42 protein-coding genes, 1 tRNA gene, 3 rRNA genes, 1 pseudogene and 1 CRISPR repeat array (1 of these 48 running past the window's edge) are annotated in these 57,671 nt (G+C 61.9%); of the genes and pseudogenes, 26 read left to right on the forward strand and 21 right to left on the reverse strand.

Annotated elements, in window-relative coordinates; all coding sequences use genetic code 11:
• Positions 1–35 precede the first annotated feature (35 nt).
• From dnaA to tnpC, 22 genes are all read left to right on the forward strand, one after another.
• Positions 36–1,400, forward strand: coding sequence for a chromosomal replication initiator protein DnaA (dnaA, locus tag TC41_RS00005; RefSeq protein ID WP_014462902.1), 1,365 nt, complete (start codon positions 36–38; stop codon positions 1,398–1,400).
• A gap of 226 nt (positions 1,401–1,626) precedes the next feature.
• Positions 1,627–2,751: a DNA polymerase III subunit beta gene (gene dnaN, locus TC41_RS00010; RefSeq protein WP_014462904.1), complete on the forward strand. Its 1,125-nt coding sequence runs from the start codon at positions 1,627–1,629 to the stop codon at positions 2,749–2,751.
• A complete protein-coding gene (gene yaaA, locus TC41_RS00015; RefSeq protein ID WP_014462905.1) occupies positions 2,751–2,981 on the forward strand; it encodes a S4 domain-containing protein YaaA in 231 nt (76 codons plus the stop codon). The genes dnaN and yaaA overlap by 1 nt, the downstream gene beginning before the upstream one ends.
• Positions 2,962–4,077 carry a DNA replication/repair protein RecF gene (recF, locus tag TC41_RS00020; RefSeq protein ID WP_014462906.1) on the forward strand — a complete coding sequence of 372 codons (1,116 nt, stop codon included), beginning with the start codon at positions 2,962–2,964 and terminating at the stop codon, positions 4,075–4,077. The genes yaaA and recF overlap by 20 nt, the downstream gene beginning before the upstream one ends.
• Before the next feature lie 78 nt (positions 4,078–4,155).
• On the forward strand, positions 4,156–6,069 hold the full coding sequence (gyrB, locus tag TC41_RS00025; RefSeq protein ID WP_014462907.1) for a DNA topoisomerase (ATP-hydrolyzing) subunit B: 1,914 nt from the start codon (positions 4,156–4,158) through the stop codon (positions 6,067–6,069).
• 55 nt (positions 6,070–6,124) lie between these two features.
• Positions 6,125–8,584 (forward strand): DNA gyrase subunit A, encoded by a 2,460-nt coding sequence (gyrA, locus tag TC41_RS00030; RefSeq protein WP_014462908.1) that lies wholly within the window; start codon positions 6,125–6,127, stop codon positions 8,582–8,584.
• Between the two features lie 218 nt (positions 8,585–8,802).
• Positions 8,803–9,591 (forward strand): GNAT family N-acetyltransferase, encoded by a 789-nt coding sequence (locus tag TC41_RS00035; protein WP_014462910.1) that lies wholly within the window; start codon positions 8,803–8,805, stop codon positions 9,589–9,591.
• A gap of 122 nt (positions 9,592–9,713) precedes the next feature.
• Entirely contained in the window at positions 9,714–10,094 is a 381-nt protein-coding gene (locus TC41_RS00040) for a cytidine deaminase family protein (RefSeq protein WP_014462911.1), read from the forward strand.
• A gap of 28 nt (positions 10,095–10,122) precedes the next feature.
• Positions 10,123–10,464 carry a hypothetical protein gene (locus tag TC41_RS00045; protein ID WP_148260075.1) on the forward strand — a complete coding sequence of 114 codons (342 nt, stop codon included), beginning with the start codon at positions 10,123–10,125 and terminating at the stop codon, positions 10,462–10,464.
• A 256-nt stretch (positions 10,465–10,720) separates the two neighbouring features.
• Positions 10,721–12,260, forward strand: a 16S ribosomal RNA gene (locus TC41_RS00050).
• A gap of 108 nt (positions 12,261–12,368) precedes the next feature.
• Positions 12,369–15,314 (forward strand): 23S ribosomal RNA (locus TC41_RS00055).
• Between the two features lie 258 nt (positions 15,315–15,572).
• Positions 15,573–15,689: ribosomal RNA gene (rrf, locus tag TC41_RS00060) — 5S ribosomal RNA — on the forward strand.
• Together the 16S, 23S and 5S rRNA genes form the textbook arrangement of a ribosomal RNA operon.
• Before the next feature lie 389 nt (positions 15,690–16,078).
• The gene (gene guaB, locus TC41_RS00065) at positions 16,079–17,563 is read left to right on the forward strand and encodes an IMP dehydrogenase (RefSeq protein WP_014462914.1); all 1,485 of its coding nucleotides are present in this window, start codon (positions 16,079–16,081) and stop codon (positions 17,561–17,563) included.
• Positions 17,564–17,656: 93 nt separating this feature from the next.
• Positions 17,657–18,541, forward strand: coding sequence for a pyridoxal 5'-phosphate synthase lyase subunit PdxS (pdxS, locus tag TC41_RS00070; protein ID WP_014462915.1), 885 nt, complete (start codon positions 17,657–17,659; stop codon positions 18,539–18,541).
• Between the two features lie 75 nt (positions 18,542–18,616).
• Positions 18,617–19,198 (forward strand): pyridoxal 5'-phosphate synthase glutaminase subunit PdxT, encoded by a 582-nt coding sequence (gene pdxT, locus TC41_RS00075; RefSeq protein WP_014462916.1) that lies wholly within the window; start codon positions 18,617–18,619, stop codon positions 19,196–19,198.
• A 19-nt stretch (positions 19,199–19,217) separates the two neighbouring features.
• Positions 19,218–20,498, forward strand: coding sequence for a serine--tRNA ligase (serS, locus tag TC41_RS00080; protein WP_014462917.1), 1,281 nt, complete (start codon positions 19,218–19,220; stop codon positions 20,496–20,498).
• Between the two features lie 18 nt (positions 20,499–20,516).
• Complete coding sequence (locus tag TC41_RS00085) at positions 20,517–20,990, forward strand: hypothetical protein (protein WP_014462918.1); 474 nt, start codon at positions 20,517–20,519, stop codon at positions 20,988–20,990.
• A 46-nt stretch (positions 20,991–21,036) separates the two neighbouring features.
• Positions 21,037–22,749 (forward strand): ABC-ATPase domain-containing protein, encoded by a 1,713-nt coding sequence (locus tag TC41_RS00090; RefSeq protein WP_014462919.1) that lies wholly within the window; start codon positions 21,037–21,039, stop codon positions 22,747–22,749.
• A gap of 100 nt (positions 22,750–22,849) precedes the next feature.
• A tRNA-Arg gene (locus tag TC41_RS00095) sits at positions 22,850–22,928 on the forward strand.
• A 522-nt stretch (positions 22,929–23,450) separates the two neighbouring features.
• Positions 23,451–23,795: an IS66 family insertion sequence element accessory protein TnpA gene (gene tnpA, locus TC41_RS00100; protein ID WP_041694815.1), complete on the forward strand. Its 345-nt coding sequence runs from the start codon at positions 23,451–23,453 to the stop codon at positions 23,793–23,795.
• Positions 23,789–24,220: an IS66 family insertion sequence element accessory protein TnpB gene (gene tnpB, locus TC41_RS17150; protein ID WP_014462921.1), complete on the forward strand. Its 432-nt coding sequence runs from the start codon at positions 23,789–23,791 to the stop codon at positions 24,218–24,220. The genes tnpA and tnpB overlap by 7 nt, the downstream gene beginning before the upstream one ends.
• A complete protein-coding gene (gene tnpC / locus TC41_RS00105; protein WP_014462922.1) occupies positions 24,217–25,806 on the forward strand; it encodes an IS66 family transposase in 1,590 nt (529 codons plus the stop codon). Before tnpB ends, tnpC begins: the two co-directional genes overlap by 4 nt.
• 699 nt (positions 25,807–26,505) lie before the next feature.
• Here the strand turns inward: tnpC and TC41_RS00110 are convergent.
• The 3 genes from TC41_RS00110 to TC41_RS00125 all read right to left on the reverse strand — a co-directional run bounded on the left by TC41_RS00110 (position 26,506) and on the right by TC41_RS00125 (position 31,228).
• Positions 26,506–28,206: an IS1634 family transposase gene (locus tag TC41_RS00110; protein WP_014462923.1), complete on the reverse strand. Its 1,701-nt coding sequence runs from the start codon at positions 28,204–28,206 to the stop codon at positions 26,506–26,508.
• A 311-nt stretch (positions 28,207–28,517) separates the two neighbouring features.
• On the reverse strand, positions 28,518–29,870 hold the full coding sequence (locus TC41_RS00115; RefSeq protein WP_014462925.1) for an IS1380 family transposase: 1,353 nt from the start codon (positions 29,868–29,870) through the stop codon (positions 28,518–28,520).
• A 383-nt stretch (positions 29,871–30,253) separates the two neighbouring features.
• Positions 30,254–31,228 (reverse strand): beta-ketoacyl-ACP synthase III, encoded by a 975-nt coding sequence (locus TC41_RS00125; protein ID WP_041694816.1) that lies wholly within the window; start codon positions 31,226–31,228, stop codon positions 30,254–30,256.
• Between the two features lie 166 nt (positions 31,229–31,394).
• Here TC41_RS00125 and TC41_RS00130 point away from each other — a divergent pair, with 166 nt between their 5' ends.
• Positions 31,395–32,333 carry an ADP-ribosylglycohydrolase family protein gene (locus TC41_RS00130; RefSeq protein ID WP_041695572.1) on the forward strand — a complete coding sequence of 313 codons (939 nt, stop codon included), beginning with the start codon at positions 31,395–31,397 and terminating at the stop codon, positions 32,331–32,333.
• On the opposite strand, the gene TC41_RS00135 is transcribed toward TC41_RS00130, so the two are convergent.
• From TC41_RS00135 to TC41_RS00145, 3 genes are all read right to left on the reverse strand, one after another.
• The gene (locus tag TC41_RS00135) at positions 32,334–33,182 is read right to left on the reverse strand and encodes a hypothetical protein (protein ID WP_041694817.1); all 849 of its coding nucleotides are present in this window, start codon (positions 33,180–33,182) and stop codon (positions 32,334–32,336) included. It lies immediately after the preceding gene.
• A 137-nt stretch (positions 33,183–33,319) separates the two neighbouring features.
• Positions 33,320–34,690: a glycosyltransferase family 4 protein gene (locus tag TC41_RS00140; protein ID WP_014462930.1), complete on the reverse strand. Its 1,371-nt coding sequence runs from the start codon at positions 34,688–34,690 to the stop codon at positions 33,320–33,322.
• Positions 34,687–36,054 carry a nucleotide sugar dehydrogenase gene (locus tag TC41_RS00145; RefSeq protein ID WP_014462931.1) on the reverse strand — a complete coding sequence of 456 codons (1,368 nt, stop codon included), beginning with the start codon at positions 36,052–36,054 and terminating at the stop codon, positions 34,687–34,689. Before TC41_RS00145 ends, TC41_RS00140 begins: the two co-directional genes overlap by 4 nt.
• A gap of 453 nt (positions 36,055–36,507) precedes the next feature.
• Here TC41_RS00145 and aceA point away from each other — a divergent pair, with 453 nt between their 5' ends.
• Positions 36,508–37,791: an isocitrate lyase gene (gene aceA / locus TC41_RS00150; RefSeq protein ID WP_014462932.1), complete on the forward strand. Its 1,284-nt coding sequence runs from the start codon at positions 36,508–36,510 to the stop codon at positions 37,789–37,791.
• Between the two features lie 437 nt (positions 37,792–38,228).
• A CRISPR array of direct repeats spans positions 38,229–39,732; the repeat unit is 37 nt; unit sequence GTTGCTCCGCCGAGATCGTCGGCGGCCCCATTGAAGC.
• Positions 39,733–39,879: 147 nt separating this feature from the next.
• On the opposite strand, the gene TC41_RS00160 is transcribed toward aceA, so the two are convergent.
• The 8 genes and pseudogenes from TC41_RS00160 to TC41_RS00195 form a co-directional block, all read right to left on the reverse strand.
• The gene (locus TC41_RS00160) at positions 39,880–41,031 is read right to left on the reverse strand and encodes an RNA-guided endonuclease InsQ/TnpB family protein (protein ID WP_014462938.1); all 1,152 of its coding nucleotides are present in this window, start codon (positions 41,029–41,031) and stop codon (positions 39,880–39,882) included.
• Positions 41,003–41,590: an IS607 family transposase gene (locus TC41_RS00165; RefSeq protein WP_041695573.1), complete on the reverse strand. Its 588-nt coding sequence runs from the start codon at positions 41,588–41,590 to the stop codon at positions 41,003–41,005. The genes TC41_RS00160 and TC41_RS00165 overlap by 29 nt, the downstream gene beginning before the upstream one ends.
• A gap of 35 nt (positions 41,591–41,625) precedes the next feature.
• Complete coding sequence (locus tag TC41_RS00170) at positions 41,626–42,846, reverse strand: MFS transporter (RefSeq protein WP_041694819.1); 1,221 nt, start codon at positions 42,844–42,846, stop codon at positions 41,626–41,628.
• Between the two features lie 195 nt (positions 42,847–43,041).
• Positions 43,042–43,959, reverse strand: coding sequence for an ABC transporter permease (locus TC41_RS00175; protein ID WP_008337831.1), 918 nt, complete (start codon positions 43,957–43,959; stop codon positions 43,042–43,044).
• Positions 43,960–43,995: 36 nt separating this feature from the next.
• Positions 43,996–45,069: an ABC transporter permease gene (locus TC41_RS00180; RefSeq protein WP_014462941.1), complete on the reverse strand. Its 1,074-nt coding sequence runs from the start codon at positions 45,067–45,069 to the stop codon at positions 43,996–43,998.
• Positions 45,066–46,585: pseudogene (locus tag TC41_RS00185) on the reverse strand (ABC transporter ATP-binding protein). The gene TC41_RS00180 and the pseudogene TC41_RS00185 overlap by 4 nt, the downstream one beginning before the upstream one ends.
• 76 nt (positions 46,586–46,661) lie before the next feature.
• On the reverse strand, positions 46,662–47,735 hold the full coding sequence (locus TC41_RS00190; RefSeq protein WP_041695575.1) for a BMP family lipoprotein: 1,074 nt from the start codon (positions 47,733–47,735) through the stop codon (positions 46,662–46,664).
• A 384-nt stretch (positions 47,736–48,119) separates the two neighbouring features.
• Positions 48,120–49,448 carry an MFS transporter gene (locus tag TC41_RS00195; RefSeq protein ID WP_014462945.1) on the reverse strand — a complete coding sequence of 443 codons (1,329 nt, stop codon included), beginning with the start codon at positions 49,446–49,448 and terminating at the stop codon, positions 48,120–48,122.
• A 165-nt stretch (positions 49,449–49,613) separates the two neighbouring features.
• On the opposite strand from TC41_RS00195, the gene TC41_RS00200 reads away from it, so the two are divergent.
• Both TC41_RS00200 and TC41_RS00205 read left to right on the forward strand, forming a co-directional pair.
• A complete protein-coding gene (locus TC41_RS00200) occupies positions 49,614–50,183 on the forward strand; it encodes a cysteine hydrolase family protein (RefSeq protein ID WP_041695577.1) in 570 nt (189 codons plus the stop codon).
• A gap of 18 nt (positions 50,184–50,201) precedes the next feature.
• Positions 50,202–50,834: an MBL fold metallo-hydrolase gene (locus TC41_RS00205; protein WP_014462947.1), complete on the forward strand. Its 633-nt coding sequence runs from the start codon at positions 50,202–50,204 to the stop codon at positions 50,832–50,834.
• Between the two features lie 53 nt (positions 50,835–50,887).
• Here the strand turns inward: TC41_RS00205 and TC41_RS00210 are convergent, their stop codons facing one another.
• From TC41_RS00210 to TC41_RS00245, 7 genes are all read right to left on the reverse strand, one after another.
• Positions 50,888–51,307 carry an acyl-CoA thioesterase gene (locus TC41_RS00210; RefSeq protein WP_014462948.1) on the reverse strand — a complete coding sequence of 140 codons (420 nt, stop codon included), beginning with the start codon at positions 51,305–51,307 and terminating at the stop codon, positions 50,888–50,890.
• 513 nt (positions 51,308–51,820) lie between these two features.
• Complete coding sequence (locus TC41_RS00220; RefSeq protein WP_014462949.1) at positions 51,821–52,900, reverse strand: ABC transporter ATP-binding protein; 1,080 nt, start codon at positions 52,898–52,900, stop codon at positions 51,821–51,823.
• The gene (locus TC41_RS00225; protein WP_014462950.1) at positions 52,897–54,546 is read right to left on the reverse strand and encodes an ABC transporter permease; all 1,650 of its coding nucleotides are present in this window, start codon (positions 54,544–54,546) and stop codon (positions 52,897–52,899) included. Before TC41_RS00225 ends, TC41_RS00220 begins: the two co-directional genes overlap by 4 nt.
• Complete coding sequence (locus TC41_RS00230) at positions 54,543–55,553, reverse strand: extracellular solute-binding protein (RefSeq protein ID WP_014462951.1); 1,011 nt, start codon at positions 55,551–55,553, stop codon at positions 54,543–54,545. Before TC41_RS00230 ends, TC41_RS00225 begins: the two co-directional genes overlap by 4 nt.
• A 114-nt stretch (positions 55,554–55,667) precedes the next feature.
• On the reverse strand, positions 55,668–56,468 hold the full coding sequence (locus TC41_RS00235) for an ABC transporter permease (protein ID WP_014462952.1): 801 nt from the start codon (positions 56,466–56,468) through the stop codon (positions 55,668–55,670).
• Entirely contained in the window at positions 56,468–57,478 is a 1,011-nt protein-coding gene (locus TC41_RS00240; protein ID WP_014462953.1) for a daunorubicin/doxorubicin resistance ABC transporter ATP-binding protein DrrA, read from the reverse strand. Before TC41_RS00240 ends, TC41_RS00235 begins: the two co-directional genes overlap by 1 nt.
• Positions 57,479–57,558: 80 nt before the next feature.
• Positions 57,559–57,671, reverse strand: partial view of an aldo/keto reductase gene (locus TC41_RS00245; protein ID WP_014462954.1) — the 3' portion only. The gene runs 883 nt beyond the window's last position; only the last 113 of its 996 coding nucleotides appear in the window; its start codon lies beyond the right edge, outside the window; the stop codon is at positions 57,559–57,561.

Genomic DNA, 57,671 nt, shown 5'->3' on the forward strand with positions numbered 1-57,671 from the left:
TGGACAAGTCCTTTCAACACTAGGGGGAACCTTTCGTGATGAGTACCAAAGTCGATCCGACCTACGATTCGCTGTGGAACCAGGTCCTCAAGATGGTTCAGGACAAGGTCTCCGGGCCTACGTACAGCACTTGGTTTGAGGACACCCACATCGTACAAATCGATGAGTCGGAGCAAACCGTCTACATCTCCGCACCCTCCACATTCGTACGCAACTGGCTGTCCGAACATTACACCTCCCTCGTTGAAATGCTGATGATGACCCTGATGGACCGCGAGTATCGGGTGCGATTTATCACAGAAGATGAAGTGAAGGCCCCCGCCGTGATCGTCCGGCGCGCGCCCGATCCCGTCGCAACCGATGAAGACACGGAGACGAACCTCAACCCCCGGTATACCTTTGACTCGTTTGTCATCGGCGCGGGTAACCGCTTTGCGCACGCTGCCTGCCTCGCCGTCGCGGAGCGCCCTGCGAACGCGTACAATCCGCTCTTTATCTATGGCGGCGTGGGACTTGGAAAGACGCACCTCATGCACGCCATCGGACACTACGTGCGCCAGCATTATCCAAATTTCAAAGTGAGCTACATATCCTCGGAGCGATTCACGAACGAGTTCATCGCCGCCATTCGAGACAAGAATCCCGACTCGTTCCGAGCTCGGTATCGCACCGTCGACGTGCTTTTGATTGACGACATCCAGTTCATCGCCAACAAGGAACAGACGCAGGAGGAGTTCTTCCACACCTTCAACAGTCTTCACGAGGTTGGAAAGCAAATCGTCATCTCGAGCGATCGCCCACCTCGCGAGATTCCAACGCTGGAAGACCGGCTTCGCTCGCGTTTCGAATGGGGGCTCATCACCGACATTCAACCACCTGATCTCGAGACCCGCATCGCCATCCTGCAGCGCAAGGCGAAAGCGGACGGCTTAGACGTTCCTGTCGACGTGCTCGCGTTCATCGCCAACCAAATCGACTCGAACATCCGGGAACTCGAAGGCGCGCTTACGCGGGTGATTGCCTACTCTTCGCTCGTCAAGGAAGATCTGAGCGTCCCTCTCGCCGAGGAGGCCCTGAAGGATTTGATTCACCCGAACCGCCCCCGCGCGGTCACGGTGAATCACGTCCAGAAGGTAGTAGCCGATCACTACGGCCTCAAAGTCGACGACTTGAAGGGCAAGAAGCGAACGCGAAATATCGCGTTCCCTCGCCAGATCGCGATGTATCTGACGCGCGAACTGACCGACCTTTCGCTGCCCCGCATCGGAGAGGCCTTCGGTGGACGAGATCACACGACGGTCATGCACGCTTGCGAACGGGTGCACGAGGAAATGATGAGGGACGACGAGCTGCGCGCGACCATCGAGCGGCTCAGCCAGGCGATACGAACGCTCACCTAACACAGGTTGTCCACAGGTCAACAGCGCGAAACAGTGAACTTATCCACAAAGTTATCAACAGGCTGTGCATGAAGACTGCGGCGAGATCGACGGGTTGTCCACATATCCACCGCGCTGATCATGATCACGACGATGATCAGGATCCTTCCTTACTTCTCCTGCTGATCCTGATGCAACGTCCGCGATGAAATCCGACGCTGCTCTGCACAGGGAAGGGAGTCGACGCATGGAATTCTCACTGCAAAAGCAGGCGCTCTTGAACGCCCTGCAGATTGTCTCCAAGGCCGTGGCTGTGCGAACCCCCAAACAGGTGCTGATGGGCATCCTGATCGAGGTTCACGAGGACGAGATCGTCGCAACCGCCTATGATCTCGAACTCGCGATTCAGACGCGTGTACCGGTCGGTGACGAAACCGGACTCCGCGTGCATCAAACGGGCGCCATCGTCCTGCCCGCTCGATATTTCGGCGACATTGTGCGCAAGCTCCCCGACACGGAAATTCATATACGCGTCGACGCCAACTATATGACGGAAATCTCCGCGCAAAGCGTGGAATTTCACCTTCATGGCATCGATGCCGAGGAGTTCCCCGAATTGCCGAGCTTCATGGGCTATGAGAGTATGCAGATCCCTGCTACAACGTTGGGGCGGCTCATCGAATCCACCGTTTTCGCTGCGGCCACGTCGGAGGTCCGGCCGGTATTGACCGGCGTGTCGATCACGTCGGATCCCACGCACCTCACGTTCATCGCCACCGACGGCCTGCGGCTCGCCCAGCATCGCGTGCCCCAGGCGGATCTGCCCGAACGCCAGGTGGTTATCCCGGCAAAGTCGCTCTCCGAGTTGGCGAAGATCTTGCCGGAGGACGAGACGCCCGTGGAGATGGTCCTCACGCCGAGCCACGGCCTTTTTGTGGTCGGCTCGACGCGGTTTTACACTCGCCTCCTGGAGGGCACGTATCCCGACACTTCACGGCTGATTCCTCGCTCGGCGCGCACACAGGTGGTGCTGGACGGAGACGCGTTTCTTCACGCCATCGATCGCGCCGCACTCATCGCCCGCGACAAAGACAATCACATGGTGCGCCTCGAGGTGACGGGCGATACGCTCACGGTGACCTCGCATTCCCCGGAGGTCGGAAACGTCTCCGAGACGCTGAGCGCCCTGCGCAAGGAAGGCGAAGATCTGCAGATTGCGTTCAACGGGCGGTACGTGATCGAAGCCGTGCGCGCACTCGACGCCGCCGAGATCGCCATTCGATTCAACGGGGCGAATCAGGCCTTCGTCATCGAGCGAAGCGGCGATCCGTCCATGCTGCAGCTCATCTCGCCGATACTCTGGAGGTCGTGATGGACGTTCACATTCGAGGAGAGCACATCACATTGGGTCAACTGTTAAAAAAGGTGAGAATCGTGGCCTCGGGCGGCGAGGTCAAGTCGTTTCTCGCCGAAGGGCGCGTGCGCGTCAACGGGGCCACGGAGACGCGGCGCGGCAGGAAACTGCGCGACGGCGACGAGATCGAAGTGGAAGGCGCGGTGTATCGCGTGGTGAGCGAATCGGATGGACATCCGGCGCGTTGAACTCCACGACTTTCGCAACTATGCGAAGGCCGAGATCGAATTGTCGCCAGGGGTGAACGTGCTCGTCGGCGAGAACGGCCAGGGAAAGACGAACGCGTTGGAAGCCATGCTGCTCATCGCTGTGGGCAAGTCACACAGGGCGCATCGGGATCGCGACCTCATCCGCTGGGAACAGGACCGCGCGCGTATCCTGTTGGAGGTCTCGACGCGGTACGGAGACCGGCGCCTGATGCTGGAACTGGGGCCGGAGGGGCGCAGGGCGTTCGCCAATGGCGTTCAGGTGGGGCGGATGACCGAGTTTGTCGGCCAAGTGCAGGTGGTGCTCTTCGCGCCGGAGGATCTCGATCTCGTGAAGGGTAGTCCGCGCGTCCGGCGCAGGTTTCTCGACACGGAACTTGGGCAGCTGGAGCCCTTGTACCTTCACCACCTGAGCCTCTACAATCGCGCGCTTTTGCAGCGAAACCGTTGGCTGAAGACCGCTTCGCTGTCCCCGGACGACGACGTGCTCGCCACGTTCGACCATCAGATTGCGTTTCATGGTGCGCATGTGATTCACCGGCGCCTACGGTTTCTCGCGCGGTTGCGCACATACGCCGCCCGCATCTACAGCGACATCGCGAGCGGCCGGGAGGAGTTTGCGCTCTCGTACCGAAGTTCCGTTTCCGGCGTCGAGGAAGACATGGGCGTCGAAGACATGACAGAAATCTTACAGCGCGCGCTCCAGAAAAACCGGGCGCAGGATCTGCGCTTGGGCACCACGAGCGTCGGTCCTCACCGGGACGACGTGCTGCTCTTTCTCGACGGCCGAGAAGTCCACACGGCGGCCAGTCAGGGACAGCAGCGGACCATAGCGTTGTCGCTTCGGCTCGCCGAGATCGACTTCATGCGCGAGGAGCTCGGCGAGTATCCCGTGTTGTTGCTGGATGACGTCCTGTCCGAACTCGACGATCTCCGCCAGCGCAACCTCGTACTGGGCATGAGCCGCAAGGTGCAGACGGTCATCACCACGACCAGCCTCAATCGGCTGGGCCAGGAGCTGGACGATTTCCGGCTGTTCCGAGTTTGTTCTGGTATAATAGCCGAAGAACGCGTCTGAAGTGCGGAAAACTCGGCGATCCTGAGAGGATGGGCGCCGAGCCGCTTTTTGTTGTGTTCTGAGGCGGAGGGAACTTCTTTGGCGGATCGAATACCGGAACAGGTTTACGACGAGTCGCAAATTGAAGTCCTGGAAGGGCTCCAGGCTGTGCGCAAGCGGCCTGGCATGTATATCGGCTCGACGAGCGCGAAGGGGCTGCACCACCTGGTGTGGGAGATTGTTGACAACGCCGTCGATGAAGCGCTCGCCGGGCGATGCACGCGCATCGTGGTGCAGGTCCACCCGGACAACAGCGTGACCGTCATAGACAACGGGGCCGGGTTTCCCGTGGGCATTCACCCGAAGACCGGAAGGCCCGCGGTCGAGACGGTCCTGACCACGCTGCACGCGGGCGGCAAGTTCGGTGGAAAAGGATACAAGGTTTCGGGCGGTCTGCACGGTGTGGGTGCCTCCGTGGTGAACGCGCTGTCGGAGTGGATGCGCGTCGAAGTGCATCGCGATGGCCGCATTTATGTGCAGGAGTACGAGCGCGGCACGCCGCTCTACGACCTGAAGGTCATAGGCACGACGGACAAGACGGGGACGAAGGTCTCGTTCAAGCCGGATCCCGAGATCTTCACGGAGACCACGGTGTTCTCGGCCGAGACACTCATGAACCGTCTACGCGAACTCGCCTTCCTCAACGCAGGCCTGGAAATTGTGTTTGAGGACGAGCGGGAGGGCGGCAAGCGCGCGGTCTTCAAGTACGACGGGGGTGTCGCAGAGTTCGTCCGCTGGCTGAATCAGTCGAAGGACGTGCTGTTTGATGATCCCATCTACGTCTCAGCGGTGAAGGACGACGTGGCGGTCGAGATCGCCCTCCAGTACAACGACGGGTATACGGCGACGGTCTACTCGTTCGCGAACAACATCAACACGGCGGAGGGCGGCACGCACGAGGCCGGCTTCAAGAGCGCACTCACGCGCGTGATCAACGACTACGCTCGGCGATACGGCTTCTTGAAGTCAAACGACAACAGCATGACGGGCGACGACGTCCGCGAGGGGCTGACCGCCGTGGTGAGCGTCAAGGTTCCGGAGCCCCAGTTCGAGGGCCAGACCAAGACGAAGCTCGGCAACAGCGAGGTCCGCGGCATCGTCGAGACGCTGTTTGCCGAACGGATGCAGATGTTCCTTGAGGAAAACCCGTCCATCGCGCGGAAGATTGTGGACAAGTGCATTCTCGCGGCGAGGGCGCGCGAGGCGGCAAGGCGCGCGCGCGAGTTGACGCGCAGCAAGAAGATGGACGTGACGAGCCTCCCTGGCAAGCTGACCGACTGCAGCTCGAAGGATCCGGAGCGGTCCGAGCTGTTTCTCGTCGAGGGAGATTCCGCGGGCGGATCGGCCAAGATGGGGCGAGATCCGCAGACGCAGGCCATTCTGCCGCTGCGCGGGAAGATCATCAACGTGGAAAAGGCTCGCCTGGACAAGGTGCTGGCGAACGAGGAGATCCGCGCCATCATCACCGCGTGCGGGACGGGCATTGGCGACGACTTCGACATCTCGAAGGCCCGGTATCACAAGATTGTCATCATGACGGATGCGGATCACGACGGGAGCCACATTCGCATTCTGTTGCTCACGCTCTTCTACCGGTTCATGCGGCCGCTCATCGACGCGGGCTACATCTACATCGCCCAGCCCCCGCTTTACAAGATCGAGAAGGGCAAAGTGGTGCGGTACGCCTATTCCGATGCCCAGCTCGAGCAGATTTTGCAGGAGATGGGCCGTGAAGGCGTGCGGCTGCAGCGGTACAAGGGGCTCGGCGAGATGAACGCCGATCAGCTCTGGGAGACGACCATGGATCCGGAGTCGCGCACGCTGCTTCGCGTCACGATGGAGGATGCGATGGACGCGGACATGATCTTCAGCATCCTCATGGGGGACAAGGTCGAGCCGCGGCGGGATTTCATCGCGGAACACGCGCGATTTGTCCGCAATTTGGACGTCTGACACGGACACACGGGCGACGCTTGGCCCGGGTGGAACCAGATGAGAGGTGGCATGCATGGCAGACGAGAGCAGCTCTCGCGGCATTTTGCCGGTGGACATCAGCCAAGAGCTGCGCAATTCGTTTCTTGATTACGCGATGAGCGTCATCGTCGCCCGGGCCATTCCGGACGTGCGCGACGGCCTAAAGCCTGTGCATCGGCGCATCCTGTACGCGATGTACGAGGCAGGCATGACGCCGGACAAGCCGTACAAGAAGTCGTCGCGCATCGTCGGCGACGTGCTGGGTAAGTTCCACCCGCACGGCGACGCCGCGGTGTACGAGGCCTTGGTGCGGCTGGCGCAGGATTTTTCGACGCGATATCCGCTCATCGACGGGCACGGGAACTTCGGATCCATCGATGGCGATACGGCTGCGGCCATGAGGTACACCGAGTCGCGCATGTCCGCCATCGCGCTTGAACTCCTGCGGGACATCAACAAGGAGACGGTCGACTTCATTCCCAACTACGACGAGCAGGAAGAAGAGCCCGTCGTCCTGCCGTCCCGCTTCCCGAACCTTCTTGTCAACGGATCGAGCGGTATCGCCGTCGGCATGGCGACGAACATCCCGCCGCACAACCTGCGCGAGGTGATCGACGGCGTCGTCATGCTGATCGACCGTCCGGACGCGACGCTCGACGACCTGATGACGGTCATCAAGGGCCCGGACTTCCCGACGGGCGGCGTCATTTTAGGCCGCGAGGGGATTCGAAAGGCCTATGAGACGGGCCGAGGCTCCATCACCGTGCGCGCGGTCACCCATTTCGAGGAGCTCTCCGGCGGCAAGACGCGCATCGTGGTGACAGAGATCCCGTACCAGCAGAACAAGGCGCGCATCGTGGAAAAAATTGCGGAGCTCGCGCGCGAGAAGAAGATCGACGGCATCACGGATCTTCGCGACGAGAGCGATCGGCGCGGCATGCGCGTCGTGATCGAGCTGCGCCGCGACGTGCGCCCACAGGTTGTACTGAACAACCTGTTCAAGCACACGGCCCTGCAGACGAGCTTCGGCGTCATCAATCTGGCGCTGGTGAACGGCGAGCCGAAGGTACTCACGCTTCGCGAGACGCTCGAGCACTATCTGAATCACCAGCGGGACGTCGTCCGCCGCAGGACGCAGTACGATCTCGCCAAAGCCGAGGCACGGGCCCACATCCTGGAAGGTCTGCGTATCGCGCTCGATCACCTGGACGAGGTCATCTCGCTCATCCGCAGCTCGCGCACCGTCGACGAGGCGCGCCAGGGACTCATCTCGACATTCGGGCTGTCGGAGGAGCAGGCCCAGGCCATCCTGGACATGCGCCTGCAGCGGCTGACGGGCCTCGAGCGGGAGAAGATTGAGGCGGAGTATCAGGAGTTGCAGCAGCGCATCGCCGAGCTCAAAGCCATCCTCGCAGATCCGAAGCTCCTAGACGGCGTGATCCGGCAGGAGATCCTGGAGATCAAGGAGCGGTTCGGCGACGAGCGTCGCACGCGCATCGTGAACGCCGAGGGCGACATTAGCGAAGAGGATCTCATCCCGGTGCACGATGTCGTGATTGCCCTGACGCACCGCGGCTACATCAAGCGGCTGCCGCTCTCCACGTACCACAGCCAGCGCCGCGGCGGGCGAGGCATGACGCTCATCAACGCCCACGAGGAAGACTTCGTCACCGGGCTGCACGTGACGTCGACGCACGATTACCTGCTCTTCTTCACGAATCGCGGCCGCATGTATGCCATCAAGGCCTACGACGTGCCGGAATTTAGCCGGCAGGCGCGCGGAACGCCAATCGTGAACCTGCTCAACATCGAGCAGGGCGAGAAGGTCACCGCGATGATCCCGGTCAAGTCGCTCGATCCGGCCGAGATCGGCGACACGTACCTGTTCTTTGCCACGCGCCAAGGCATCGTGAAGAAGACGCCGCTCGCCGAGTACTCGAACGTGCGCAAGAACGGGCTCATCGCCATCAACCTCCGCGACGACGACGATCTCGTCGGCGTGAAGCTGACGGACGGCACGAAGGAGATCATGATGGTCACGCGCAACGGGCTCGCCATCCGCTTCCCGGAGACCGATGTGCGCCCCATGGGCCGCGCTGCGACCGGGGTCAAGGGCATCTCGCTCAGCGAAGGCGACGAGGTCATTGCCATGGACGTGGCGGAGGACGATCACGACGTACTCGTGGTCACGTCTCGCGGCTACGGCAAGCGCACGCCGGTGAGCGAGTATCGCGCGCAGTCGCGCGGCGGCAAGGGCATCAAGACGCTCAACTGCACGCCGAAGAACGGGCATGCCATCGAGATGTGCATGGTGACGGAAGACGACGACGTGATGATCGTCACACAAGCTGGCGTGGCGATTCGCATCCACGTGCGAGATGTCTCCACGCTGAGCCGGAACACGCAGGGCGTGCGCCTCATCAACGTCGATGAAGGCGTCGAGGTGGCCTCCGTCAGCCGCGTGGTCAAGGACGACGAGGATTCGGAGCCGTGATGGCATGGGGCGCGCTTGGATAGAGGCGCGCCCTTCTGTTACGATGCGAGTGAGGAGGCGGTGTCGGTGCAGAACGCGTTTTGGGATTTTCTCGTGCACACGAGCGCGATGTTTCTCGCCTTTGCAACGTTTGTCGGGCTTTGCTTTATTGTGGTAAACGCCATCGTCAAGGAGAAGTGAGGCCGTGAGGCGCTGGTCGAGACGAGGAGAGTGACCGCATGTTTCGAAGGCTGACAGCGTCCGATCACGACCGCGTCGTTGCCTACTTGTCGAAACGGCCGGCGCTTCACACGTTTCTCACGGGCGACATCGAGCGGTATGGTTACGACGCGCCCTTTCAAGAGGTGTACGGGTATCTGACCGACGGACGCGTGACCGCGGTTCTACTGCGTTTCTATGGAAGCTACATCTTTTCGACGGAGGGTCCCGACGCCGTAGAAGACGTTGTCCGCATGCTGCAATCGAACACGGCTTGGACGATGGTGCAGGGAGATTCCGTGTCGCTGAGCCTCCTCCAGGACGTGGGCGGATTTCAACCGCGGCAGGTGCGGGAGTTTGCCTTTGCCGAACGCCCGCCGGGTGCGCCGAGACCCTTTGTCGACACCTCGGGAGTGTACCAGGCGACGGTCGATCACGTCGGTCAACTGTGGCAACTGCGAAAGAGTATCGCGGAGTTTGCAAACAGCAACACGACCGAGTTGTCGCTTCGCCAATCGTTCGAGTCCGGCGACACGCTGTGTTTCTACGTTCCCGGAGAGCGCGGCGAGATGGCGGCGTCCGCGAGCGCGGTGGCCGAGAACACGTGGACGGCGATGGTCGTAGGCGTGTGCACGCGCCCCCTGTATCGAGGACTGGGCTATGCCACGCGGTGCGTGGCGAAGCTGTGCGACGTCTTCGATGAGCGCGGCAAGACCCTCTGCCTGTACTACGACAATCCCAACGCTGGTGGCATCTATCGCCGCCTTGGTTTCGCCGTGACGAGCGGGTGGACGCAGTTTTTCAGGTAAATCTCCAGCGTGGTGCGGTGAATGGCTGGTCGCGGGGGAACGAGGGTGTAGGCCGCGATGAGCAGGAAAACGGATTCACCTTTGCGCGGAGTCCGCTACAGCGAAGTGATGGAGGCGCGCCGATGACGTTTGATGAGCTCATCGCCAGAGCCCAATCCGTGCACGGGTTTCGGCAACTTTCTCCAGAGGCGACGGCCGGATCCGTGGCGGCGGCGCTCGAGACGGATCAGGGACACGTGTATGTGGGTGTGTGCATTGATACGGCGTGCTCCCTCGGGTTCTGCGCCGAACACGCGGCCGCGGCGGCCATGATCACGGCGGGGGAAAACCGCGTGGCCCGGATGGTGGCGGTGGGCCGGGACGGCCGGATCTTACCGCCATGCGGGCGCTGCAGAGAGTTCATTCGCCAACTTCATCCCGACAACCGGGAGGCCGAGGTCATGGTGGCGCCGGGCGTCATTGTGAGGCTGGGAGAGCTTCTTCCCCATGATTGGCTCGCGTGATGGCGCATGGTGTGGAAGGGGGAGCGCAGTGAAGCCTAAGACTTTGGAGGATGTGCTTCGGGATCCGGAATTCCGACGACAATATCCGCCGGAATTTCTGAAGGTTCTCGAAGACCCGAAGTTCCGCCAGGAGTTTCAACAATTCTGTGCGTGGGCGGAATCGCTCATCGATATGAAGAACATCGGCAAAATGAGCCTGGACGAGCTGGCAGAGTCGGTGGCGGAGCGACTTTGGGGTGTCATGCTCACCATGTTGGAGCGGCAGGTCATCGAAACGGAGCGCGCTGGACGTGACGCGTCGCATCTTAGAGCGTGGCTTGCAAAGCACGGACGATTCCCTGAACAGGAGGACGAAGAAGGAGACGCTTGAGCGCAGGCCACGAGGGCATCAAGCGCCCGTTGCCTGATCCATCAGTGCGTTTGCGCTTGAGCATTCCTGTTTTTCCTCGTATTTTTCTCCGCGATCCCGCTTGACACAGAGGGGGAGGCGGTGATAGTATCATTTTCGCCGCCCGCGAGGCGGCAGGAAATCCGCGCGGTGGCGCGGGAATCGCTCCTTGAAAACTAAACACACGAGACCACCAAGCCCGTAAGTCCTTGTGACCGAACGGTCAGGATAAAGCACTTGGATTGAGAGTTTGATCCTGGCTCAGGACGAACGCTGGCGGCGTGCCTAATACATGCAAGTCGAGCGGACCTCTTTTGAGGTCAGCGGCGGACGGGTGAGGAACACGTGGGTAATCTGCCTTTCAGACCGGAATAACGCCCGGAAACGGGCGCTAATATGCCGGATACGCCCGCGAGGAGGCATCTTCTTGCGGGGAAAGGCCCGATTGGGCCGCTGAGAGAGGAGCCCGCGGCGCATTAGCTAGTTGGCGGGGTAACGGCCCACCAAGGCGACGATGCGTAGCCGACCTGAGAGGGTGACCGGCCACACTGGGACTGAGACACGGCCCAGACTCCTACGGGAGGCAGCAGTAGGGAATCTTCCGCAATGGGCGCAAGCCTGACGGAGCAACGCCGCGTGAGCGAAGAAGGCCTTCGGGTTGTAAAGCTCTGTTGCTCGGGGAGAGCGGCATGGGGAGTGGAAAGCCCCATGCGAGACGGTACCGAGTGAGGAAGCCCCGGCTAACTACGTGCCAGCAGCCGCGGTAAAACGTAGGGGGCGAGCGTTGTCCGGAATCACTGGGCGTAAAGGGTGCGTAGGCGGTCGAGCAAGTCTGGAGTGAAAGTCCATGGCTCAACCATGGGATGGCTCTGGAAACTGCTTGACTTGAGTGCTGGAGAGGCAAGGGGAATTCCACGTGTAGCGGTGAAATGCGTAGAGATGTGGAGGAATACCAGTGGCGAAGGCGCCTTGCTGGACAGTGACTGACGCTGAGGCACGAAAGCGTGGGGAGCAAACAGGATTAGATACCCTGGTAGTCCACGCCGTAAACGATGAGTGCTAGGTGTTGGGGGGACACACCCCAGTGCCGAAGGAAACCCAATAAGCACTCCGCCTGGGGAGTACGGTCGCAAGACTGAAACTCAAAGGAATTGACGGGGGCCCGCACAAGCAGTGGAGCATGTGGTTTAATTCGAAGCAACGCGAAGAACCTTACCAGGGCTTGACATCCCTCTGACGGGTGCAGAGATGCACCTTCCCTTCGGGGCAGAGGAGACAGGTGGTGCATGGTTGTCGTCAGCTCGTGTCGTGAGATGTTGGGTTCAGTCCCGCAACGAGCGCAACCCTTGACCTGTGTTACCAGCGCGTTGAGGCGGGGACTCACAGGTGACTGCCGGCGCAAGTCGGAGGAAGGCGGGGATGACGTCAAATCATCATGCCCCTGATGTCCTGGGCTACACACGTGCTACAATGGGCGGTACAAAGGGAGGCGAAGCCGCGAGGCGGAGCGAAACCCAAAAAGCCGCTCGTAGTTCGGATTGCAGGCTGCAACTCGCCTGCATGAAGCCGGAATTGCTAGTAATCGCGGATCAGCATGCCGCGGTGAATACGTTCCCGGGCCTTGTACACACCGCCCGTCACACCACGAGAGTCGGCAACACCCGAAGTCGGTGAGGTAACCCCGAAAGGGGAGCCAGCCGCCGAAGGTGGGGTCGATGATTGGGGTGAAGTCGTAACAAGGTAGCCGTACCGGAAGGTGCGGCTGGATCACCTCCTTTCTAGGGAGAAGGACGGGGCTTGCGGGTTTGGGGGGTTGGGTGTGTTTAGTTTTGAGGGAGCGAGAGCTCTCTCGGAGGACCTTGGCAAGTGCATAGGGAGAAAGGCAAGGTGAAGCTAGGAAGGGCACACGGTGGATGCCTAGGCGCCAAGAGCCGAAGAAGGACGGGGCGAACGCCGAAATGCCACGGGGAGCCGTAAGCGGGCTGAGATCCGTGGATGTCCGAATGGGGGAACCCGCTGGCGGGAAGCGCCAGCAGCTTAAGGCCGAAAGGCGTTAAGCGGGGAACCGGGGGAAGTGAAACATCTCAGTACCCCGAGGAAGAGAAAGCAAACGCGATTCCGTGAGTAGTGGCGAGCGAAAGCGGAGGAGCCTAAACCGCATGCGTGGGAAAGGCTGCAGCCGTTGCGCATGCGGGGTAGAGGGGCTGTTTGCGGCGAGCTGCAGGGTAGCCAGCCCGAGTGGGTGCGTAGGAGAACGGTCTGGGAAGGCCGGCCAGAGACGGTGAGAGCCCGGTATCCGAAACGCGCGCACGAGGGTGGAAACAGACCCCGAGTACTGCGGGACACGAGGAATCCCGTAGGAATCTGGGAGGACCACCTCCTAAGGCTAAATACTCCTTGGCGACCGATAGTGAACGAGTACCGTGAGGGAAAGGTGAAAAGGACCGCGGGAGCGGAGTGAAAGAGAACCTGAAACCGTGTGCCTACAAGCAGTCGGAGCACCGAAAGGTGTGACGGCGTGCCTTTGTAGAATGAACCGGCGAGTGATGCGGGCGAGCGAGGTAAAGGCGGAGGAGCCTAAGCCGAAGCGAAAGCGAGTCTGAAGAGGGCGTGAGTTCGTCCGCATCGACCCGAAACCGGGTGATCTACCCCTGGTCAGGGTGAAGTGCGGGTAACACCGCATGGAGGCCCGAACCCACTGGCGTTGAAAAGCCAGGGGATGAACTGGGGTAGGGGTGAAATGCCAATCGAACCCGGTGATAGCTGGTTCTCCCCGAAATAGCTTGAGGGCTAGCGTCAGGGGATGAGTTGTGGAGGTAGAGCGCTGATGGGGTGCGGGGCCCGCGAGGGCTACCAAGCTTCGTCAAACTGCGAATGCCACAATGTCGAGGAACCTGGCAGTGAGACTGCGAGCGATAAGGTCCGTAGTCGAGAGGGAAACAGCCCAGACCCGCAGCTAAGGTCCCGAAGTTCCGGTTGAGTGGGGAACGATGTGGCGCTGCGAAGACAACCAGGATGTTGGCTTAGAAGCAGCCATCATTGAAAGAGTGCGTAATAGCTCACTGGTCGAGTGGCGCTGCGCGGAAAATGGAACGGGGCTAAACCGGACACCGAAGCTCGGGATGGCGACATGGTAGGGGAGCGTTCCATGTGCGGGGAAGCTGAGCCGGAAGGCGAGGTGGAGCGCATGGAAGTGAGAATGCCGGTATGAGTAGCGAAAAGAGGGGTGAGAATCCCCTCCGCCGAAAGCCCAAGGTTTCCTGGGGAAGGCTCGTCCGCCCAGGGTCAGTCGGGACCTAAGGCGAGGCCGAAAGGCGTAGCTGAAGGAGAACAGGTTGACATTCCTGTACCACCGTAGGCGCTTGAGCGAAGGGGTGACGCAGGAGGACGAGGGAAGCGGCCGGATGGAAGAGGCCGTCCAAGCAGCGAGCGTGGGGTGTAGTGAAATGCGCACCCTGGGAAGCGTGAGCTGTGATGGGGAGGGAAGGACAGTACCGAAGTCCCGACGTTCACACTGCCGAGAAAAGCCTCTAGCGAGCCGAAGGTGCCCGTACCGGAAACCGACACAGGTGGGCGCGTGGAGAACACGAAGGCGCGCGGGAGAACTCTCGTTAAGGAACTCGGCAAAATGGCCCCGTAACTTCGGGAGAAGGGGCGCTCTTCCTGGAGGAAGAGCCGCAGTGAAAAGGCCCAAGCGACTGTTTAGCAAAAACACAGGTCTCTGCGAAGCCGAAAGGCGACGTATAGGGGCTGACGCCTGCCCGGTGCTGGAAGGTTAAGAGGAGGGCTTAGGGGGTGTACCCCCGAAGGTCCGAATCGAAGCCCCAGTAAACGGCGGCCGTAACTATAACGGTCCTAAGGTAGCGAAATTCCTTGTCGGGTAAGTTCCGACCCGCACGAAAGGCGTAACGACTTGGGCGCTGTCTCAACGAGAGACCCGGTGAAATTGTAGTACCTGTGAAGATGCAGGTTACCCGCGGTTAGACGGAAAGACCCCGTGGAGCTTGACTGTAGCCTGATATGGGACAACGGTGTTCCATGTACAGGATAGGTGGGAGACGGAGAAGCTTGGGCGCCAGCCTGAGTGGAGTCGGCGTTGGGATACCACCCTTGGGACACGGTTGTTCTAACCGGCCTTGTGAGGACGCGAGGCGGGACAGTGTCAGGCGGACAGTTTGACTGGGGCGGTCGCCTCCTAAAGGGTAACGGAGGCGCCCAAAGGTTCCCTCAGCGCGGATGGAAATCGCGCGGAGCGTGCAAAGGCAAAAGGGAGCTTGACTGCGAGACGGACAGGTCGAGCAGGGACGAAAGTCGGGCTTAGTGACCCGGTGGTTCCGAGTGGAAGGGCCATCGCTCAACGGATAAAAGCTACCCCGGGGATAACAGGCTGATCTCCCCCAAGAGTTCACATCGACGGGGAGGTTTGGCACCTCGATGTCGGCTCATCGCATCCTGGGGCTGAAGTCGGTCCCAAGGGTTGGGCTGTTCGCCCATTAAAGCGGTACGCGAGCTGGGTTCAGAACGTCGTGAGACAGTTCGGTCCCTATCTGCCGCGGGCGCAGGATACGTGAGAGGGGTTGTCCCTAGTACGAGAGGACCGGGATGAACCGACCGCTGGTGTACCAGTTGTCCCGCCAGGGGCACCGCTGGGTAGCCAAGTCGGGAAGGGATAAGCGCTGAAAGCATCTAAGCGCGAAGCCCGCCTCAAGATGACGTATCCCATTCCGTGAAGGAAGTAAGACCCCTCGAAGACGACGAGGTGGATCGGTCTGGCGTGGAAGCGCAGTGATGCGTGGAGCGGACAGATACGAATCGGTCGAGGGCTTCACCTGAAAGGCTCCCTATGCACGGTGGCAAGGGCCAAGAAGACAGATGTGAAGCGACATGCGAGCGAGTAAGGCGCAGAAGCGCCGGCTCGGGACGCAAGCTTCGCAGAGAAATCTGAGGCGAAGAGAGACGTGAGCGGGTACGCTTGAAAGAGCGACTCGCAACCGAGCTTCGCCGACGATACAGATGCGAAGCGACATGCGAGCGAGGAGATCTGCAGGCCGAAGGCCGAAGCCCTCCGAGCGAGCATGGAGCGAAGCAGGTCTGGTGACCATAGCGGAGGGGCAACACCCGTACCCATCCCGAACACGGACGTGAAGACCTCCAGCGCCGAGAATACTGGGAGGGCAGCCTCCTGGGAAGGTAGGTCGTTGCCAGGCGAGTGACAAAGGTCAGGCACATCAGCCTGGCCTTTTGTCGTTTGTGCTGAGAACCTCCTCCCTGCGCAGGGCGAGATGCAGCGGTGGACTCTCTCATGCGCGTGAGATGACCGATTGGTTCGGCCAGCACCCTAGGACCCCGCTCATCCCAACCGGAAGCGAAGTGCGAAGGGCGGGCAGATCTGCAGGCCGAAGGCCGAAGCCCTGCTCCCGCCCTTCGCACGAAGCTCTAGACGGTTTTGTCATCTTGACAAATGTGTGACCTTCACTCCTGAAGGCGCGGCAGCTCAAAAATCCGCGCATTGACACCCCCATAGCCGGTTGTTATACTGCTCACAATATTTTCGGGACGCCATGCGTAGAGCGCGAGATGAAGAGGAGGAACCATCGTGACGAGCGCCTGGGAACACAAATTTGTGGGGGAAGCCCTGACTTTCGACGATGTGCTGTTATTGCCAGCTCACTCGACCGTTCTTCCGCGGGACGTAGACGTCTCCACCCGGTTGACCACGGATATTCGCCTCAACATCCCTATCGTGTCCGCCGCTATGGACACCGTGACCACTTCGCCGATGGCCATCGCGATGGCGCGCGAGGGCGGGATCGGCATTATCCACAAGAACATGTCCATCGAGGCGCAGGCCGAAGAGGTCGATCGCGTCAAACGCTCCGAGAGCGGCGTCATTACCAATCCCATCTATCTCACGCCGGACAAGCCCCTGCGCGACGCGGAAGCGCTCATGAGCAAGTACCGAATCTCGGGTGTTCCGATTGTGGAATGCGGATCGCAGAAGCTCATCGGCATCATCACGAACCGGGATCTGCGCTTCGAGCGGGACGATTCACGACCCATCGGGGAAGTCATGACCCGCGAGAATCTCATCACGGCGCCGGTGGGAACGACGCTCACGGAAGCGAAGGAGATTCTTCAGCGGCACAAGATTGAAAAGCTTCCGCTTGTCGACGCCGAAGGAAACCTGCGCGGTCTCATCACCATCAAGGACATCGAGAACGCTCGTCGATTCCCGAATGCGGCGAAGGATTCGCAGGGCCGTCTTTTGGTCGGTGCGGCGGTGACGGTATCGCCGGACGTGATGGATCGCGTCGATGCGCTCGTGGCGGCGCACTGCGACGTGATCGTCGTGGATACGGCGCACGGGCATTCGGAGTTCGTGCTCAAGGTGGTGCGCGAAATTCGGTCGCGCTATCCGGATATTCAGCTCATCGGTGGCAATGTGGCGACGGCGGCGGGCTGCGAGGCGCTCATGGATGCCGGCGTCAACGCCGTGAAGGTCGGCATCGGTCCGGGATCCATCTGCACCACCCGGGTGGTGGCGGGTGTGGGCGTACCACAGATCACGGCGATTTACGATTGCGCGAATGTGGCGCGCAAGCGTGGAATTCCCATCATCGCGGACGGCGGCATCAAATACTCTGGCGACATCGTCAAGGCCATCTCGGCCGGCGCAAGCTCGGTGATGATCGGGAGCCTGCTTGCGGGGACGGCGGAGAGCCCGGGCGAGATCGAGATCTACCAGGGCCGGCAGTTCAAGGTGTACCGCGGCATGGGCTCCATCGGTGCCATGCGGGCCGGATCGGGCGATCGCTACTTCCAAGGGGACAATTCGGAAGGGGACACGAAGAAGCTCGTGCCGGAGGGCATCGAGGGGCGCGTGGCGTACCGCGGACCGGTGAGCGAGACGCTGTATCAGCTTGTCGGCGGCCTGCGTAGTGGCATGGGCTACACGGGGTGCGCGACCATCCAGGAACTGCAGGAGAAGAGCCAGATGGTGCGGATCACGTCGGCGGGTCTCCGCGAGAGCCATCCGCACGACGTGCAGATCACCAAAGAGGCGCCGAACTACTCGATTTGACGTGGAAAGCGGGTCTACGCTGTACTACAATAATCGTTAGGTCTTCAACCACTCACCGGTCGGTTCCGGTTGCAATACAGAGGGGGATGCGGCATGGCGAATGTCGGCACGGATCGCGTGAAGCGCGGTATGGCGGAGATGCAGAAGGGCGGCGTCATCATGGACGTCGTCAACGCGGAACAGGCGAAGATCGCAGAGGCGGCCGGCGCTGTCGCGGTCATGGCGCTGGAGCGGGTTCCGTCGGATATCCGCAAGGCGGGCGGCGTGGCCCGCATGGCCGATCCGGCCATCATCGAGGAGGTCATGAACGCCGTCTCCATCCCGGTCATGGCGAAGTGCCGCATTGGGCACATCGTGGAGGCGCGCATCCTCGAGGCGATGGGCGTCGACTATATCGATGAGAGCGAGGTGCTCACGCCGGCCGACGACAAGCACCACATCGACAAGACCAAGTTCACCGTTCCCTTCGTCTGCGGCGCGCGAGATCTCGGCGAGGCCCTGCGCCGCATCGCCGAGGGGGCCTCGATGATCCGCACCAAAGGCGAGCCGGGCACGGGCAATATCGTCGAGGCCGTGCGCCATCAGCGCATGATGCAGTCGGCCATTCGCCGCGTCCAGGCGATGTCTGAAGACGAGTTGTACGCTGAGGCGAAGAATCTCGGCGCGCCGTACCATCTTCTCAAGCAGGTGCACGATCTCGGCCGCCTGCCGGTGGTCAACTTCGCGGCGGGCGGCATCGCCACGCCCGCCGATGCCGCGCTCATGATGGAGCTCGGTTCGGACGGCGTGTTCGTGGGGTCCGGCATCTTCAAGTCGGAGAATCCAGAGAAGTACGCGCGCGCCATCGTCCAGGCCGTGACGCATTATCAGGATTACGAACTGTTGGCGCACCTGTCCAAGAACCTCGGGCAGGCCATGCAGGGCATCGATCTCGCCACCCTGCGCGAGGAGGAGCGCATGGCGGTTCGCGGTTGGTGACGCGCAGACGATACGCCTGCGAGAGCCGGGGGCGAAGGCCCGCCGGCTCTTGCACGTGAGAGAGGAGGATGGGCCATGAGGATTGCCGTCATTGCGGTGCAGGGCGCGTTTCGGGAGCACATCGCGGCCTTGAGGTCGCTCGGGGTGGAGGCCTACGAGGCCAAGTGGGCGCGAGATCTCGAGGGCGCCGACGGCGTGATTATCCCGGGCGGTGAATCGACGGCCATCGGCAAGCTGATGCGGGAGTACGACATGCTGGAGCCCGTCCGCGAACTGGCTCGCGCGGGCAAACCCATCTATGGCACGTGCGCCGGGATGATTGTCCTCGCGAAGCGCATCGAGGGGGAGGACACCGTCCACCTCGGGCTGATGGACGTGACCGTGCGCCGCAACTCGTTTGGGCGGCAGCGCGAGTCGTTTGAGGCCGAGATCGACATCCCGGCCATTGGCGCGCCCCCATTTCCCGCCGTGTTCATTCGCGCGCCGCACATCGTGTCCGTGGGCGAGGGCGTGGAGGTCCTCGCGACGTACGAGGATCGCATCGTGGCCGTGCGGGAGGGTAATCTCCTCGCCACGTCGTTCCATCCGGAGCTCACGGACGACTACCGCCTGCACCAGTATTTCTTGAACATGGCGCAGGCGCCGGTGGCACATTGACTCGAGCGCGAGGTGTGACATGTTAGATATCCGAGCCATTCGGCAACAACCCGACGTGTTTAAAGCGAAGTTGAAGCGGAAGAAGGTCGATCCGGCCGAGATCGACCGGCTGCTCGAGGCGGACGCCAAGTGGCGCGACGCGCTCGCCGAGGTGGAGCGCCTCAAAGCGCTGCGCAACCAGACGTCTGAGCAGATTGCGCGCAAGAAGCGGCAGGGGGAGGACGCGAGCGAGGACATCGCGCGGATGCGCGAAGTATCGGACCGGATTCAGGCGCTGGACGACGAGGTGCGCGAATGGGAGCGGCAGGTGCGGGATCTGCTGCTCGCGCTGCCGAACGTGCCGCACGACTCGGTGCCGGACGGCGAGTCGGAGGACGACAACCCGGTCATCAAGACGTGGGGAGAAATTCCACAGTTCTCCTTTGAGCCGAAGCCGCACTGGGAGATTGCGGAGGCGCTCGACATCGTCGACAGCGAGCGCGCCGTCAAGATCACCGGCAGCCGCTTCGTGCTGTACAAGGGTCTCGGCGCGCGGCTGGAGCGGGCGCTCGCCAACTTCATGCTCGACTTCCACGTGGAGCGGCACGGCTACACGGAGATGTTTCCGGCGTTCATCGCCAACGAGGAGAGTCTCATCGGCACGGGCAACCTGCCGAAGTTCGGCGACGAGATGTTCAAGATCGAGGGGCTGCCCTACTATCTCATCCCGACGGCCGAGGTGCCGCTCACGAACTACTACCGGGACGAGATTCTGTCCGCGGATCAACTGCCGGTCAAACTCGCGGGTTATTCTGCATGCTTCCGCTCGGAGGCCGGATCGGCCGGAAAGGACACGCGCGGGCTGATTCGGCTGCACCAGTTTCAGAAGGTAGAGCTCGTCAACTTGTGTCTGCCGGAGCAGTCGTACGAGGTCCTGGAACAGCTGACGCGCGAGGCGGAGGCCGTGCTCGAGGCGCTCGAGCTGCCGTACCGCCGCATCGAGATTTGCACGGGCGATCTTGGCGCGAAGGACGCGAAGAAGTACGACATCGAGGTCTGGCTGCCGGCGCAGAACCGGTACCGCGAGATTTCGAGCTGCACCAACTTTGAGGACTACCAGGCGCGGCGAGCCAATCTGCGCTTCCGGCGGGAGGAGCGAAGCAAGCCTGAATTCGTGCACACGCTGAACGGCTCGGGCCTCGCCATTGGGCGCACGGTGGCGGCCATCCTGGAGAACTACCAGCAGGAGGACGGATCGGTCCGGATTCCGCGCGCGCTCGTGCCGTACATGGGTGGGATCGAGCGGATTGCAAAGGGCTGAGCCTGGGAGGAGTGTCGGGTGCGAATCTCCAACTTCCGCGTCCGGCTGTCCGCGGACGACCTGAATTCGATGATCGCCGAGTTCGCACCGGACGTCCCGCTGCGCATTCTCGCCATCCAGCCGGACGGCGTGCGCGGCCAGTTCAAGTTTCTGATGTGGAACATCGACTTCGCGGCGCGGCCGACGTGCAGCGCGGACAAGGGCGAGATTTCCATCGAGATTTCGGCGCGCAAGCTCGTGAACATCCCGCCGGCTCTCGTGCAGATGAGCCTGCAGGAGGCCATGAAGGATGCGCCGCAAGGCATCGAAGTCTTGCGCCAGAGCCTGCGGCTGAACGTCGCGAGCCTGCTCGAGCCGCTCGGCATCGCGCTCAAGCTGAACGAGTTCACGTGCACCGAGGGCGCGTTGGTCATCGATCTGGCCCGCGTCGAGATCGACATGAAGGGGCGCACTTCGGAACTCCGATCCATGTGGAAGCGACGGGGGGAGTAGCGGCAAGTTGAATCGAGGCGTGCGTTCGGAAACCAGGCGCCAGCCCATGGAGGCGCTGCGGCGCCAATTGCAATCCATCGACGGGCGCGGGTACAAGGCGTACGAGGTCCTCGAGGGCGCGTACGCCTTCTCGTCGTTCACTCTCGCTATCGATCACGTCCAGGGCGATCCGTTCGCGGATCCGTCCAAGGTGCGGGTCCTTGTGACGCGGACCAAGACCGCCGTCGGGGACGCGTGGATCAACGCGCCGTGGCGCCGCATTCGCTGCGAGGACCTGCTTGCGCGGCGCGTGGACGAGGCGCTGCGCCGCCTGCCAGGTCGGGCGCGCGGCACCGGCAAGAGCGGGCTCATCGCCATCGACGCGCCGGGGCAGAAGGTGCTGGAGCGGACGGCGGTGCAGATTGGGCGGGACGAGATCGTCATCTGCCTGTCGGTCGGTCTGCCAGCCGCCGGGCGGCGCGTGCTGGCGCGGGAAGCGGAGGCGATGCTCTTCGAGCAGATTCCCGCAGCTGTGGAGCGCGCCGTGTACGGCCTGCGCGAGGAGGAGATCCGGGCTGCGGTGGAACTGGCGGATCAGCAGCAGGCCGTGCGCCAGTATCTGCGCGATCACGGCTTCGTGGCCTTCGTCGCCAACGGCGCCATCCTGCCGCGCGAGAGCGGCGTCAGCGACAAGCCGCTGCGCCGTGGCGCCGTTCCCTTTCAAAGCCCGCCCGAGCTCGAGATCTCCATCCCCGTGCCCCACCGCGCAGAGCCGCTTCGCGGCATGGGCATTCGCCGCGGCGTCACGCTCATCGTCGGCGGGGGCTTCCACGGCAAGACGACGCTCCTCGAGGCGCTCGAGCACGGCGTCTACGATCACGTCGCGGGCGACGGGCGCGAGTTCGTCATCACCGACGCAGGAGCCGTGAAGATTCGCGCCGAAGACGGGCGCAGCGTCGCCGACGTCGACATCTCGCCGCTCATCGGCACGCTTCCCCACGGGAAGAACACGGCGCGTTTCTCGACGGAGGACGCGAGCGGGAGCACCTCGCAGGCGGCGAATTTCGTCGAGATGATGGAGGCGGGCGCCACAGCGTTTCTCATCGACGAGGACACGAGCGCAACGAACCTCCTCGTCCGCGACGCGCGCATGCAGGCGCTGGTGGCGAAATCGGGCGAGCCCATTACGCCCTACATCGACAAGGCGAGGCAGTTGTTTGACGAATACGGCATCTCTACCGTGCTCGTCGTCGGAGGACTGGGCGATTACTTCGACATCGCCGATTGCGTCATCAAGATGGAGGCGTACGTGCCGCACGACGTCACCGCGGAAGCAAAGCGCATTGCGGCCGCCATGCCCACCGCTCGCCGACCCGAAGGCGGGGGCTCGTTCGGCGCCATCCGCCAGCGCGTGCCGCAGCCCGACAGCTTGAACAGCCAGCGTGGCCACAAGGCGAAGGTGGCGGCACGCGGGCGATATGCCATCCAGTATGGCGCCACGGACATCTCCCTGCACGCGCTGGAGCAGCTCGTCGACGACAGCCAAACGCGCGCCATCGCGGCGGCCCTGTTGTACATCGAGCGCAAAGGCTGGCTGGCAAAAGGGCTCACGGTCCGGGAGATCCTCGACGCCATGGAGGCGCAGTGGGATCAGCACGGCCTGAGTTCCATCTCGTTCCGCCAAGGCCATCCGGGCGATCTCGCCCGGCCACGCCGGTATGAACTCGCAGCCGCGCTGAATCGGCTGCGGACGCTGAGGTGTGAGCAGCGCGAGGGATGACGGATGGGTTTTGACCGGGGCGCCGGACCCAAGGCGAGTGTGAATTTCCTTTGCCGACGCGCCCCGCGCTGGGGTATAATAATGGCGCGATTCCGCATGTGCACCCGTAGCTCAGTAGGATAGAGCGGTGGTTTCCTAAACCGCGTCTTGCGCAGGTTCGAGTCCTGCCGGGTGCGCCAGAAAGTCCGTAACGGCGAGGGATCTAGACCCTCGCCGTTTTACTTCAGTCGTCGCCTTCTGCCCTCTTTCTGCAACAACATCACATGCATGAGCACGGGATTATGGAATCGTCTCTAAAGGAGGAAGTCGGACGGTACGCTATGCTTGAAAGGCCCGAGACATCTCGACAATCTCCGCCTGATTTCCGAAGGTGGGAAAGGCCACGCCATCGACTATGATCCACACGTCCCATCGGTTACGAGGAGAGTTGGTCCTTCTGAATGCCATAAAATCGGTGGATCAAAACGGCTCGGAGCTTCCTAGTGTTCTGCTTGCATGGAATCAGGTGGAGGAATCCTCTAATGCACGGAGAGGATGAGAGTGATGGACTGAGAACCGACTCGAATGACCACGCGCCAGTTGCCTGGGGAAGTGTGTGTGCCAACTCGCCAACGCCACGTGAGCGTCAAATAGCGCACACCTAGTCTCGGGTTCTGTTCTGCGAGATGATCCCTCTAGAATCCATTGACGGAGGGATCACCGTGACGAAGGCCGAACTCGAAAAACTTCGCGAGCTTTGGCGTGCCCGTGTAGCGGACTTCCGGGCCAGCGGGTTAACGGGCGCAGCCTGGTGCGCCGCGCATCAGGTTAAGGAACACCAACTGTGGTATTGGGTCAGCAAGTTGAAGACAGAAGGCCACTATGGTGATCATCAACATGGCGATACGGATCCGCGTTTCATCCCCGTGCGTGTGGGCGAACCTTCCGCTGAGGGGTCAGACAAGCCGCTGTCTGTCCGTGTAGGTCCTGTTGTCATCGAGGTCACGCCTGGTTACGACACTGAACTACTGCGCGATGTGGTGCGCACCCTGGCCTCGCTATGCTGAACATCGGTGCTGGACCGGGGGAATTGCGTGTGTACCTGGCCTGCGGCAGCACGGACATGCGCAAGTCTATCGACGGCTTGGCGGCGCTCGTGCAGGAGTCCTTTCACCTGGACCCATTTTCCTCTGCGGTCTTCGTGTTTTGTAACCGAAAGCGTGACAAACTGAAAATCCTGTACTGGGAGCACAACGGCTTCTGGCTGTATTATCGGCGGCTGGAGCGGGGGGCGCTTTCCATGGCCAGACACCAGCGACGGCAAGACCCTCGTCATCACTCGCCGGGAGCTGAACTGGCTGTTGGACGGACTGCCGTTGAACCAACCGAAGGCACACCGGAGGGTTACCGCGAAAAAAGTGGTGTGAGACCGATAAACACAGAAGGGTCTGTCAAGGGATTTCGGCAGGTGTGTCGAAATTCTTGTGCATGATGAACACGACGACGGACACCCTCAACCAACTGGAAACCCTGCAGGCACGCTGCGAAGCGCAAGAGAAGGAAATCGCGGAGCTAAAGAAGCAGGTGAAACTCCTGCTGGAACAGCTTCGTCTGGCCCGCCATCGACAATTCGGGAAGTCCAGCGAACGCACGACGGACGACCAATTGCGCTTGGACCTGGTGTTCAACGAGGCTGAGGCGGAGGCACAGCCTGAGGAAGAAGAACCTACCTTCGAGATGGTGACGTACCAGCGACGCAAGAAGCAGCCTGGACAACGGGACGCCATGCTTGCCGATCTTCCAGTGGAGCGGGTGGAGTACCGTCTGTCGGAAGAAGAACGGATCTGTCCGTGTTGCGGCGATGTCATGAGCGAGGCGGGTGTCGAGATCCGTCGCGAGCTCATCCACATCCCGGCGCAGACGAAGGTACGCGAACATGTCCAGCAACAATATGCATGCCGGACGTGTGACCAGCAGGGGACGGAAACGCCTATGGTCAAGGCGCAGATGCCCAAGCCACCCATTCCGGGCAGCCTGGCGTCCGCCTCGATGCTGGCGTATGTGATAGACAAGAAATACGTGGACGGTTTGCCGCTGTTCCGTCTGGAGCAGCAGTTTGCCCGGCAAGGCCTGCAGTTAACACGTCAGACCTTGGCGAACTGGGTGGTGTTGGGGACGACGCGGTGGCTCGAACTCATGTACAACCGGTTGCACGAGGAACTTCTGAAGCGCCGGTACCTCCATGCGGATGAGACAACGCTGCAGGTTCTGCATGAGCCGGGGCGATCGGCTGAAACAACCTCGTACATGTGGTTGTACCGAAGCGGTCAGGATGGGCCAGCGATTGTCCTGTTCGACTACCAGGAGACCCGTTCGAAGGAGCACCCAAGGCGATTTCTCGAGGGATTCGGGGGCTACCTGCACGTGGACGGGTACAGCGGGTACCACGACATTCCGGGTGTCAAGCTGGTCGGGTGTTGGGCACACGCCAGACGTAAGTTTCACGAGGCACACACCGCGCTCCCGGCAGAGGAGCGAAAGAAACCGACAGCGGCCAGGATAGGATTGGAATACTGCAATCGCTTATTTAAGATTGAACGCGCACTGAAGGACATGGATCCAGAACAACGTCACGCACAGCGGCAGAAGTTAAGTCGGCCGGTGCTGGACGAGTTGTGGCATGGCTCCGGGCGCAGAGCGAACAGGTACTGCCCAAGAGTACCTTGGGGGCAGGCGGTTTCGTATTGCCTCAACCAATGGCCGAAGCTGACGGTGTTCCTGGAGGACGGGCATCTGGAGTTGGACAACAATCGGAGCGAGCGGTCCATCAAGCGGTTCGTGATCGGCCGGAAGAATTTCTTGTTCGCGAACACGCCACGGGGTGCGAGGGCCAGCGCCATCGCGTACAGTCTGGTAGAGACGGCCAAGGAGAACGGCTTGGACCCGTACTTGTACCTGGAGTACCTGTTCGAACGGCTACCCAACATCCAGACTGACGACCAGACGGCGATGAACGACTTGCTGCCGTGGTCCGACCACCTGCCAGACGGCATCCGCAGACGGACGAAAAAAGCATAGTATGCACAACTGCCCCGCCGGCTTCCCGGCGGGGTTTGTCGTCATGTACGACTTTGATGCAGCGATGGCGGGAATGCAAGGTGGGCGGGATTTGACGCTCACAACGCCACGTAATTTTTCCAGACGCGTCAGCCGTCTTCGGCTCAAGCCCCTGAGCGTGACTTGGCCCGGTCTTATAATCCACTTCAATGGTTCCCGTTGCTCCGGGCGAAGTGTGGATGGTCACGTAGGCGTATTCACCAGGATAGACGCTGAGACGTTGTGACACCACGGTGATAGCGTTAAAGGAGGGGCCGGACCTCGCGCTAAAGACGTGTTTCAAATCCTTTCCGTCCGCGAGCGTCTTCGTTAGGTAGGACGTCGACTTTGCCATTACGCGAGTCGGTGCAATCTCACTTGCAGAGACCAAATCCGCGGTGGTAAGTGACAAACTTAACATCGTCCAAAAAGTCAGAATCATCAAGCGTCATAAGCCTTTCATAAATCGGTCACCTCCGACTCGTGAATGAAAAAAATTCAACTGAGAGATAAGACCCACATTTCGCGCCGAGCGACAGAAACTTAGCTGGAAACTCGAGCGAGGTAGCCATCTGAGCGTCCGACGACTGTGGGGCTGGAAGGGTGTAGGATATCGAAAGCGCGATCTTTTTGAGAAATGTTCAGTTTTGGAAACCCTGTGCACACGGCCCCAAACGTTGATCAAGCCGTCTTTTGCGCTTCCGTGTAGATGCTCAGGTCCATGTTCAGCAGCTTAAGAACCCTCATGATCTGAGGATTATGAGGCGTTGCAGGTACTCGCTGCCACGTGTCGCCGACCTGCATGTGCACGGTCGTCATTCCATCCAGCATCTCGAGGATGGCCAACCCTGTTGGACGAAAACTCTTTCGTTTGCCTGGCAGCATGAGCGGTTCCGTTTCCCGTTTCATCTTCTCTCGGATGAGATATTCCAATACACTATACAAGAGTAGGGATAACAGCATGACGAAACCGAACGCTTTCACCCGTGTCGGCTTATGCAGGTAGATGGGACCCACGTGATACGGGCTTTTCAGATATCGAAAACGCGCCTCCACCTCGTGTTGTTCCTTATACAGGCGGAGGATCTGTTCATCTGACACACGCTGATCATCGCGGATGTCGGTGATGAGCACAAACGTCGCTTCCTTCTCTCGCCACTGCTGAACCCGCTCCTCAGAAGGCGGTAAGATCTCCACTTCCACACGGTACTGTGTATGCACCGGCGGTGGCGGGTCATCTTTGCGCGGGCGACCGCGGCGCGCGCGTTTTTCCTGCACCTGCTCGGCACATATGCGGGCGGAGATGGGATGCAAAGTGGCACGGTGTTCGTGCATGAAGGTCTGCATGGCCATCTGTGCATCTTGTTCACAACTGTAGACGTTTTGGTTCATCGCCTTGGCCGCTTTCTCCAGCGCAGCCTTCTCACGCTTGAGCACCTCTTCGAGCTTGCGCTCCTTCCGGGTATCCAGGCTGGAGGAGCGCACCACCACGAATCGATACGTTCGCCCGTACAGCGTGCGACGGAAGGCCTGGATCCTGTAATGGGCGCTGTCTTCCGCCTCAGCGAGCCGACCGACTTCTTTCCAGCTGTTTTCTTTCTCCCATGCCGCTCTCTTCAGGTCCTCGGACAGCTTATACGTCCCCGGCAGTCGTGAGATGAAATGGATGTCTTCCTCCGCCAAAAGCTCAAGGTTGTCCTTCGTCACCAACGCCGCGTCCGCGACGTAGACGCTTCTCTTTCGCGTCTCCTCATCGAGCTGGCTCAGGAGTTGCTGGATGTTCTCGAAATTCCATGTGTGATCGTCCAAGTTCCCAGGGTTGACGTTCGCGCATAGCCCCAGACCATGGACGGTGCAAAGTCCAAACACAATTTGCTTGAGATCAGGCCGGTGGTCCTTGGAGAATCCCCGGTCAATGCGAAACGCTGTTTGGTCCAGGTACTCGCCTGTCACAGAGAGCGACGTGGTATCCGCATGGATGGGGATGAGTTCGTTGGAATCGCTGAGCACCCGGAGTCTGCGTAGCGTGTGTAGGGCGATACGCGCGTATAATGCCTCGAGACCTGCGTCGTACAAGGCATCCAGAGCCCGGGCCAAAGCGTCATCATGGAGATCGTCTGCGGAGACGCCGTTTCCAAGCAGGACTTCCACATCCCGTTGCGCGTAGAACTCCTCCACTCGGTAGAGGGCTTCGCGGTTCGTGCCGATATGAACTAGCAACGCCTTGGTACGCAACCCGATGGACAGTTTGCTATCCGGACGTGGCACGAACTCGTCGATGATCTCTACCCACTTCAATTCGTCGATCAGTCTGGCTAAAACGGGCGCAGGCCCCATGACATACGAGCGAACTGGACCGAACAACTGGAAAGCCTCCCGCACGAAGATACGACGGGCTATCCAATTCCACGTGTGGAATCAAAATTCCTGTCGAAAATGAACACAAGCCCAAAAAACGGGCGCGAAATAATGGGCCTGAATCCGTGACAGGGTCGATGGAAAGAGGCTGATGTGTGTTCTCGCAAGCCCCTTCACTGCGATTTCACGGATGTACATTCAATTTTCTTAGGGATTGTGAATATCGGTTGGAGCCAGTGCGGCGAAAAGGCAGATGTCCCCCCTGGACTCGTGAATGGTTGGGTTCGGTTTCCATGTCAGGTCATATGCAGTGTCTTTGCTCGACACAGTTCACGTTACGCAAAGGCCAAGTACAATCGCCGAAATGCCGGGAGCCATCGATTCCCGTACCCCAATTTCAGCTTGGTCTGTCTGGCGTGTCGCACCATCTTCGCAGCCAGTGTCATCAGGTTCTGAATCACAGTCCGGATCCGGCGACGTTCTGCCTTTTTTCGTAGCGGCGCATCATTTCGCTTCAGACTCTCCTGGCCGATCACTCGCAGCAGATTGTACGCCACGCATACAAAGTGCAATACCAAGTTGTTCGTGGCGAATTTACCCGAGGGCAGCCGCTCGGCGTCCAGATCCGTCTTGATTTCGCTGTGGAACTGTTCCATCACGGCGTGGTCGTGATACAGGTGAATGATCACAGCCGGGTCATCCGGCAGTGAGGTCCAGTAGGCGCTGACCTCAATGTCCGGTACCAATAAGATTTGGCCGTCGGCCGTCGTGGTCCGTTCGATAACTTCGAACACCATGCGAACCGGTTCGGATACACCCTTGACGGGACACATCAGCGAACCGTGATATACCTTCTTGCCGGGACGAGGTTCATGACATGTCCCGTGTCGCTGGGCAATCACAAGCCAGGCCTCGGGGCTCTCCTTTCGCAAGTTGCGCTTGATGATGAACTCGGCCCTGCTGTCCTGGGAGCGACACACGGCGATGTTTTCTGCACTGTCATTGCCGGCATCCAGACGAACCAGAAGCGGGAGGTCCGTCACCTGCCTTGCATACTGAATACTCTCCCGCAGGAAAGTCGACGTGCCCTTTTGTACGTGGGTACTGCCTTCACGCAACTGGACATTGACCACGTAGCCCTCTTGGCCAAGGTAAGCAAAGATGGGAGCATATCCGTCGTGCCCCTTGTATGTACGGGACACGCCTTCCTTCTTCGTGCCGGAATTATCAAAGGGACTGACGTCGATATCCAGCGGGATGTAAGTTCGACGCTCTGCAGGCACGCCCAGTTCAATCGGATGCAGAGTTACATCGAGGGCTCTCAGGAGCCTTGCGGACTCTTCCCGGAGAATGGACTCCCAGCCGGATTTTCCGGCAACCATGTCCAAACGCTGGCGCAGCGTCGGGCTCGAAGGCACGTTGTCTACTTGCAGTGCGATCATGAAAAACTCGTCATCTCGAAACGCTTCGATGTGGTCGAAGTCGGTCTTGCCTTGGCAAAGCAGCCCGATGTATGAGTATGCCACGTCCCGGTTTGAAATATCCGGTTTGCCCATACCAGGCAGGCGGGTCTGATTCAACCGCTCGCCGATTCTGGTTTTATCAAGCAACACGCCGACAAGGGTCATTCCCGAATGCGTGACGATGACTTCATCGGATTCTTCAATGATGAAACGCAAGTGGTTCACCCCGATGGTGAAGAGGGATTGAATACAGCCGATATCCGAACTATCTCAATTCTACAGGACCAACCACGAGCGCTTCAGCAATTTTCGCACCTACTCGTCACGGATTCAGGATGGGATAAGAGATATCGGATATTGTAAAAATGAGCATTAGAACTGGTCAAGAGCGCCAGTCAAACGGATGTTGAGCGCTAGTCAAAGGGATACAAATTTCTTCGTGCACTCCGCTTGAAAGAATTCGCAGTTATCGGGGATGAGGGCCTCCGGGTTTGTTTGAACCTTTTCGTAGCGCATCACCATTCCTTCCCACGAGGCAACGTCCCACGAGTCAACGAGGAGCGACGCGCGAACGAAGACCGTCCTCTGTCGCCGCTCCTCGCTCATATTCAATACTCCACCATCGCGCCGCCCCACACTAAGCCGCCGCCGAACGCCACCAGCATGAGCAGATCGCCGCGCTGAATGCGCCCGTCGCGGATGGCGGTGTCCACCGCGATGGGAATCGTCGCCGACGAGTTGTTGCCGACGTTCTGAATGGTACTCACGACCTTCTCCTCCGGGAAATCGAGGCTCTCCGCTACCGCGTCGATGATCCGCTGGTTGGCCTGGTGCGGGATGAGCCAGTCGATCTCGTCCTTCTGCCGCCCGGTCTTCTGCAGCAGTTCTTCGGCGGTGGCTGCCATCACGTTCACGGCGAGCTTGAAGATCTTCCGTCCGTCCATCACAATTTTGGCCTTTGCACCCTCGCCGTACGGCGTCCGGCTGCCTCCTCCGGGGATGTATAGATGTTCGAAGTAGGTGCCATCCGCGTGAATCGCGGTCGCGAGCACGCCGCCGGGTTCGTCTGGCTCGCCACGCGACACGACGAACGCGCCCGCTCCATCCGCAAACAGGATGCACGTGCTGCGGTCCGTGTAGTCCGTGAAGCGCGACAGCGTATCGGCGCCGACGATGAGCACATGCTGGTGCACGCCCGATTTCACGAACTGTTCCGCCACCTGAAGCGCAGACAGAAAGCCGGCGCACGTGGCATGGAGATCAAACGCGCCGATGTTGCGGCAGCCGAGCCTCGCCTGCACCTGACAGGCGACGGGCGGCAGCAGGTAGTCCGGGGTCTCCGTGGCGACAATCAGGAGATCGATTTCCTCCGGTTGCAGCCCGGCGTCCGCCAGGGCGGCCACGGCTGCGTGATAGGCGAGATCGGAAGTGGCTTCTTCAGGGCTGGCAATTCGCCGCTCGGCAATGCCTGTGCGGGTCTGAATCCACTCGTCAGAGGTCTCCACCATCTGTTCAATTTCGACATTGGTCAGGCGCGTCTCCGGCAGGTAGGAGCCCACGCCGCGAATGACGGCTTTATACAATCCATTCACCTCTCCGTCAGTATAACAGCCAACGACATGGCCCATGTGGGCCAAAGTGCGCCAGAATTCGTGACGAAATTGGCGATCTTACGCGGTTCGCTACCCAAACTGGATAGCGGTTACAATGGAGATCAACGCGGGGCTGAGCCCATTTGGGGGTGGCTGGATGATCGCACTGGAAGACAGGTTGCGCGGCGGCATGTGGGGGTTGCTTGTGGGTGATGCGTTCGGCGAGCCCTATGTCGGACTTCAACCCGAAGAGATGCCGCCTGAGGGCGAGATTGACATGCAGGGGCCGCCTGGGGAATGGGTGGCCGTGGTGCCACCGGGCACGTGGACCGACGATGGTGCGCAGGCGCTGTGTCTGCTCGACTCGCTTCTCACGTGCGGCCGGTTCGATCCGGCGGACTTCGCCACGCGGCTCATCGCGTGGCATGACGAAGGCCTTTGGACGGTGGACGGACAGGTATTTGGCATTGGGTGGCAGACCAAACTGGCCATTCAGGAGATGAAGCGCGGCGTGGAACCGGAACGCGCGGGGCTCGTGCTTCCGGAGGGGAAGGGCAACGGCGCGCTGATGAGGGTCCTGCCGCTCGCGCTATGGCATCGGGGCGCTGATGCGGCGCTTGTCGAAGATGCGCACCGGCAGGCGCGCGTGACGCACGGCCATGTCACTAATCAGGTGTGCTGCGCTGTGTACTGCTTGTGGGCGCGGCGCATGTTGGATGGTCAAGCGCCGGACGAGGCCTACGAGAACGCCATCGCGGCGCTGCGCGGCCTTTACGGGGAGGAATCGCCGTACCGCCGATCCCTCGAAGATGAGCTCTGTCCAGACGATCCGCCTGTCACGAACGGCGACGGCTACGTCGTGCACACACTTAACGCGGCTCGCCTGGCTCTGAACGAGACGAGCTACGAGCGGGTCGTCAGGCGCGCCATTCAGCTCGGTCGGGACACGGATACCAACGCAGCCGTGGCGGGCGGGCTTGCCGGGATCGCATTCGGTGCGTCGGGCATTCCGGAGAGGTGGCGCCGCCAGCTCAGGGGGAGGGACAAGGCGGAGCCGCTTGTGGAGTCGCTCGTGCGATGGCGCCTCGGCTCTTGATCAGCCGTTGACGGTCGGGTAGATGGCGGTCGGATCGCCCTTGAACTTCGTCTCCGTGTAGAGCGCCGGGTTGGTGAGCTCGTATCCGGATTGGCCCTGATATGTGAGACGCAGCGCGGGCTGAAAGTACACATTCCGGTAGGCGGACGGCTGGCGGAACGCGCAGTAAAGCGCCACAGTCTGACCGGGCGCAATGGCGATGGGCGCGCTGAGGTCCTTTGCCTGTTTCGGGATGGTGAGAAATACGTTCGACGGATTGACCACGTACGCGGTGCGCTCCAGCTCCACGCCGCCACCCACAGTGAAACCATCGAACGTCACGGCGTGCGGGAGCGGGTTTGCAACCACCATGGCGAAGACATGGGACGTCGTGAACGCGCCGCTCTCGCCAGCAAAGCTGCGCAACGGAAGCAGCCAATTCACGCGCTTCGGCACGAGGGTGACATCCATTTCCCCGAACGAGAAGGTATGCGTCCAATTCGGCGTCGCGATGGTGAGCGTGGGTTCGGCGCCGTGCATGGAGCGCGTCACTGTCGACGTGAAGTGCAGCTGAAACTCGATGGTGTTCTGGGTGAGGTGGAGTTCCTGCTGAGAGAAGCTGCGCGTGTGCAGGCCTGGGGTCTGGAGCTGCGCAGACGACACCACGCTCTGCGTCGTGGGATTCGCATCGATGAGCAGGCATTGCAGCGCAAGCGGGGCCTGCTTAGTGGTCACGGCGTCGATCATCCAGTGATTGACGAGCATCCACTGCGAGCTCGCGGCGGACGAGCCGCAGGCGGTGGACACCGCACAGACACCGACGAGGGCCGCAGAGGCGGCGGCGCGAGAGAACCATGCCTGGAGAGCCACGCTATCATCCTTGTCCATGAAAGGTCGGAGAAATTATAGCACGTGAGGCGCGAGGATGCTCGCGAGGGCTCGCGCCAGGGCGGGCCCTCGCACTGGACGAACGGCGCCGGGGCTTCCCATGGACAGGTACATCACCGTCACACGTCCCAGGACATGGACGACCAGGCGGTGGACTCGGTTTGGACCGCCGCCAGGACGTCGTCCATCAGGCGGGCGAGTTGCTGCGCCTGTGCTCGGCGGCTGTAGGCCGGATTCCACGTGCGCCGCTCGGTGGCAGGTTGCGCCATGAGATGGAGTATCGCCTGCGCGATGGCGTCAGGATGGTCCGGCGGCACGACGATGCCCGCTTGCTCGCGGCGGATGAGATCGGCGGCTTCGCCTTCGCGGAGCATGGCGAGGATGGGGCGGCCGGCGTATAGGTACTCATACAGCTTGCCGGGCACGTAGTCCTTGGCTTGCTCGGACTGATCGCCGATGAGGAGCGTCGCGTCGGCGGCCAGCATGCGAGTGAGTGCCTCGCGGCGCGGGAGGTAGCCGAGCGGCTCGATCACGGCCTCAAGCCCGAGCTCCCGGATGAGGCGCGTGTGGTGATGATGGCCGGGGTAGTCGAGGACACCCGCGAACTGAATGCGGAGGCGCTGGGGGGTGATGTGCCCGTTTTGCAGCAGTCGATGCACGGCCTGAAACAGGGCGTCCGCCGATCGCCCGGGGTACAGGATGCCACCATAGAAGAACGTGAACGGCTCTTCTTCGCCCTTGTGCCTAGCGGGCGCGGGCGGAAAATCCGCTTCGTCCACGCCGTTTCGGATGACGTGAATGTCGAGCGCGCGATGCGGGTACTTCGCCGCGAAGAGGCGCCAGAAGCCGTCGGTGACCGTCACGATGGCCGATGCGCGGGCGAAGACCATGCGCTCGAGCCGGCGCTCGAGGGAGGCTCGCCAGCCGCGATGGTGGAAGTGGAGGTTGTCCGTCCACGGATCCCGAAAATCCGCAATCCAGGGCGTCCGTGAAAACGCGGAAGCGATGAGACCTGCAAGCTGCGTGCTCTGCGGCCCCGAGGTGGTGTAGATGCAGTCGATAACGCGCTGCCGCACGATGCGCCGGGCCGCGAAGCCCGCCAGCATGGCCCACACCACGGATTCGTCCGGGATGAGCGCGTGCGCTTGGGCCCACTTCCACGCGCTCCAGGCGAGCCGCTTCCACAGCGGGCGCCGCGCCTGGGAGGACGCCTGCGGCGTGGACGTCGAGCCATCGCCGACGATGCGCCCCGACCAGCGCGCGAGCTGTTTCGACACCAGATCCGTGACGCGCACAATCTGAACGTCCTCCGGGATCTCGTCGAGAAGCGACGGATCGGGCGTGGCGCTGTAGACGTGATCGGCCGTGAGCACGGTGACCTTCCAGCCGAATTCCCCGAGATATTTCGCAAATTTGAGCGGGCGCTGCACGGCGATCCCGCCAACCGGCGGGAAGTCGTGGCAGATGACGAGGGCGTGGCGGCGCTTCATGGCACCATCTCCACCGCGCAGTCCCGCTCGGCGGATGCATGGGGTGCGGGCGTGGCGATGTAGGGCAGATGGCTGTCGCCGCGGATCTGCCACCCCGCCTCCTTGAGGCTAGGCACGAGGCGGCGCTTGAGATCCAACAAGACGAGCGGCTGACGCGCCACGGCGAGGAGGGCGGGCCACGGCGTTGTGTCAAACGCCGCCTGCCAGGCTGCGACAGCCACGGCATCCACGTCCACCAGGCAGTCTTCGAGCGACGCCGCCTGGAAGGGGAAGTACGGATCGACCGTGGGATCAAACGCCGTCACGGTGGCGCCGCGCTCGGCGAGGATTTCCGCGAAGTGGACGGCCGGGCTCTGGCGGATGTCGTTCGATCCGTCCTTCATGCCGAGGCCTAAAAGCGCCACGCGCGCACCCGACAGGCGCTTGCCGATCTGGCGCAGCGCGTCGTCGAGTTGGCGGGCGGCGCGATGCGGCGCCGTCAGGTTGATTTGGCGGGCCAGCGAAAAGAGCGGGATATGCTCCTCCGATGTGAGCGAAGCCGCGAGATACGCGTACGCGTTCGGGATGCAAAAGCCGCCGACGCCGATGTTCGGTTCGAGCAGGTGAACGCGCGGATGCGTGTTGGCCATGCGGATGAGCTCGTAGACATCGACACCGTGCTCTTCGGCCACTACTTTGAGCTCGTGGGCCAAGGCGATGTTGACGTCGCGCTGCGCGTTTTCCACGACTTTGGATAGCTCGGCGACGCGCAGGCTGGTCTTGTGCAGATGGCCGTCCGTGAGGCGGGCGAGCACGGCCATGGCGCGATGGGCACACGCGTCCGTGAGTCCCGCGACAATGACATCGAGGGTCTGGAACTCTTTCATCGCGCGGCCCTCGGCGACTCGCTCCGGCGCGTAGGCCACGTGGAAGTCCCGGCCCGGCACGAAGCCGCTCGCCGATGCGAGGCGGGGGACAATTTCGTCTTCCATCATGCCAGGGACAAGCGTGCTGCGGATGAGGACGAGATCGCCCGGGCGAAGGGCCTGACCAAGGTCGTTGACGCAGGCGAGAAGCGGCGACTTGTCCACGACGTCGCCCGCCACCGGAAGGCCGACGGTGACGATGAACGTGTCGGCGCGCTCGGCGGCTTCGGCTAGTGATGTCGTGGCGGTGAAGCGGCCGCTTTCGAGGTGCCGGCGCAGGATGCTTTCGAGGGATTCGCCGCGGTACGGCTCCATGACGTGCGTCACGCCGGTGCGGAGTTCGTTCACTTTGCGCTCGTCCACATCGACGCCGATGACCGTCTCGCCGCGCTCACAGAGCGCGAGGGAGAGCGGCAAGCCAATATAGCCAAGTCCAATGACTGCAATCTGCGTGCGCATGCGGTTCCTCCCCATAGGTTCGGATCTAGCATGAGAACGTGCGCGAGGCGTTTATGCGCAGTGTAGCAAGCGAGCATAAACCGACTGTGAGGAGTATGCAAAGATTTGGTGTACAAGTTGCAAGAAATCTTCCCGCAGAGAGAGGATGACTGCGACACTCGGCGAGCAAGCGGTTGTTTTCAGACTCGTCACAAATTTGTCACACAACCTGTATCAAAACACTATTCACAAACAAGGCATTGTTTTAATACAATTGTGCCAGAACAGAAGCCTCAGGCTGAGGGGAGATGAGAGAAACAGACGGAGATGAGCGAACCGCCTCGCATCTGTAACGCAGATTTCACGGACTTGTTCTCGGAATCTTGGCACAGCGTGAAGTGGCCCGGCATGAAACAGGAATGAGACAGGCGCAATGTCAAGGGCGCCGCAAATGGAACCTAGGGGGAATGGAAGATGACATACTTCAAAACGGCGGCGGAACTGGAGCAGCATTGGAAGACGGATCCTCGTTGGAAAGGCGTCGAGCGCGCCTATACGGCGGAAGACGTGATTCGGCTCAGGGGATCGGTGCACATTGAACATACACTCGCGCAGATGGGCGCGGAGAAGCTGTGGCGGCGCCTCCATGAAGACGGCTTCATCCGCGCGCTCGGTGCCCTGACTGGCAACCAGGCCGTGCAGCAGGTCAAGGCCGGCCTGAAGGCCATCTACGTCAGCGGCTGGCAGGTGGCAGCGGACGCCAACCTGGCCGAGCACATGTACCCGGATCAGAGCCTGTACCCGTCCAACAGTGTGCCGAGCCTGGTGCGGAGGATCAACAACGCGCTGTTGCGCGCGGATCAGATTCAGACCGCGGAAGGCAAGGGCGACATCGACTGGATGGTGCCGATTGTAGCCGACGCGGAGGCAGGATTTGGCGGGCCGCTGAACGTGTTCGAGCTCATGAAGATGATGATTGAAGCCGGCGCCGCGGGCGTGCACTTCGAGGATCAGCTGTCATCGGAGAAGAAATGCGGCCACATGGGCGGCAAGGTGCTCATCCCCACGTCGCACGCGGTGCGGAATCTGACGGCTGCGCGCCTCGCGGCCGACGTGCTCGGCGTGCCGACCATCATCGTGGCGCGCACGGACGCCAACGGCGCGTTCCTCATCACGAGCGATGTCGACGATCGCGACGCGCGGTTCATCACGGGCGAGCGCACGCCGGAAGGGTTCTACCGGTTCCGGGGCGGGCTGGAGGCCGCAATTGCCCGCGGACTCGCCTACGCGCCCTACGCGGACATGATCTGGTGCGAGACGTCCGAGCCCAACATCGAGGAAGCGAAGCGGTTTGCGGAGGCTATCAAGGCCGAATTCCCAGACAAACTCCTCGCCTACAACTGCTCGCCTTCCTTCAACTGGCGGAAGAAGCTCGATCCGAAGACCATCGAGGAGTTCCAGGAGATCATCGCGTCGTTCGGCTACAAGTTCCAGTTCGTGACCCTGGCGGGCTTCCACGCCCTCAATTACAGCATGTTCGAGCTCGCATATGGCTACAACCAGCGCGGCATGGGGGCGTACTCGGATCTCCAGCAGCAAGAGTTTGCTGCGGAAGCCCGCGGCTATACCGCGACACGCCATCAGCGGGAGGTGGGTACGGGCTACTTCGATGAAGTGGCGCAGGTGGTGTCGGGCGGACTTTCGTCCACGACGGCGCTCACCGGCTCCACGGAGGAGGAGCAGTTTGTGGAGGCGTGACGGCTCGACCCTGCGGGCGGATGAGCCCCACGATCTCGGCGCTCTGCGAGGATGGTTCCAACTCGGCATGGCACTCACTTTGGGGCCCGGTGTGGCCCCTTTTTTTGGTGCGTAGCTTCATGGGAGCAGGTGGGAGGATAAGGAGCGGGGGAATTCGGACGGCCCCGTTCGCAGACGCGGTCCGGGGCGAAACGGGGCGTGTGGTGCCGTGGATCACCGCAGTGATGGAGAAGCGGCGGGGGTAAGGAGCGCGAACCTGAATCGATGGCGAAAACCCGGGGGGTTCGCGAAATGCGAGAATTCCGCATGGGGGCTGGATTTTTGAGGACAGACAGGGTATGATGATAGCGGTTGGAAGGCGCGTGAAGGACGCGCGTTGCACAGGTTCGCGATTTTTCGCCGGAAAGCCGCGCCAGGAGCGGGCTCAGGAGAGTAGAGTTGCTCCGCCGAGATCGTCGGCGGCCCCATTGAAGCGCGAGGACTCAAGGCGAAGGAGGTGGCGGAGGCCATGTTGCTCCGCCGAGATCGTCGGCGGCCCCATTGAAGCCTCTGCGTTCTTGATAGGGTCATCGATAAGGAGAAGACGTTGCTCCGCCGAGATCGTCGGCGGCCCCATTGAAGCACAAATCCCATCAACAAAACCAGCAACGATTATATGTTGCTCCGCCGAGATCGTCGGCGGCCCCATTGAAGCCCCAATGGTTCCTACTCAGTTAGCTGAACACTGGAAGTTGCTCCGCCGAGATCGTCGGCGGCCCCATTGAAGCACCCTCACCGACTGATTTCGAGATGTTCAATAATGGTTGCTCCGCCGAGATCGTCGGCGGCCCCATTGAAGCGGCGTAAAACCGGCCTCTTCCCATTCACGGGCGGCGCGGGTTGCTCCGCCGAGATCGTCGGCGGCCCCATTGAAGCTTATCACCCACGCTCACCCTGTCCGTGTCGCTCTCGTTGCTCCGCCGAGATCGTCGGCGGCCCCATTGAAGCTACACGCTATACGCTACGCCGGATCGCTTGCGGCTCGTTGCTCCGCCGAGATCGTCGGCGGCCCCATTGAAGCAAGACGCGGCGGCTCCACGGCATCCGCGACATTGCGTTGCTCCGCCGAGATCGTCGGCGGCCCCATTGAAGCTCGTATGAGGTGAGACAGCATGGCGAGCGTGCAACAAGTTGCTCCGCCGAGATCGTCGGCGGCCCCATTGAAGCACTAACCTAAACTGATTCGCTTGACGATTCCCGTTTGGTTGCTCCGCCGAGATCGTCGGCGGCCCCATTGAAGCCATATCCACGCGCATACGACCGATCCGAATATGGTCGTTGCTCCGCCGAGATCGTCGGCGGCCCCATTGAAGCGGTAACAGGGACGGATGCGTGATGACAGAGCATGAGTTGCTCCGCCGAGATCGTCGGCGGCCCCATTGAAGCATTTTCGTCTCCGACCAGATACCACGTGAGCTGCGAAGTTGCTCCGCCGAGATCGTCGGCGGCCCCATTGAAGCCATACCCGCTCTCGCCGTGTCATTCGGTGTTGGCGGTGTTGCTCCGCCGAGATCGTCGGCGGCCCCATTGAAGCTTCGCCATCGTCGTCGGTTACGGTCGGTGCGGGAGAGTGTTGCTCCGCCGAGATCGTCGGCGGCCCCATTGAAGCCTCAATGGGCCGAGAGACGTGGACAAAGGTTAGGTGGTTGCTCCGCCGAGATCGTCGGCGGCCCCATTGAAGCCAGCGCAAGGCCAGGACTTCGCCGACGCGCATGCCGTTGCTCCGCCGAGATCGTCGGCGGCCCCATTGAAGCGTCGATCAAGCCAAGTTACAAGGGATCGGTCGCTCAGTGTTGCTCCGCCGAGATCGTCGGCGGCCCCATTGAAGCCTGAACTATTTGGTGTCGTGGCTGAACCGCTTTGAAGTTGCTCCGCCGAGATCGTCGGCGGCCCCAATCACGACAAAGAGGGCGGTAATCACCCGCCCTCTTCGAAGATCTTTAATCGTGGTGACGCATTCCGCTTTTAAGCTTCTATCCTCCAAAAGTCACCGTTCTGCAATTCATGGACAAATGTCCACTTCTCGCTTCCTGCTTCCACGACCCATGACTAGCAGCCCAAGGCCGCCCCGCCAGAGGGATCTCCACAGGCGTCACTTCCCGCGGAACTCGCGGTACCAATTCTCAAAAGATTTTTCGCTGCGTTGATGTCGCGGTCATGCCGCGTGCTGCACGCCGGGCACGTCCACTCCCGCACCGACAATGGCAGCTCGCTTATCACGTACCCGCACGCCGAGCACGTCTTGCTGCTCGCGTAAAACCGTGGTGCCACGATGAGTTCCGAGCCGTACCACGTACACTTGTACGTCAACATTCGCCGAAACTCGCCAAAACCCACGTCCGAAATGGCTCGCGCCAACGTTCGATTCTGCACCATGCCTCGCACATGCAGGTCTTCGATGACGATCACTCGCTTGGTTTTCGCGAGCTCCGTCGTCACTTTGTGCAAAAAGTCCTGACGTATGTTGCGGATCTTCCGGTGCAGCCGAGCAAGCGCCAGCGCCGACTTCCGCCGATTTCGCGAGCCTGGTTTCTTTCGGCTATGCCGCTTCGATAACCGCCTTAAGCGGCGAAGGTATCGGGCGAGCGGCTTTGGCGCCTCGATTTTCGTCCCGTCAGACAACGTCAAAAACCACGAGACCCCCAGATCCACATCCACCGGCTCGCCCGAAGGTGGAACAGGGTCCGGAATCTCCGTTTCTGCCGACAAACTCACATACCATCGGTCCGCCTCCCGCTTGACCGTCGCCGACAGGATTCGGCCTTCGACATGCGGTTTTTCTTTCAGCCGAATCCGCCCGAGCCGAGGCAGTTGTATGGCGTTGTCCAAGACGCGAATCGAACCCGTCAGGCGAAATGAATCGTCGCGCCCTTTTTTCTTGAAGCGAGGGAATCCGACCCTGCGTCCCTCCTTCAACCCGCGAAAAAAGTGTTGAAACGCGCGATCCAAGTCCCGCAGCGCTTCCTGCGGGGCGCATTTGGAGACCTCGTACATCCACGGGAAGTCGGTTTTCTTCAGGCGGTTGAGTTCCCGATGCTGTTCGATGGCGTTCGTGCTTTGCCCCGTCTCTTCATAGAGCGCGATGCGTCTGGCAAGCCCCCAATTGTACGCAAATCGGGCCGCACCTGCGTGCTTGGCAAGCAGGCTCCGTTGCATCCGATTCGGCGCCAACTCATACCGATACGCCCGATGAATCTTCACGTTTGAAAACCTCCAAAGCGCGCTTGGCGCGGTGACGAGCGGAACGTCGCCCGTACAACCGCGCGCAAAACGACGTGAGGACTTCGATCATGTCTTGCACCAAGTCGTCCTTGACCTCGCCTGGCTCCACGACGAGGATTCGTCGGCCTTGAGCCGCCAAAGCCGCCTCGACGTATTCAAACCCGAACCGCATGAGCCGATCTCGATGCTCCACCACAATCGTATGCGCATCTGGATTGGACAGTAGTTTCATGAGCTTCGGTCGATGTCCGTTGAGTCCCGAGCCGATTTCCGTGACCGCCTTGACCACGACAAGCTTCTGTTCCGTTGCAAATTCCATGAGTCGTGCGATTTGGCGATCCAAATCGGCTTTTTGATCGGCGCTTGACACGCGGGCATACAAGGCCACGGCATTCTCCGTGGAAGACTCGGGTTCGTGAACAAGAATGGTGCCCGAAGGAGTTTGCTCAAAAGGCACGGGCATCCGGCCTTCTTTGACCCAACGCCAGGCGGTCTTGTACGTAATTCCGTTCTTTCTTGCCCAATCACTGAGTTTCATAGAAATGAAATACATCAAATGTACATGATTGTCCATCATTCAATGAGCAGTTCTCGGCCCCGTGAGCCAAGCCAGCATCCGAGTGCGACAACGGCCATGCCGACCAGGGCGATGGCGTCGGACGGACTGAGCCATCTATCCAACACGCCACCGACCCATGAGCCGAGCGGCGGGCCAAGTGCAATCAGTGAGCCCCGTAGGCCCATGATGCGTCCCATGACCTGCGACGGCACAGAGCGCTGGACGACGGTACGCGCCAGCGGTGGATACCCGCCAAACAAGAGTCCAGCGCAGGCCAGGAACACGTAGGTGAGCGTGAAGGCGTGGGTCCAGAACAGCGGTGCGAACGCTGCACCCCATCCGACGATCATCATCGTCATGACGACGCCGATCCTGCGCCTCTTGGAGATCCAGCCACTGAACGCCGCTCCAGCAATGGAGCTAATGGCATAGGTGGTCCAAAGGCTGCCTAGGATCCAGGCACCTCGACCAAACTGTCGGTGTGTCAGGAGAGGTAACTCGATGTCAAGCGCGCCGTACGCCAGATTGAGCACCCACGCGCCGATGGTGATCCACCAGACCGGGCGCAGCGCGTACAACGTCTTCATGGCCTCGAGGGTGTTTTGCACAAACAATCGCGCCGATTCAGGCAGGGTTATCGGCGCATGCATCGACTGCGCGGGTACCTTCGCCATTCCAACACATAGCGCCGCGAGCCAAAACGAAATTGCATCGGCGAACAAGGCCGCGGAGCTACCTACGCGCGCGATGGCGAATCCGCCAAGGGCCGGTCCTAGGATGGATGCGCCGTTCCATAGGATCTCCATGAGCGCATTGACGGAGCCAAGCTCATCATCCGCTATGATGTTGGGGATGACGACGCTCCAGCCAATGGTCGAAAACGGAGTAAGGCAGCCTGCCGCAATCGCAAACATCAGAAGCGCCCACACAGGAAGCGCGTGCATACGTTGCAGCACGGCGATGGATGCGAACAAAGCGCCGAGCATGACTTGGGATGTGATGAGCACCCGCTTGTGCGATGTGTGGTCCAGGACATGCCCAACGGTGGGGCCGAGCGCGACGGTGGGCAGGCCGAAGGCAAGGCCCAGCCATCCCATGATCTGCGCGCTCTTGGTCAGAGTCATCGTGGACCACAAAAGCTCCATCCAGCCCACCTGATCGCCCAAGACCGAAATCCCATCCGCCACCATCAACAGTGCCAGACTGCGGCGTTGGAACCACCCGTACGTTCTCATGTTCAGTTGTCACCTCGTCAGGAGCCCCCTGCTGGAAGCTCGCAAATGGTTACAGACGGGGCTTCCCCCGACGAGATGCATCAAATGGGCCTGTGCATCCGAACGGCTCCCTTCCGCCAATCTCCACAATATTGTAATACGCGCCACAACAAAAGCGCGCTCGCGTGGAGCGACGCCTCTCCTTGATTGTCCGCATTATCTCCGCGGTTCGTACGGGATGCCATCCGCCGCTGGGGGCGTGGATCGGCCAATGAGCCCGGTCAGCGCGAGAATGGTCAGCGCGTACGGGATCATCTGCAGAATGTTGGACGACACGCCATGGCCTTGCAGCACGATGCCGAGCGCGGTGGAAAAGCCGAAGATGAGCGCCGCGCCGAACGATCCGAGCGGCGTCCACTTGCCGAAAATCATCGCGGCGAGCGCGATGTAGCCGCGGCCGCTTGTCATATTGGACGTGAACCCGTTCAGGATGCCGATGGACAAATACGCCCCGCCGATGGCGGAAAACACGCCGCTCAAGACCACACCGAGATACCGCAGCCGCCACACCGGGATGCCGAGCGTGTCCGCCGCGAGCGGATTCTCGCCGACGGATCGCATCCTGAGGCCGAGTCGCGTGGAGAACAGGAACCAATGGGACAGGAAAATCAGGACGATCCCGATGTACACGAGCACGCTCTGATTCGTGAAAATCACGCCGATGTACGGAATTCTATCCAGGCCCGGGATGCTCACCGACGGCAGCTTCGGCGTGTTCACGGGGGTGCCGTTGTATCCGAAGAGCGTGTTGAGCAAGAACGTCGTCAGGCCCGCTGCGAAGATGTTGATGCCCATGCCGAGCACCGTCTGGTCGGCGGAGACGTGAATCGCGCCCCAGGCGAGCGCGAGCGCGGTGAGTGCGCCGCACACGATGGCGGCCAGAAGCCCAATCCACGCGTTTCCGGTCCAGTACGAGAATGCGACGCCAAAAAAGGCGCCGATGAGCATGATGCCTTCCATCGCGATGTTGACGACGCCCGTGCGCTCTGAGAACGTGCCGCCGACGGCCGGGAGCGCGAGCGGGATCGCCATGGACAAGGTCAGCGCCCAAATTTCGGGGTTGGAGAAGACCATCCGTGCGCCTCCTTTCACAATCCGGGAATCGGCTCGTCAGCTTGCGGGCGTCTGGGCTCTCGCGGAGCGGCGCCGCCGATACCAACCGATGACCTGCGGGATGATGCGCTCACATCCGACAAAGAAGATGATGAGTCCGGTCAGCACATTCGTGAGCGAAGCCGGGACGTTGGAGACAATCTGCATGTTTTGCCCGCCTGTGGTTAGCGCGCCGAAAAAGAGGCCCGAGATGACGACCGCGAGCGGGTTGTTGCGCGCGAGAAGCGCCACCACGATGGCCGTGTAGCCGTAATTCGACGAAAAGCCATCGAGCAGCTGGTGATCGACGCCGAGCATTTGCACCGCCCCCGCCAGGCCGGCGAAGAGCCCCGACAGCGCGAGCGCAATGACGATATGCAGCTTGACGCGGATGCCGGCGTATTTCGCCGCGCGCGCGTTCAGTCCGACGGATCGCAGGGAAAATCCGAGCGTCGTCTTGTAGAGCAGGAACCACGCGACGATCACGGCCAGCGCCGCGATGAGGATGGAGATGGGCGAGAGCTGGGATCGCGCAAACCCTTGCGTGAAATAAGGAAATTGGGTGTTCGACGCGATGAGCGGCGACTGGGGGATGTACCCCTTCTCCTGCATCGGTCCGCCCTCAATCAGGTAGCGTGCGAACAAAATCGCGATGTAACTCATCATCATGGTGGTGATGACCTCGTGTGCGCCGACGAACGCCTTCGTGAGCCCGGGCACGATGCCTGCCCACAGCGCGCCCGCAATCATGCCGGCGGCGAGGCAGAAGAGCATGTGCAGCCAGCCGGGCAGGGACGTGAAGTGGTAACCCACCCAGACCGCCGCCGTCGCACCGATCCAGTACTGGCCGTCCGCACCGATGTTGAACAGCCCGCTCTGAAACGACAGGGCAATGCCAAGCCCGATGATGATGAGCGGCAGGCTCGCCGTGAGCGTGTTGCCCAAGTTGCCGAGACTACCGAACGCGCCCGAGATGAGCGATCCATATACGGACACCGGATTGTACCCGAGCGCCGCCACTAGGATGGCGCCAATGACGATGGCCACCAGGCTCGCGGCCACGGGCAAGAGAATCGACTGCAGCGCCTTCACGCCGTCCCCTCCTTCGCGCGCCGTCCCGTCATCATGAGGCCGAGCTGCTCGCGCGTGGCCTCCGTCCCATCCACCACGCCGACGATCTCGCCGTCATGCATCACGGCGATGCGATCCGACAGGCTCAGGATCTCGTCCAGTTCAAGTGAAATGAGCAACACCGCCTTGCCTTCGTTGCGCAGCCGGACCAGTTGGCGGTGCACGCCTTCGATGGCGCCAACGTCCAGCCCTCGCGTCGGCTGAGCCGCAATCAGGACGAGCGGATCTCTCGATACTTCGCGGGCGAGGATCACCTTCTGCTGGTTTCCGCCCGAGAGCTCCGAGGCCTTGCGCCGGAAATCGGGCGGGCGCACGTCGAACGCCTCAATCAGCCGCTTGGCGTACGATTCGGCCGCGCGTCGGTTCAAGATGCCGCGCCGCGAAAACGGAGGCCGCCGAAAGTCGCGGAGAATGATGTTGTCGGCGAGATCGAACGAAAGAACGAGGCCGTCGAGCTGCCGATCCTGCGGCACATACGCGATGCCGAGTTGTGTCCTCTCGGCGGGAGAGAGGTGCGTAATGTCGCGCCCGTCGAGCACAATCTGCCCCGCCTCCGCGCGCAACAGCCCCGCGATGGCGTCCGCCAGTTCAAACTGTCCGTTTCCGTCGATGCCCGCGATGCCAAGAATTTCGCCGCGCCGGACGGTCAGGCTCACGCCTTTCACGCGCTCGTGCCGATCCGCCGAGCGCACCCGCAGATTTCGCACTTCCAGAACGAGCGATCCGGCCTCGATGGGCGGCTTCTCGACGCGCAGCACGACCTCCCGGCCGACCATGAGGTTGGCGAGCATCTGCGGCGTCGCGCCCTTCGTTTCGAGCGTTTCCACCGTCTTTCCGGCGCGCATGACGGTGACGCGATCGCTGATTTCCAGAACCTCGTCCAGCTTGTGGCTGATGAAGAGCATGGGCACGCCTTCCGCCTTCAGCGCGCGGATGATGTTGAACAACTCCCGCGTCTCCTGAGGCGTGAGGAGTGCCGTCGGCTCGTCGAGGATGAGCACGCGCGCTTTGCGGTAGAATGCCTTGAGAATCTCGACGCGCTGCTGCAGGCCGACCGTGAGATCGCCCACTTTCGCGTTGGGATCAATGGCGAGGCCATACCGCTCGGACAGCTCCCGCACTCGCCGCACCGCTTCTCGCCGGTCAAAGCGGATGCCGCCCGGTTCGTCTCCCAGGACGACGTTCTCGGCGACGGTGAGCGCCGGGATGAGCATGAAGTGCTGGTGCACCATGCCGATGCCGGCGAGAATGGCGTCGCGCGGGCTTCGGAAATGGACAGGCTGGCCAAACAGCCGGATCTCGCCGGACGTGGGCTCCAGCAGGCCGTAGATGACCTTCATCAGGGTGGACTTGCCGGCGCCGTTTTCGCCGAGGATGGCGTGCACTTCCCCTGCTTGGACGGTCAGGTTCACGCCATCGTTGGCCTTGACGCCTGGAAACCATTTTTGAGGTCCACGACTTCCAACACGGGTTCCAAAGCCGGGATCGCCTCCAAAGAGAAAAGCTCCAAATCGTGGGAAGAGCGGCGCGCGAAAGCGCCGCCCTCCCGCTGTTCACTTCTGCACGGTGGTGGATACCTGGATCTTGCCGCTCAGGATCTCCTGCTTCGCCTGGTTGACCGCGTCCGTCACCGACTTCGGCAGGCCCGAGATGAGCGGCGCGATGCCGACGCCGTTGTTCGAGAGGTCGAAGTTGTTGACGCCGCTCTTGAAGGTGCCGTCCTGCACGGCCTTGATGGTGTCAAACACGGACGTGTCCACCCGCTTGATGGCGCTCGTGATGACCGTGCCGGGCGCGAGGTACGACTGGTCCGTGTCCACGCCGATGGCGTAGACCTTCGCGCTCTGCGCGGCTTTGATGGAGCCGATGCCGGTGCCGCCCGCCACTGGGAAGATGATGTCGGCGCCCTGCGAAATCTCGTTCTGCGCGTACTGGCTGCCGGCCGCCTCGTCGTTGAACGAGTTGGTGTATTCGACGATGACCTTGCCTGTCGGATCCACGCTGTGGAAGCCCTGCTGGAAGCCTGCAATGTACGTGTCCACGGGCGGGATCTCCTGGCCACCCACCACGCCGACGGTGTTGTGGTTGTTGATGTTCTTCAGGAGATGATCTTTCTGCACCATGCCGGCGACGACGCCCGCGAGATAACCGGCTTGCTGCGACTGGAAGATGGCGCTCGCGACGTTCGGGATGCCGGTGATGCTGTCGTCGATGATCAGGAAGTGCGTCTTGGGATACTCTTTCGCCACCTGTTGGACGGCGTCTGCCATCAGGTAGCCGACGGCGATGACGAGATTATATCCATCCTGCGCGAAGTGGCTGAGGTTCGGGACGTAATCCGATTCGGACTGGGATTGGACGACGCTCGTCTGGATGTTGGGCAGCTCTTTCTGCGCCTCCTGCATGCCGACGTACGCCAGATGGTTGAAGCTGTTGTCGTTGAGACCGCCGGTGTCGGTGACGAGGCCGACCTTGATAGTCTTGCCGCTCGTCGACGTGGTATTGCCCGTGCCGCCGCTGTTCGCGGTGTTGGTGGTGCCGGACGACGAGTTGTTGGTGCCGCACCCCACGACGAGGGCGGCCGCGGCCAGGATGGAGAGGCCGCTCTGCCAAATCCGTTTCTGCATGTGATGAACCCCCTTGAGAATGGATCCGATCAACGCAAGCATTTGCTGCTGAGCGCATTTCCATGCTCGGAACCATTCGACGCTCATTCGACACTCGTCGACGAATCTCCTGTGTCAATTTGCTGGATCTCAACTTGGATTCGAGTCCATGTTGCACAAAGGAATTGAAGACGAAAGAGTTCGAAAGGACAGGGAGTTTTGAGGGGGATGGTGCTCACGCGAGGGGGGCCGCCGTGCGGCGGTTCTGTGCTTGGCGCCACCCCTCGGGCGAGGCAAACCTGAGGAAATCGCCGGAGTCGCACACCACGGCTAGAGGACAGCGCGGGTTCGCCCGACTGCCCGAGATGTGAACTGGCGCAGCGGCTGCGACGACACGTGGCGTGGTTACGTGTCCAATTCGCCTGAGGCCACGTCGAGGCTGGTACCCTTGCCGGTTTCGTATCCGCCAATCCACCACGCGACGGCCCCGGCGAGCCCGATGGCCCAGACGAGTGCGTTGAACATGGTATACGCCGTGATCCCGAAGTTTTGCGTGATGTAAATGGTGGCGATGTATAGGCCGATGCTGATAAACCGAACCAGCGCAGTGTATGTGCCACGTAGCTGCGTCGGCCACACCTCGCCTTTCAAGGTATCCTCGGTCAGATACCCGATGTTCACGAACACGTTCAGCACGACGAGCAACAACCAGAAGAGCGCCAGGCTCTTTGACCAAGCTGGGATGGTAGCCCAGATGACAAGCGTCATGACGAATGAACCCAAATATCCTATCAGGAGCAGCGACTTGCGGCTCCATCGGTCAGCCCAAAGGCCGAAGAAGCCAGAGACGAAGCCCGTGCCGGTCGCCACCAGAATGATAGCCGCGTTCATTTTTGGGAAGAAGTGGGGTCCGAGCACATAGGTCATGAGACCGAAACCGGCCGATCCTGCAAACGAGATGGTGAGCGTCGTGAACAGTTTCAGACCCACGCGCTTGGCGCGCGAAGCATCCGACGCCTGCGCCGCCTGCGTGGAGCGCCGAGCCGCCTCTTGTCGCGCCTGATACTCCTCAAAGCCATAAAACTTTTCGATCTCGGCACGCGCGCGATCGTGCTGACCTGTTCTTTCGAGCCAACGGATGGACTCGGGGGTGTTGCGGCGAGCGAAGAACAGGATGACGAGCACCACGAGGAGCGTCAAGGCGATCATCGCGCGCTGGAAGGCGACGTGTTGATATGCAGTTGAAAGCGCCACGAGGCCGAGAATGACGCCACCCAGGTTGATGAAGTTGAGTTCGAGCATCATGGTCTTGCCCCTGTGTTTGTGCGGCATCATCTCGTGTGATACGGCCATGATGGTGTTCATTTCACCACCTGCGGCAAACAGGAGCATGGCGAGAAACAAAAGGATGAGGGCGTACTGGTTGCTGAAGACGAGTCCTATGGCGCCAAGGCCATAGAGCGCCATGGTGGTGTAGAAGGTGTTCTTCCGCCCGACGCGATCGGCCAATGGCCCGGCGACAGCAATGCCGATGATGAGCCAGATGGGTGACCACGCCAAGAGAAGCGACTGAAGCGACTTCGGCATCGGCACCCACTGCGTGGCGACGCTGGAGAGGCTGAAGATGTAGTTCTCGAGCAGCATGCCGAGCCCGAACGACCAGAACAGCCAGCTGTCGGTTCGCGTCCAGTGTTCGTCGCGAACCGTTTGTGGTGCGCTTGACATCGCTTTCATCTCCCTTCAATTTGAGGACGCTTGAAAACATCCTTCATTGTACGCTTTTCTACGCGAGTGGACGCGCCTATTTGGGATTCCACCTCGTTTGGGCGTATGATGACCTTGAACGATTTGGCGGTGCGTTCGGGAGGCGGCCGTCGTCGCAAGGAAGGGGACATGGGCATGACGGTGGATGTGAAACACACGGCGCTTTTGGTGATGGACGTCCAGAACGGCATTGTTTCGCGGTACATTCAGGATGCATCGGCCATGCGTCCGTTTCAGCAGGCCGTGTCGGCTGCGCGCAAGGCGGGCATGCAGGTCATCTTCGTGCGCGTGGCGTTCAGCGAAGGTTTCCCTGAGGCGAGCCCGCGCAACAAGATGTTTGCGCACCTCGCGCAGGCCGGCAACATGACGGTGAGCGCCGACACCACCCAAATTCACGAGTCGGTGCGGCCAGAGCCGGGAGAGCCGGTGGTCACGAAGTACCGCGTCAGCGCATTTGCCGGCAGCAACCTGGAGGTCATCCTGCGCGCCAAGGACATCACGCATCTTGTGCTCTGCGGCATCGCCACATCGGGCGTGGTGCTCTCCACGCTGCGGGAGGCCGCGGACAAGGACTACGCGCTGACCGTGCTGAAGGACGCCTGCCTGGACGCCGATCCGGAGGTGCACCGGGTGCTCGTGGAGAAGGTGTTCCCGCGGCAGGCTGACGTGATGACGGTCGAGGAGTGGGCGAAGACGCTCGCCTGACGCGGGGAGGCGTGAGGCGTGGAAATCGCGCCGAAGATTCACCTGTTGGAATGTACCAAAGGAAGCTACAGCTATCTTGTGCTGGGCGACGAGCCCGTGCTGGTCGATACCAGCATGCCCGGGCGTGCGGACGAGATCGTGAAGGCACTTGCGTCTCTCGGTCTGAAGCCGGGCCACCTCGCCCACATCGTCCTGACGCACCTGGACGTGGATCACATCGGCAATGCCAAGCGGCTGAAGGAGCTCTCCGGCGCAACACTCTGGGCGCCCGCGCCGGACATTCCGTACATTGAGGGCACCGCGAAGCCAAAGGGCGTGCGCCGCGCGATTGCCGGGCTGATGCGCGTGGAGCGTCCGAAGGTGGACCGCGCGCTCGAGCCGGGCGCACACGTGGGCGGCCTGGAGGTGGTACCCGCGCCCGGTCATACGCCCGGCCACGTCTGCCTCATCGCGCGCGACACGCTTCTGGCGGGCGATCTCGTCACGACCCGCGGGGGCCGACTGAAGAAGTCGCCGTCCTTCCTCACCTGGGACAAGGCGGCCCTGAAGAAATCGCTCGCGGACGTGGGCAGGTTGTCGTTTGACTGGGTCTGCCCCGCGCATGGCGATCCCGTCCGGCGCGGATCCCTGTGGGAGGCGCTGCTGGAGTAGTCGGGGGTTCTGGGCTCGTGAAGGCGAGGCGCGGGTGACGCGCCTCGTTCCGCTCACACGCCGACGTTCGATTCCTCGCGCTCGCGGACGTAGGGCAGGAGCTTTTCGCGCGCCCAGTCCGGAAGCGGGGCGGATTTACGCTTCTCGAAGTCGTAGTGGACGACCACCGCAGTGCCTTCGCACATCACCTCGCCGCGGACGCTTACGATTTGACAGAAGAATTCGAAGCTTGATCTCCCGAGCCGCGTGAGCCACGTCCGCGCAATGACGTCCGTGTGCTCGGGGTAGCGCGTCTCCTGGCGGAAGTCGATGTGGAGCGAGGCGATGACGAGCGGCAGACGCTGGCCGGGGAACACCTCCTGCAGGAAGGAGATGCGGGACTCCTCCATATAGGTGGCGTAGACCGCATTGTTTACGTGGCCATTCAAATCGGTGTCGCTGTAACGGATATGAATCGGCGTTTCATGGATCAAACTGCATTCCCCCTGTCGGTTGTGTCGCGTTTCTCTGCAATCCATTGTAAACGAAGTCCACAGGAAACGAGGAATGCCTGTGGGCCGAATTCGCCGGATATGCATGGCAGTTGTCATTGTCGCCTCCGGTCTCGCTCGTGTTTGTTCCCGTTGATTCCTAAACGAGGGATAGGCTGAATATGCCCGCCTGCCCACCACGCGTGACCCGGGGAGATACGCATGGCAGTTGTGACCGACGTCCTTTCAGGGCTGTTGATGCTATCGTTTAGCCTCTTGTTCATAGGAATCAACCGGTTCTGCGGGAGAATCAATCGGATGAAAGGCTTCGACGTTATGACGAGGCATTCGGTGACAATGTGTACTTGCTTCCCAAATCCGACAGGAGGACTGTGCCGGACGCTTATCACACGGTGCAACACGTTTTGATGGCGCAGAACACAATCGCGGTCTTCGCCATGTTGCGTTGAGGCTTCGAAGCATGCGCGAGTGCGCAGGGCCCGCTGCCCTGCGCGCTCATCCTTCCATCACGCAGGCGCGCCGCACTTTCCATCCCACGCGCTGCCCTTCCTGGTATTGCGGCGGGCCCACGTGGCTCGCCAAGAGCCTCCCGGCAAGGGACTCGAGTTCGTACAGTGTTCGATGACCCACGTACTGTACGCGGACCACGCGGCAAGGCAGCGACGCCTCATCGTCGGTGGTGAGTTCACACCACTCCGGCCGCATCATGAGCGTCCTGCGGCCGAGATCGACCGAGGGGCGCGCGGACGTCAGTCGAACCGTCTGCTCGCTGTCCGCGATTTGCACAAGCGCCTGTCCGCTCCCGTTCGCCTCGCGCACCACGCCCGTCGCGCACGCGGCCGGCCCCAAAAGCCGGGCGATCTCGGCCGTGCGCGGGTTCTCGTACACCTCTGCGGGAGATCCGATCTGCAGGATCTCCCCGTGCATCATGACGGCCACGCGGTGGGCCAGAGACAGCGCCTCGTCCACCTGGTGGCTCACGTACAGCGCGGCCGCCCCCGTCTGTCGAATCCGCTCCCGCACCTCGTGCATGAAGGTTTCGCGGTTAGCCGGATCGAGGCTCGCAGTGGGCTCGTCAAACAGGTACAGCTCCGGCCTCGACGCGAGCGCCCGCGCCAGGCCGACCCGCTGGCGCTGGCCGCCCGAGAGTTCCGACGGATAACGCGCGGCAAACGCGTCCATGCCCACCGCGGCGAGCACCGATTCCGCCTCGCGCCGCGCCAGAAGCCGCGCCATGCCCCGCCTGCGGAGCGGATAGGCCACGTTGTCCACCACCATCCACTGCGGCCAGAGCGCGTGCGACTGAAATACCACGCCCACGCGCCTCTTCTCCGGCGGAAGCGAAAGCGTCGGCGAGGCCACCATCTCTTCGCCTATCCAGATGGCCCCCGATTGAATGGGATAAAACCCCGCGATGGCGCCGAGAAGCGTGCTCTTGCCCGATCCAGACGGCCCGACAAGCGCGACAATTTCGCCCGCCTCTATGGTCAGCGACGCGCGTCTGACCGCCACCTGCTGGCCGTGCGCCACGGTGACGCCTGCCACGGAGAGGCGATGCGCTTTCGAATCCTTCATCCGAGTTTCACCTCCTCGAGGGGGGCGGCCGGCACGGCCATGCGAAGCTGCGACAGGCCCTGGCTTCGCCGCCCCCTCGGCTCGCGCAGCGCCAAGAGGCCCAGGGCGAAGCTCGCGGCCGTCATCCACACGGCCAAGACCGCGACCGTACGGACATCGCCGCCTTCGCTCGCGGACAGCACGGCCACGGCGATGGTCTCGGTATTCGGGCCGTAAAGCAGGCTCGCGAGTGTCACCTCGTACAAGCCAGACATGAGCGCCTGCAGCGCCGCCTGGCGCACCGCGGGCCGGATGGCGGGCCAAATCGCCGCACCATACGCCCCCGCAGGCCCCGCGCCAAACGATCTCGCCGCGCGCCACGGTTCGAGTGGCGCATTGCCACGCGCCGCCACGATGGCGTCGGCGAGGCCGTAGAACTTCGCCACGTAGGCAAGCCCCAGGATCCACCAGGTGCCGTATAGGGCGTGCCCGAAGGCCACCAGGATGCCGACGGCCACGGCCGTTCCAGGCGCCGCGTACAGCAGCCATAAGGCGAGATGGGCCGCCCGCGCCACCGCGGAGGCTGGCACGGCTTCTGCGGCGACAAGACCAAGCAGGGCGATCACGGCGGCGGCCAAAACCGCGAGGACGACTGTGTGCACGAGCGCCGGCCACGCGCTGACGAGCGGCGAGAACAGCCCCGCCACGTCCCAGTTCCTGGGCGTGGGTGGCAGGCCGTAGGCTCGCGTGAGGGCTGTGAGCACAAGGGCGGCGAGCGGAAGGCCGCTCGTCGTCGCCACGTGCAGCCCGTATGCGGCGAGCGAAATCGCGCGAACCCGCTTGGGGAACAGGGGCAGCGGTGTTGCGCCGGGGGCAGACGTGCCGAGGCCGGGATCGAACCGTATGGCCGCGCGGCTCACGGTCACCGCCAGCGCGCCGACGGCCATGAGTTCAAACGCCTGCCATGTGGCGGCCGTGAAACCCTGCGTGCCGCCCGTGGACAGGTTGGCGAAGATGGAGGTGGCCGCCGTGCGAAACCCGCTCGGCTCGCCGAGTTCGTACGGGACGCCAAAGTCGCCCAGGGAAAACGCGAACGACAGCGCGCAGGCCGCCACAAGCGGGCGCAGCGCCACCGGCCGGAACGCGGCCCAGAAGGCGCGCCAAAGCCCGGCCCCGCAGGAGCGCGCGGCCCACATGGGTTCGACGTTCATGGCCGCAACGGCGGTCAGTCCACTCAGATAGCCGATGGGGGCCGCGTGGATGGCGAGGGCCGCCGTAACGCCCCATGGCCCGTACAAAAAGCTCACGTGGACGTGCGCCAACTGGTCCAAAAGGCCCGCCCGGGCGTAGGCGTCGCCGAGCGCGAACGCGCCGATGAACGGCGGCGTCCACAGCGGCAGGAGGCTGATGGCGTGAAGGGCCGCTCGCCCCCGGCGCACGGCGCCAGAGAGCATGACGGCCCAGGCCATGCCGACAAGGCTCGCGATGGCGCTCGATACGGCGCTCGTCCACAGTGAGTTCCAGAGTGGGCCGAGGGTCGAGGCGATGCCCGCCGCTGACGGGAGTTCGAGGGCGAGATGGAACACGGGGTAACCGCATAGAACCGCGGCGGCCGCGGCGAGCACCAGCGTGCCAACCGCGGCGATCCACGAGATGCGCGATGTCATCGGAAGATCTGGGCGAACTGGTGGAGGATGTTCGCCCGGTCTCGTTCCAACTGCGCCCAGGGCACCTGCATCAGCGCCGCGCCCTTCGGCACCGTGGGGGACGCGCCGACGACCGGGGACAGGCCGACGGACGCCACCACCTTCTGACCGGCCGGGCTCAAAAGCCAGTTGGCAAACGCCTTGGCTACCGGCGTCTCGTGCCCTTTGACGAACGCCAGAGGCCCTGGCACCACGATGGCGCCGTCCTCTGGCCACACCACGGCGATGGGGGATCCTTGCTTCACAAGCGTGAACGCGGCGCTGTCGTTGGTCATGCCCACGTCCACCTTGCCGCTCGCGACATCATCCGCCACGGTCTTCACCGACGACTGCACCGCCGCGCCGTTCTGCTTCAGCGTCTCAAAGTAATTCCAGCCGTACCGCGTCTCCATCATGCCGACAAACGCCATGGTGGTGCCGGAATAGGACGGATCGCCGATTTCCACTTCGCCCTTGTACGCGGCGCTGGTGAGGTCGCGCCACGAGTGGGGCACAGGCAGGGACATGCCTTTGTGGTACACGATCACGTCGTGAAACACGTACGCCCCCACCCAGTTCGCGCCCTGATCCGCGCTCGGCAGATGGCTTGCGGCAGACGGCTTCTCGCGCGAGAGAATGCCCTGGGCGGCTAAGGTGTCCGCCGCGGTCGGATCGGCCAAGAGCACCATATCCGCGCCGATGGCGTGCGCCTTCGCCTCCGACTCGAGCCGCGTCACGAGCGCGCCCGTGCCCGTGGTCACCATCTGCACGCGCGCGGCCGGATCGTACGCCTCAAACGCCTGTGCGAGTGCCTGCGCGTTTTGCTGGGTCAGCGCGGCGTAGACCGTGACGGTGCCGGCGGGCTTTGCTCCTTGTGCAGATGCCGTGGCCTGCGCGGGGGCCTTCGATGGTGGCGCAGCGTGCCAAGTGGCGACGCTCGCCGCAACGACCACCGCCGCCGCGGCGACACTCAATCCCTTCATGAGCATGCGTTTCACCCTCCATTCGTCTCCTTGCTCCGATGGTACCGAGCGTGTGTGGAGATTCGATGAAGGGGAGCGCACGCAACGGTAAAAGATTGGGAACTTTGTGTTGAGATTTCGTCACGCTTTGCGCATGTACATCCGCACCGCGAGCGGGGCAAAGACGAGCATGATGGCCGCGGCGCCGGCGAGCGAGATGGCGATGTCCGGCGTTGCCTGGCCCTGATTGGCGAGCGACCGCACGGCGGCAATCAGGTGGGAGAGCGGATTGACGTTGACGAACACCCGCAGCCACTTGGGCATGGTGTTGACCGGCGCGAACGCGTTCGACAGGAACGTAAGCGGGAACAGGATGAGCATCGAGATGCCCTGCACGCTTGCCGCCGTCCGCGCCACGACGCCGAAGAACGCGAAGATCCAGCTGAGCGCGAACGCGCACACGATGACGAGCAGCGCGGCGATGGCGACGCGGGCAAGGCCCCCACGTGGGTGATAGCCCATGAGGTATCCCACGGCGAAGATGAGGACCGTGGCCAAAAGGTACCTCACCATGTCGGCGAGGAGCGCGCCCGCAAGCGGCGCGATGCGGGCGATGGGCAGGGCGCGGAAGCGATCGAACACGCCCTTGTCCATGTCTTCGCGCAGCTGGACGCCGGTGACGACGGACGCGGTGATGACCGTCTGCACGAGGATGCCTGGGATAACGAGCGGCAAATAGTTCTGTGAGTTGCCGGAGATGGCGCCCCCGAAGATGTAGGTGAACATGAGTGTGAAGATGATGGGTTGCAGCGTGACGTCGAACAGTTGCTCTGGCGTCCGGCGCATCTTCAACAGGCCTCGGTAGGCCATGGTGAGCGACTGGCGCAGCGCAATCGCCATGGAGGGGCGCGCCGGGATGGCTTCAAACGATGTCTGTTGCATCAGGCACTCTCTCCTTCGTCGGCGGTTTCGGCCTCGTGGCCGGTGAGGGCGAGGAACACCTCGTCCAGCGTCGGCTTTTGCAAGCCGAGTTCGGTGATGTCGATGCCGGCCGCCTTCAGCGCCACGAGCAGATCCGGCACGACGCTCGTGTCGGCCACGGGCGCGATGATCCGGCGCCCCTCGGGCGATGGCGTGGCCTGCGCGCCAAGCGCCGCTTCCACGATGGCGCGAGCCCGCGGCACATCCTCCGGGTTGGCGAAGGTGAGGTGCAGGGACGACCGGCCCACCGACGACTTCAGCTCGTCCGGCGTGCCTTCCGCAATCACGCGGCCGCGATCGATCACGGCGATTCGGTTCGCCAGCTGGTCCGCCTCATCTAAATATTGCGTGGTCAGGAGCACGGTTGTGCCTTCGCGCACGAGCTGGCGGATGGTGTCCCACATCTGGGCGCGCGTGCGCGGATCGAGCCCGGTGGTGGGTTCGTCGAGGAAGATGAGCGGCGGCGTGGCGATGAGGCTGGCCGCGAGATCCAGGCGGCGCCGCATGCCGCCGGAAAAGTGCTTCAGCGGGCGATTGCGCGCCTCGGTGAGGCCGAACTGCTCGAGCAGGCGCTCTGCCGTCGCTCGCGCCTCGCGGCGGCTCTGTCCGAGGAGGCGCGCGAAGAGCACCAGGTTTTCCGCGGCGGTGAGCGTCTCGTCGACGGAGGCGTACTGACCAGTCACGCCGATGAGCTGGCGCACGCGGTGCGCGTCCTTCACGACGTCGTGGCCGAAGATGCGCGCCTGGCCTGCGTCTGGGCGGATGAGCGTCGCGAGCATGCGCACGGTGGTGGTCTTGCCGGCGCCATTGGGGCCGAGCAGGCCGTACACCGTGCCGGCCTGCACGGACAGGCTGATGCCGTCGACGGCGCGATGGGGGCCAAAGGCCTTGACGAGATCGACCGCTTCGATGGCGACGGAGGTTCGCTGTGCGGCGGCCGAGGTCTGGGCTTGTGTAACCATCAGGGACATGCGAAAAAACCTCCTTTCGCGCTCATCGTAGCGGCAGAAGATGAACAGACGATGAACGGAAAGGAGGTCGGTTTTTCGCGTCAGCGCGCGGGTGCGTCGAGCGCGCCGACCACCGGATGCGGCACGTACGGTTCTTCCAAGTAGCGCATCTCGTCGTCCGAGAGCTTGACGTCGATGGCGGCCACCGCGTCCT

Source organism: Alicyclobacillus acidocaldarius subsp. acidocaldarius Tc-4-1 (assembly GCF_000219875.1).
GTDB lineage: Bacteria > Bacillota > Bacilli > Alicyclobacillales > Alicyclobacillaceae > Alicyclobacillus > Alicyclobacillus acidocaldarius_A.

Excerpts from the sequence above, each read along its gene's own strand:
- dnaN (WP_014462904.1), top strand. The coding sequence starts at position 1,627 with ATGGAATTCTCACTGCAAAAGCAGGCGCTCTTGAACGCCCTGCAGATT.
- yaaA (WP_014462905.1), top strand. The coding sequence starts at position 2,751 with ATGGACGTTCACATTCGAGGAGAGCACATCACATTGGGTCAACTGTTA.
- recF (WP_014462906.1), top strand. The coding sequence starts at position 2,962 with ATGGACATCCGGCGCGTTGAACTCCACGACTTTCGCAACTATGCGAAG.
- gyrA (WP_014462908.1), top strand. The coding sequence starts at position 6,125 with ATGGCAGACGAGAGCAGCTCTCGCGGCATTTTGCCGGTGGACATCAGC.
- TC41_RS00035 (WP_014462910.1), top strand. The coding sequence starts at position 8,803 with ATGTTTCGAAGGCTGACAGCGTCCGATCACGACCGCGTCGTTGCCTAC.
- TC41_RS00040 (WP_014462911.1), top strand. The coding sequence starts at position 9,714 with ATGACGTTTGATGAGCTCATCGCCAGAGCCCAATCCGTGCACGGGTTT.
- pdxS (WP_014462915.1), top strand. The coding sequence starts at position 17,657 with ATGGCGAATGTCGGCACGGATCGCGTGAAGCGCGGTATGGCGGAGATG.
- pdxT (WP_014462916.1), top strand. The coding sequence starts at position 18,617 with ATGAGGATTGCCGTCATTGCGGTGCAGGGCGCGTTTCGGGAGCACATC.
- serS (WP_014462917.1), top strand. The coding sequence starts at position 19,218 with ATGTTAGATATCCGAGCCATTCGGCAACAACCCGACGTGTTTAAAGCG.
- TC41_RS00090 (WP_014462919.1), top strand. The coding sequence starts at position 21,037 with ATGGAGGCGCTGCGGCGCCAATTGCAATCCATCGACGGGCGCGGGTAC.
- tnpB (WP_014462921.1), top strand. The coding sequence starts at position 23,789 with ATGCTGAACATCGGTGCTGGACCGGGGGAATTGCGTGTGTACCTGGCC.
- tnpC (WP_014462922.1), top strand. The coding sequence starts at position 24,217 with ATGATGAACACGACGACGGACACCCTCAACCAACTGGAAACCCTGCAG.
- TC41_RS00130 (WP_041695572.1), top strand. The coding sequence starts at position 31,395 with ATGATCGCACTGGAAGACAGGTTGCGCGGCGGCATGTGGGGGTTGCTT.
- TC41_RS00140 (WP_014462930.1), bottom strand. The coding sequence starts at position 34,690 with ATGAAGCGCCGCCACGCCCTCGTCATCTGCCACGACTTCCCGCCGGTT.
- TC41_RS00145 (WP_014462931.1), bottom strand. The coding sequence starts at position 36,054 with ATGCGCACGCAGATTGCAGTCATTGGACTTGGCTATATTGGCTTGCCG.
- aceA (WP_014462932.1), top strand. The coding sequence starts at position 36,508 with ATGACATACTTCAAAACGGCGGCGGAACTGGAGCAGCATTGGAAGACG.
- TC41_RS00165 (WP_041695573.1), bottom strand. The coding sequence starts at position 41,590 with ATGAAACTCAGTGATTGGGCAAGAAAGAACGGAATTACGTACAAGACC.
- TC41_RS00170 (WP_041694819.1), bottom strand. The coding sequence starts at position 42,846 with ATGAGAACGTACGGGTGGTTCCAACGCCGCAGTCTGGCACTGTTGATG.
- TC41_RS00175 (WP_008337831.1), bottom strand. The coding sequence starts at position 43,959 with ATGGTCTTCTCCAACCCCGAAATTTGGGCGCTGACCTTGTCCATGGCG.
- TC41_RS00190 (WP_041695575.1), bottom strand. The coding sequence starts at position 47,735 with ATGCAGAAACGGATTTGGCAGAGCGGCCTCTCCATCCTGGCCGCGGCC.
- TC41_RS00195 (WP_014462945.1), bottom strand. The coding sequence starts at position 49,448 with ATGAAAGCGATGTCAAGCGCACCACAAACGGTTCGCGACGAACACTGG.
- TC41_RS00200 (WP_041695577.1), top strand. The coding sequence starts at position 49,614 with ATGACGGTGGATGTGAAACACACGGCGCTTTTGGTGATGGACGTCCAG.
- TC41_RS00220 (WP_014462949.1), bottom strand. The coding sequence starts at position 52,900 with ATGAAGGATTCGAAAGCGCATCGCCTCTCCGTGGCAGGCGTCACCGTG.
- TC41_RS00225 (WP_014462950.1), bottom strand. The coding sequence starts at position 54,546 with ATGACATCGCGCATCTCGTGGATCGCCGCGGTTGGCACGCTGGTGCTC.
- TC41_RS00230 (WP_014462951.1), bottom strand. The coding sequence starts at position 55,553 with ATGCTCATGAAGGGATTGAGTGTCGCCGCGGCGGCGGTGGTCGTTGCG.
- TC41_RS00235 (WP_014462952.1), bottom strand. The coding sequence starts at position 56,468 with ATGCAACAGACATCGTTTGAAGCCATCCCGGCGCGCCCCTCCATGGCG.
- TC41_RS00240 (WP_014462953.1), bottom strand. The coding sequence starts at position 57,478 with ATGTCCCTGATGGTTACACAAGCCCAGACCTCGGCCGCCGCACAGCGA.